We start from the raw sequence: 56652 nt of genomic DNA on the forward strand, positions 1-56652 counted from the left end.
TGTCGTCGGCGCGCGCGGCGAGCATCGTCCGCTTGCTGGCCATGAATGGCGTCAATCCGGCGCGCATGGCTTCGGTGGGCTATGGCGAATACCAGCCGGTGGCGAGCAACGACACGGCCGAAGGGCGTGCACGCAACCGCCGCGTGGTCCTGGTGATTTCCCGTAACCTCGAGGTGCGTCGCAGCCTGACCGGCTCCGGCAGCGCCAATGCCACGCCAGATGCGGCCTTGCGCCGTGCTGGCACACAAAGTGCACCGGCAACGCCTGCAGCGGTGGCAGGGCCATAACTCGTCAATTCTCTGGCACCGTATACCCTGTGGGAGCCGGCTTCCACAAGGTTCAGCATCATTAACGAGTCATGAGTCGTCTTATGAGAGTCTGGGCAGTAGCCAATCAAAAAGGTGGAGTCGGCAAGACCACCACTACCATCGCCTTGGCCGGTTTGCTGGCCGAGGCGGGCAAGCGCGTGGTCGTGGTCGACCTCGACCCCCATGGCTCGATGACCAGCTATTTTGGGCATAACCCCGATGCCCTGGAACACAGCTGCTACGACCTGTTCCTGCACAAGGGCTCAGTGCCCGAGGGGCTGCCCGGGCAACTGCTGCTGCCGACCAGCGACGAGCGTATCTCGTTGCTGCCTTCGAGCACCGCATTGGCGGTGCTCGAGCGCCAGTCGCCGGGACAGAGTGGCCTGGGCCTGGTCATCGCCAAGAGTCTGGCGCAGCTGTGGCAGGACTTCGACTTCGCCCTGATCGACAGCCCGCCGTTGCTCGGGGTGCTGATGGTCAATGCCCTGGCGGCCAGCCAGCAGTTGGTGATCCCGGTGCAGACCGAGTTTCTTGCGGTCAAGGGGCTCGAGCGCATGGTCGGTACCCTGGCCATGGTCAACCGTTCACGGCGCCAGGCCTTGCCCTACCAGATCGTGCCGACCCTGTTCGACCGGCGTACCCAAGCCTCCCTGGGCACCCTCAAGGTGCTGCGCGATAACTATGGCGAACAGGTCTGGCCGGGCTACATCCCGGTCGATACGCGCCTGCGCGATGCCAGCCGGGCGGGTGTCACGCCCTCGCAGTTCGACGGCAAGAGCCGTGGTTTGATCGCCTACCGGGCGCTGCTCAAGCACCTGTTGACCCAACAATCGGCACTGCAGGTGGCCTGATGAATTCCGCACGACAGACCACCACCAAGCCGCAACTGGCCCTGCAGTCCTACCTCGACGGGTTGCTTCAGGAAGCCACGCAGGAACTCGACCCGCCCGCTGTGCCGGCCGAAGCGGCGCCCAGCGATGAATTTGCCGAGGCCGTTCGCCAGGAGCAAGCGCAGGATGCTCAGCGCGAACCTCTGGCTACGATGCGGCCGTTCGCTGAGCCTGAGGCCAAGGTGTTGCCCACTGTGCTGACGGCTGTCGACGTTGCGCCCAAGGCCGAAGTCGTAGGCGAGGCACAAAAACAGGCCGAGCTGATCACGCCTGTGGCCCCCCTGGTCGATGTGCATTTGCCATCGGCCGGCGCGGTGCTGCCGCCCAAGACCGTCGACGGCCGTCCGGCCTGGGCGGCGGAGCCGTTCGAATGCCTGCTGTTCGATGTCGCCGGCCTGACCCTGGCCGTGCCGCTGGTCTGCCTTGGCTCGATCTACAGCCTGGCTGGCCAGGAACTGACACCGTTGTTTGGTCAGCCAGACTGGTTCCTCGGCATCCTCACCTGCCAGGCGGGCAACCTCAAGGTCCTGGACACCGCGCGCTGGGTCATGCCCGACCGCTACCGCGAGGACTTCCGCCAGGGCCTGCAATATGTGATTTCCGTCCAGGGTTACGAATGGGGGCTGGCCGTGCACCAGGTCAGCCGTTCCCTGCGCCTGGACCCGGCCGAGATCAAGTGGCGCAGCCAGCGTGGGCAGCGACCTTGGCTGGCCGGCACGGTGATCGAACACATGTGTGCCTTGCTCGATGTTGCCGAACTGGCCGAGTTGATCGCCAGCGGCGCCGTCAAGCAGATGCACGCCAAACACCAATGACCGAACACACCGCCAAGCGCGGATTTCAAGGGGTAGGGGAATGAAAAAGTCGTCTGCACAAGGTTCCGAAGATCCGATCCTGCAGTGGGTAACGTTCCGTCTGGACAACGAGTCCTACGGCATCAACGTCATGCAGGTGCAGGAAGTCCTGCGCTACACCGAGATCGCGCCGGTACCGGGTGCGCCGAGCTATGTGCTGGGCATCATCAACCTGCGCGGCAATGTGGTCACGGTGATCGACACCCGCCAGCGTTTTGGCCTGATGCCCACCGAAGTCACCGATAACACCCGCATCGTCATCATCGAGGCGGACAAGCAGGTGGTCGGTATCCTGGTCGACAGCGTGGCCGAGGTGGTCTACCTGCGCCAATCGGAAATCGAAACCGCGCCGAATGTCGGTAACGAGGAGTCGGCCAAGTTCATCCAGGGCGTGTGCAACAAGAATGGCGAACTGCTGATCCTGGTCGAGTTGGACAAAATGATGACCGAGGAAGAGTGGTCCGAGCTGGAGAATATCTGAGTTGATCTTCGAGGCTGCTGTCCTTTTCCTGGCATTGCTCTGGGCGCTGAGCCTGTGGTTGTTCCTCAACTACAGCAAGCGCCAACGCGAACTGGCCGCCCAGCAGGCCCAGGGCGATGCGCTGCGTGACCAGCGCATCAAGGACCTGGCCAAGCGCCTGGACGACTACCAGAACGGTACCGTGCGCATGGGCGAGGCGATCCACGAGCTGCGCGCCGTGGTCGCGCCGTTGCCCGACAAGCTCCAGCAACTGGAGCAGCGCGACCCCAACAGCGTGACCTTCACCCAGGCGGCCAAGCTGGTGGGCATGGGCGCCAGCGTCGAGGAATTGACCCGCACCTGCGGCCTGACCCAGGCCGAGGCGGAGCTGATGAGCAAGCTGCATCGCGTCGAGTGAAGCGATCCATCGAGCAACGCATAACTATTTGATTTTGCGGGCTTTGTGGGAGCGGGCTTGTCCCGCGATTGGGCCGGGCCGGATATCACCGTCGCCTGGCAAGGGCTTCGCCCTTGATCGCGGGACAAGTCGGACCGCCGCACCGCCGCTCCCACAGGGGGCGGCGCTAGCCGCTTGTTCTCTGCGCGACAGCGCAGCCCGAAGGGCTGGGTAATCTCCTACAGGTTTCTGTCAGATCAATGAGTTTCGCGCTATGAGGGCAGGCGCAGCTGCGTGGGCGTGATGTCGCGCTCGGGAGCCAGCTCGTCATCGAAGCCCGCAGGCACCTTGCCGCGTAATTGCCAGGCAAAGGCGATGATCTCGGCAATGGTCAGGTACAGCGCCTCGGGAATCTGCTCCCCGAGCTCCAGGCGCGCCAGCAGCCGTACCAGCTCGGCGTTCTCGTAGATCGGCACCTCGTGTTCGCGGGCGATGGCGAGGATGGCCTCGGCCAGTTCGTCGTCGCCCTTGGCGCTGAGCGTCGGTGCCTGCTGGCCGTCATAGCTCAGGGCGATGGCCTGGCGCGGTTGCTTGCTACTCATGCGTTTTCATCCACCCAACGTTGTTCCAGGCGTGTGCGTGCCCCTTGCGGCGGCGTGCCGGGGTGGCACTGCAGGTCGCCGACGTTCAGGCCGCGGGCCACCAACCGTTCGCGTAGCTCACCCAACTGACGCTCGATCAATTGTGCGGTCTGGGGCAGTTGCGCCCATAGCTGGCCCGACAGCTGGCCTTGGTTCAGCTGCGCCTGGACCTGCAAGGGGCCGAGCGGTGGCAGGTCGAATGCCAGTTCGATCCGCCACAACGACGCCAGCGGGTCGCGTTGTTCGCGTTGTGGGTCGGCCTGTTGTTCCGGCGTTTCTTCGCGTTGCAGCTTGACCTGCAAGGGCACGAACTCCTGGCCATGGCGGATCGGTATCTCGGTCTGCCAGGTGGTCTGCAGGTTGCCGTTCTCGTTCATGCCGGTTTGCTGCAGGCTGGACAGTTGATGGCTCTGCAGACGCGCGATGGCGGCGGCAGCCAGGCGCAGCAACTGCTGCAGGTCGCCTTCTTCCTCCAGGCTCTTCACCAGCCGCGAGGGCAGGGGGAAGGCGCCGGGCTGAGGCTTGGGCGTGTTGCGTTCGAGCATGCCCAGGGCGCCTCGCGCCATGCCTGGAAACGCCTGCGCCAGGGCGCTGGCCGTGGCGGGGTTGAAGGGTATGCCGGTAGGGAGGGAAGGCGTGGCTTGGGCCACTAGCCGGATCAACTGCGCCTTCAGGTCCGTTGCCACGCCCCCTGTCAGCCCTCCCAGCAGCTTGGCCTCCAGGAAAGCGCCGCTGCTGTGCAGCGCTTGGGCCACAGCCTTGGCATCGCCCAGTTGCCGCGCCTGCGGCAGGCTGGCCAGCAGGCGTTCGGCGCTGGTGCGCAGCTCGCCGTTGCCACTCGGGTCGCGGGCGACCTGCTGCAAGGCATCGAGCAGCCCCGTCAGCGACGCCTGGCGGCTCTGTTGCGCGCCGAGCAATTGGCTGACGGCCAGCTGCTCCTGGCGGCCGCCCAGGGGCACGAAGCGCAGCGACTGGTCACCTTGTACCAGGGCGCTGAGCAGGCTGCCGACTGCCAATGGCCTTGGGCTGTCGACGGTCAGGGTGGCGCCGGCCTGGGGGCTGTTGAGCAGGCTGACCAGCGAGCGGAAGCTGGTCGCGTCACCGGGGTTCGTCGGCAGGGCCTGGCTGGTCAGCACCTTGCCTTGCAGCAGGGTGCCCACTGGCACCTTGGCCGTATCGAGGCGGGTGAGGGCTGCGATATTGCTGGCATTGGCCTGTTGCACGAGGATCGCCAGGCGGTTGCCTTCGGTCTGGGTGACGGTGACCTGGCTCCCCTGGGGCAAGGGCTGGCTGGCGCTGGCCTGCAGTTGGGTCTGGTTGCCGTTGGCCAGCGTCAGGCGCAGCAACAGCTGGAAATCCTGGCCGACCTGGCGCAACGACAGCACATCGGCCCGGGCGGTCTCGCCGGGTGCCATCAAGCCTGGCTGGGGTTGTAGCAGACGCAGCAGTTCGCCGGTCATCGCAGCCTTGCCGGCCTGCAGGCCCAGCACGGTTTGTGCGCCGAGACTATTGATTTCAGTCATGATTGTATACAACCTGTCGGACCAGCCCTCTTGGCAGCGGGACGTTGCATGTAATAATGCCCGCCCGTCCGCCATTGCCACTATAACGGCAGTGAATGGGGCGACTTGAGACACAGGGTCCAGGTTCGCTAGCGCCTTTGGCAAGTAGCGAACCTGGGCCCAACCTGTATAAGGCGAAACCGTGACCCTTCACCTACAAGCCACAGGCCTGGCCTGCGAGCGCGACTGGCGATTGCTCTTCGAGCACCTGGAGTTCCAGTTGCGGCCCGGTGACATGCTGCAGATCAGCGGCCCCAACGGTAGCGGCAAGACCAGCCTGCTGCGCCTGTTGGCCGGCCTGATGCAGCCGACGGCCGGGCAAATCCTGCTGGGGGGCCAGCCGCTGGCCGAGCAGCGCCATGCCCTGGCCAGTATCCTGCTGTGGATCGGCCACGCCGCCGGAATCAAGGACCTGCTCACGGCCGAGGAAAACCTTGCCTGGCTATGCGCCCTGCACCAGCCGGCCAGCGCCGAGGCGATCTGGCAGGCGCTGGCGGCGGTAGGATTGCGTGGTTTCGAAGACGTGCCGTGCCATACCTTGTCGGCCGGCCAGCAGCGCCGCGTGGCCTTGGCCCGGTTGTACCTGGAAAGCCCACCGCTGTGGATCCTCGACGAACCCTTCACGGCCCTCGACAAGCAGGGCGTGGCTCAACTCGAGGCACACCTGGCGGCCCACTGCGAGCAAGGCGGCACGGTGGTGTTGACCACCCACCATACCCTCGAGCGCAAGCCGTCCGGCTACCGTGAACTTAACCTGGGGCAATGGGCGGCATGAGCGTATTCATCCTGTTGCTGCGCCGCGAGGCGCGCCTGTTGTGCCGCCGTCCGGCGGAACTGGCCAACCCGCTGGTGTTCTTTGCGATCGTCGTCGCCTTGTTTCCACTGGCGGTCGGCCCTGAGACACAATTGTTGCAAACCTTGTCGCCAGGCTTGGTCTGGGTGGCAGCGTTGTTGGCCGTGCTGTTGTCGCTGGACGGCCTGTTTCGCAGCGACTTCGAGGACGGCTCGCTGGAGCAGTGGGTGCTGTCACCGCACCCGTTGGCACTGCTGGTGCTGGCCAAGGTGCTGGCGCATTGGATCTTTTCCGGGCTGGCGCTGGTATTGTTGGCACCGCTGCTGGCGCTGATGCTGGGCCTGCCCGGCAATTGCCTGCCTGTGCTGTTGGGCTCGCTGCTGCTGGGTACGCCGGTGCTGAGCCTGCTGGGCGCGGTGGGCGCGGCGCTGACCGTCGGCCTCAAGCGCGGCGGCCTGTTGCTGGCGTTGCTGATACTGCCGCTGTATATCCCGGTATTGATCCTGGGCAGTGGCGCCTTGCAAGCGGCATTGCAGAATATGCCCGCCACCGGCCATCTGCTGTGGCTGGCCAGCCTGACGGCCTTGGCGGTGACCCTGGCACCTTTTGCGATCGCGGCCGGCCTGAAGATCAGCGTCGGCGAATAACGAGTCCCGGGCTTCCAAGCCCGGCAGATACCCTGGATGTACCCTGATGAAAATGAGCTGGACGTGGTTCCACAAGCTGGGCTCCCCCAAATGGTTCTATGCGATCAGCGGCCGCATGCTGCCGTGGCTGACCGTTTCCGCCACCCTCCTGCTGCTGGTCGGCATCACCTGGGGGCTGGCCTTCGCGCCCCAGGACTATCAGCAGGGCAACAGCTTCCGGATCATCTACATCCATGTGCCGGCCGCCATGCTGGCGCAGTCGTGCTATGTGCTGCTGGCGGTGGCCGGGGTAGTGGGGCTGGTGTGGAAGATGAAACTGGCCGACGTCGCCCTGCAATGCGCCGCCCCCATCGGTGCCTGGATGACCGCGGTGGCCTTGGTGACCGGGGCGATCTGGGGCAAGCCGACCTGGGGTAGCTGGTGGGTCTGGGATGCACGCCTTACGTCCATGCTCATCCTGCTGTTCCTGTACTTCGGCATCATCGCCCTGGGCCAGGCGATCAGCAACCGCGACAGCGCGGCCAAGGCCTGCGCGGTATTGGCCATCGTCGGCGTGGTGAACATCCCGATCATCAAGTATTCGGTGGAGTGGTGGAACACCCTGCACCAAGGCGCCACCTTTACCCTGACCGAAAAACCGGCGATGCCGGCCGAGATGTGGTTGCCATTGCTGTTGACGGCGCTCGGTTTCTACTGCTTCTTCGGCGCGGTGCTGTTGGTGCGCATGCGTCTCGAGGTGCTCAAGCGCGAAGCCCGCGCCAGCTGGGTCCGGGAGGAAGTATTGAACAGCCTGGGTCGGAGGGCCGCCAGATGAGTTTCGCATCCTTCGGTGATTTCCTTGCCATGGGGCATCATGGCCTGTACGTCTGGTCGGCCTATGGCATCTGCCTGGCGGTGCTGGCGCTCAATGTCGCAGCGCCTTTGCTGGCCCGCCGCCGCTACCTGCAAGAAGAGGCGCGCCGTCTGCGCCGGGAGAACAACCAGTGAATCCGCAGCGCAAGAAACGCCTGTTCCTCATCCTCGGCCTGCTGGTCGGCGTGGCCATCGCCGTCGGCTTCGCCCTGAGCGCCCTGCAGCAGAACATCAACCTGTTCTATACCCCGACCCAGATCGCCAATGGCGAGGCGCCGCTCGATACCCGCATTCGCGCAGGCGGCATGGTCGAGAAGGGGTCGGTGCAGCGCTCGTCCGACTCGCTGGACGTGCGCTTCGTGGTCACCGACTTCAACAAGTCGGTGCCGATCACCTACCGCGGCATTCTTCCTGACCTGTTCCGCGAAGGGCAGGGTATCGTGGCCCTGGGCAAGCTCAATGCCGACGGCGTGGTGGTGGCCGACGAGGTGCTGGCCAAGCACGACGAGAAGTACATGCCGCCTGAGGTCACCAAAGCCTTGAAGGAAAGCGGCCAGGCGGCCACCGGCGCGGAGCCCAAGCCATGAACGCGGCCCTGGTGATCCCCGAGCTCGGGCAATTGTCGATGATCCTGGCGATCTGTTTCGCCGTGGTGCAGGCCAGCGTGCCTTTGCTTGGCGCCTGGCGCGGCGACAGCCTGTGGATGAGCCTGGCACGGCCGGCGGCCTGGGGGCAGTTCGCCTTCCTGGCATTCGCCTTCGCCTGCCTCACCCATGCCTTCATGACCGACAACTTCTCGGTGGCCTATGTGGCCAGCAACTCCAACAGCGCCTTGCCCTGGTACTACAAGTTCAGTGCGGTGTGGGGCGCGCACGAGGGTTCGCTGCTGCTCTGGGCGTTGATCCTGGGGGGCTGGACCTTCGCCGTGTCGGTGTTCTCGCGTCAGCTGCCGCAGGTGATGCTGGCCCGGGTTCTGGCGGTGATGGGCATGATCAGCGTCGGTTTCCTGTCGTTCCTGATCATCACCTCCAACCCGTTCGAACGCCTGTTGCCCCAAGTGCCGACCGACGGGCGCGACCTGAACCCGCTGCTGCAGGACTTCGGCCTGATCGTCCACCCGCCGATGCTGTACATGGGCTACGTCGGCTTCTCGGTGGCCTTCGCCTTCGCCATCGCCGCGCTGCTGGGCGGGCGTCTGGACGCGGCCTGGGCGCGCTGGTCGCGGCCTTGGACCATCGTCGCCTGGGCCTTCCTCGGTGTCGGCATCACCCTGGGGTCCTGGTGGGCCTACTACGAGCTGGGCTGGGGCGGCTGGTGGTTCTGGGACCCGGTGGAAAACGCTTCCTTCATGCCGTGGCTGGTGGGCACGGCGCTGATCCACTCGCTGGCGGTCACCGAGAAGCGTGGGGTGTTCAAGAGCTGGACGGTGCTGCTGGCCATCGCCGCCTTCTCCCTGAGCCTGCTGGGTACCTTCCTGGTCCGTTCCGGGGTGTTGACCTCGGTGCATGCCTTCGCGTCCGATCCGTCCCGTGGCGTATTCATCCTGATCTTCCTACTGTTCGTGGTCGGCGGTTCGCTGACCTTGTTCGCCCTGCGCGCACCGGTGGTCAAGAGCCAGGTCGGCTTTGCCCTGTGGTCGCGCGAGACATTGCTGCTGGCCAACAACCTGGTGCTGGTGGTGGCGGCGTCGATGATCCTGCTCGGTACCCTCTACCCGCTGGTACTCGATGCCCTGACCGGGGCCAAGCTGTCGGTCGGCCCGCCTTACTTCGATGCGCTGTTCCTGCCGTTGATGGCGCTGCTGATGGTGGTACTGGGGGTCGGTGTGGTGGTGCGCTGGAAGGACACCCCGGGCAAATGGCTGTTGGGCATGCTGACTCCGGTGCTGGTGGGCAGCGCGGTCCTGGCGCCGGTCGCGGGCCTGCTGGTCGACGACTTCGACTGGCCGGCCCTGAGCGCGTTCGCCCTGGCCGCCTGGGTGGTGCTGGCAGGCGTGCGCGACATCTTCGACAAGACCCGTCACAAGGGCCTGACCAAGGGCCTGCGTGGCTTGTCGCGCAGCTACTGGGGGATGCACCTGGCGCACCTGGGCCTGGCGGTGTGCGCCCTGGGCGTGGTGCTGTCGAGCAATAACAGCGCCGAGCGTGACCTGCGCATGGCACCGGGTGAAACCGTGGAACTGGCGGGGTATCACTTCCTGTTCGAGGGCGCCCAGCACTTCGAGGGGCCGAACTTCATCTCCGACAAGGGCACCGTGCGCATCAGCCGCGACGGTCGCGAAGTGACCGTGTTGCACCCTGAGAAGCGCCTGTATACGGTGCAGCAGGCGATGATGACCGAGGCCGGTATCGACGCCGGCTTCACCCGCGATCTGTATGTCGCCCTCGGCGAGCCTTTGGACAACGGTGCCTGGGCGGTACGGGTGCATATCAAACCTTATGTCCGCTGGATCTGGCTGGGCGGTCTGCTGACCGCGTTGGGCGGGTTCCTGGCGGCGTTCGACCGACGCTACCGCGTCAAGGTCAAGGCCCGGGTGCGTGATGTCCTGGGCATGTCTGGAGCAACTGCATGAAGCGTTGGATCATGGTGTTGCCATTGGCGGTGTTCCTGCTGATGGCGGTCTTCCTCTACAAAGGCCTGTTCCTCAAGCCCGACGAACTGCCCTCGGCGATGATCGGCAAGCCGTTCCCGGCCTTCTCGCTGGCCTCGGTCCAGGGCGATCGTACGCTTACCCCCGCCGACCTGCAGGGGCGCCCGGCACTGGTCAATGTCTGGGCCACCTGGTGCCCTTCGTGCAAGGTCGAACACCCTTACCTCAACCAGCTCGCCGAGCAGGGCGTGGTCATTCATGGGGTCAACTACAAGGACGACAACGCCGCGGCGTTGAAATGGCTGGCCGACTTCCACAACCCGTACCAGCTGAACATTCGTGACGAGCAGGGCAGCCTGGGGCTGGACTTGGGCGTGTACGGGGCGCCGGAAACCTTCCTGGTCGATGCCAAAGGCATCATCCGCTACAAACATGTGGGTGTGGTCGATGCCACGGTGTGGCGCGAGCAACTGGCGCCGCTGTATCAGAGCCTGGTCGAGGAGGCCAAGCCATGAGGCGTTGGCTGGCGGCGGCGATGCTGATCCTGGGCGTGGCCGGTGCGGCCCGGGCCGCCATCGATACCTACCAGTTCCGCGATGATGCCGAGCGCGAGCGTTATCAGCAACTGACCAAGGAGCTGCGCTGCCCCAAGTGCCAGAACCAGGACATCGCCGACTCCAATGCACCCATTGCAGCTGACTTGCGGCGGGAGATCTTCCGCATGCTCGGCGAAGGCAAGAGCAACGAGCAGATCGTCGATTTCATGGTCGATCGCTATGGCGACTTCGTGCGCTACAAGCCGGCGCTCACCGGGCGCACCTGGCTGCTCTGGTTCGGCCCAGGCATCCTCCTGGCCTCCGGCTTCGTGGTGCTGGCGGTGATCGTGCGCCGTCGCCGCGGGCCGGTGGCGGCCACCCCGGAGCAATTGTCGCCTGAAGAACGCGAGCGTCTCGCCAAACTGCTGGATAAAGAACAGACCCATGACTGAATTCTGGCTTAGCGCGGGCCTGCTGTTGCTCGCCGCCCTGGCTTTCCTGCTGATCCCTATCCTGCGCGGCCGCCGCCGCCAGCAACAGGAAGAAGACCGTACTGCCCTCAATGTCGCCTTGTATCAGGAGCGGGTCGCCGAACTGGCAACCCAGCAGGAAGCCGGTGTGCTCGATGCCGAGCAACTGGCCAAGGGCCGCGACGAGGCCGCCCGTGAATTGCTGGCCGATACCGAGGGCGCCGAGGCGCCGCGCCAGGGCCATCTGGGCAAGGCGCTGCCGCTGCTGGCTGCGGTCTTGGTGCCGGCGCTGGGCCTTGGGCTGTACCTGCATTTCGGCGCTGCCGACAAGGTCGAGCTGACCCGCGAGTTCGCCCAGGCGCCGCAGTCGATGGAAGAAATGACCACGCGCCTGGAGCGTGCCGTGCAGGCCCAGCCCGACTCGGCAGAGGGCCTGTATTTCCTTGGCCGCGCCTATATGGCCGAGCAACGCCCAGCCGACGCGGCCCGCACCTTCGAGCGCGCCGTCGCCTTGGCCGGACGCCAGCCCGAGCTGCTTGGCCAATGGGCCCAGGCCTTGTATTTCGCAGCGAACAAGCAGTTCAGCGAGCAGGTACAGGCGTTGACCGACGAAGCGCTCAAGGCTGACCCCAAGGAGGTCACCAGCCTGGGCCTGCGCGGCATCGCCGCGTTCGAGGGCGAGCGCTACCAGGAGGCGATCGACTACTGGCAACGCCTGCTGGCGCAATTGCCCGAAGGTGACGCTTCGCGCGCCGCCCTGCAGGGCGGTATCGACCGTGCCGCAGAACGGTTGCAGGCGGCGGGCGGCAAACCTGCGGCAGTGCCCGAGGCTGCTCGTCTGAAAGTGCGGGTGACACTGGCCGACAAGCTCAAGGACAAGGTCAAGCCCGGTGACACGGTGTTCATCTTCGCCCGTGCCAGCAATGGCCCGCCCATGCCTGTTGCGGCCAAGCGCGTGACGGTGGCCCAGTTGCCGCTGGAAGTGGAGCTTTCCGACGCCGATGCGATGATGCCGCAGATGAAACTGTCGGACTTCAGTGAGGTCCAATTGGTTGCCCGTGTGTCCCGTGCCGGCCAGCCGACCCGGGGCGAATGGATCGGCCAGAGCGCGCCGCTGTCCACCCATACCGAGGCAGCCCAGCACCTGACCATCGACAGCCCAGATCAATAAGAGAGTATTTGCATGAACAGCGCCGTCCGTCTGACCCTGATCACCCTGGCACTGGGTCTTTCCGCCTGTACGGTGCAGCAACCAGGCGATGAGCCGTGGCCGCCGGTCGAAACCGTGCCGCCGCGCCAGGGGCCGGTGATCAAGCCGGCGCCGAGCGGGCAGCCGAGCACCCGGCCGAGCAAACCGGCCAGCGCGCCCAAGGCCATGCCGCGCACCTCCGCCAGCTTCGCCCCGCCACCGGGCGGTGCCAGCCACTGGGACCCGCGCATGGGCGTCTATGTGCTGGAAAACAAGCCCAACACCTTCTATCGCCAGCGCACCTACTACCGCTGGAACAACGGCTGGAGCTGGTCGCTGAGCCCCGAGGGCCCTTGGCAGGAAACCGACAGCAGCGGCGTTCCGGGCGGCCTGGGTCGGGCGTTCGCTCAGTAAGCATCACTCACCGGTACAGTACAGTTACGGGCTGATATTTCCATTGACTGTATGGGCTAGTCACCACGCATAATCCCTTCTCGCAGACGAGCCGGAGGGCGCATGAGCAAGACCGTTCTGGTGCTGGTGGAAACCGTCGATGACTACTTGCCGCTGCTCGAGCAGGCCGGTTTTCAGCTGATCCGCGCACCGTCGCCGCACTTGCGCGCCGAGGCCATCGCGCACTTCGGCGCCCAGGTCGATGCGGTACTGACCCGCGGCCCGTTGGGCCTGACGGCCGCCGAGATCGAAGCCTTGCCAGCGCTCAAGATCATCTGCGTGATCGGCGCCGGCTATGAACAGGTCGACCTGGCTGCCGCCTCGGCCCGCGGCATTACCGTGACCAATGGTGCCGGCGCCAACGCCGCAGCGGTCGCCGACCATGCCCTGGCGCTTCTCCTGGCGTTGCTGCGCGATGTGCCACGGGCCGATGCCAGCACACGCCGAGGGGAATGGAATCGGGTCATCAGCCCTTCGGTGAGCGGCAAGCGCCTGGGGATCCTTGGCCTAGGGGCGGTCGGTCGGGCGATCGCCAAGCGGGCAAGTCTGGGCTTCGACATGAGCATCAGCTACCACAGCCGCACGCCGCGCCACGATGTGCCCTACACCTGGCACGACAGCGTGCCGCGCCTGGCCGAGGCCGTGGACATCCTGGTGGTGGCGACCCCCGGCGGCCATGCCACCCGTCATCTGGTCGATGCCCAGGTACTCCAGGCCCTGGGGCCGGACGGTTACCTGGTCAACATCGCCCGGGCCAGCGTGGTCGATACTCAGGCGCTGGTCGATGCACTGAGCCGAGGCGCGATCGCAGGCGCTGCGCTGGATGTCTTCGATGACGAGCCTGCTGTGCCCGATGCGCTCAAGGTCCTTGGCAATACCGTGCTCACGCCCCACGTGGCCGGCCAATCACCGGAGGCGGCACGGGATACGGTGAACCTGGTGCTGCTTAACCTGCAGGCATTCTTTGCCGGTGAGCCGGTGCTGACGCCTGTCCGCTGCTGACCCCTTCCCCTGAACCTGCCTGGCATGATGCCGGGCCTAGGAGCCTTTGCATGCAATTTGAGATCTTCCAGGTCGATGCGTTTTCCGCCACGCCGTTCGGCGGCAACCCGGCGGCAGTGGTGCCATTGGAGCAATGGCTGCCGGATGAAACGCTGCAGCGTGTCGCCGAGGAGAACAATCTGTCCGAAACGGCGTATTTCGTCCGCAACGGCGAGGCGTTCGACCTGCGCTGGTTCACGCCGAGCGTGGAGGTGGATTTGTGCGGGCATGCGACATTGGCGGCGGCCTGGGTGTTGTTCGAGCAGTTGGGTGAGCAGGCCGAGGTGCTGCGGTTCAATACGCGCAGCGGGGAGTTGCGGGTCAGCCGTGGCGATGATGGGTTGTTGGCGATGGACTTCCCGGCCAAGCAGCCGGTGGCAGTCGATGTGCCCGCGGGGTTGCTCGAGGCGCTGGGACTGGGCAGTGCCCGGGCGGTTTATCGTACCGATGATTACGTGGTGGTGATCGACGATGCGGCCTTGCTGGAGCCGTTGGCGCCTGACTTCGTGGCATTGGGGGCGTTCGAGGTGCGTGGCATCGCGGTGACGGCGCCTGGGCGAGGGTTCGATTTCGTGACGCGGTGGTTTGGACCGCGGGTAGGGGTCAACGAAGATCCTGTGACGGGATCGGCGCATACGTCGCTGGCGCCATACTGGGCTGAGCGGTTGGGCAAGCAGAGCCTGGTGTGCGAGCAGGGTGGGCGGCGCAAGGGGCAGTTGAGGTGCGAGGTGCCTGGGAATGGGCGGGTGATCATCAGTGGGCGAGGGGCGTTGTACCTGCGTGGAGTGATTTCTATCTGATCGGTGGGGCGGTCAAGCTACAAGTGGTGCCTCGGCTGGCGTTGTTTGTTCGTGGGATAGGTGGTGAGCTTTCGTCCCAATCGCGGGACAAGTCGGACCGCCGCACCGCCGCACACAGCGGGGGCGCAAGCTCAACAATCGCGCGATCTCCCGGCTTGCCCCGCGATCAGGCCAGAACAGCTAACCAATCCATATGATTGTTCGCCACCGCCACCGCCACCGCCACTTTCGCTTTTGCCTTTGCTTTTCCTACGCAACAGCCCAGGCGCCGCCAATCGCGACGTCAGGAGGCCGAGCGTAGGCATTGCGCAGGTGGGTGCCAGGCATGGATGCCTGGCAAGCGGCGCAGGGCCATGGATGGCCCTTCGCCGCGCCCCGCCGGGAGCAATGCCGGAGCGAGGGAACCCCGGCGCGCAGCGCCGGGGCCGGATGCAGGAGCCAGCGGTTTTTGCCTACTTTTGCCCAAGAGCAAAAGTAGGTCGCCGTAAAGGCGAAAAGCGCCAGTGGCGCCACCGCCAAAAACGAATACCCACACGATCTAAAAGCCCAAGCCCAACAGGAAATCCCCAACCTATACTTCCAAACCCAACTCCCAAGGAGCTCCCCTCATGCCCCTGGAAAAACAAGGCACCTGCCTCTGCGGCCAAACCCACCTGAAAGTCACCGTCGACAACACCCACATCAGCGCCTGCCACTGCAGCATGTGCCGCAAATGGACCGGCGGCCCCCTCCTGGTCGTCCACTGCAGCCAACCCCCCCAGATCGAAGGCACGCCCCCTACCGTATATGACTCCTCCGATTGGGCCCAACGCGGCTTCTGCGGCCAGTGCGGCACGCACCTGTACTACCGCCTCAAGGCCAACGACTTCTATGCCATCCCGGTGGGCCTGCTGGACGGCGACGAAACCTGGGATTTCGACCTGCAGATCTTCGTCGAACAGAAACCCGCCTGGTACTGCTTCGCCAATCAGACCAAGGAACTGACCGGCCAGGAGGCCTTCGAGCAACTTGGCTAGGTGCACGCATGAACTCCGACACCAGCCCGATCAGCCCGGCCATCCAGGCAGTTTGTGATCGATGGAATGCTCTGGTCGATGCTCCAGCATGAGGCACCTGGCCACCTTGCCAAAGCGGTTCATTCCTGAGAAAACGGCGGGCACGAAATCCGTTTCAGGAACAACAGGCATGAGCAGCGAACTGCAAATCATCGATCTCGAGGAAGGCGACGGCAAGGCCGTGGTCAAAGGCGCCCTGATCACCACCCAATACACCGGCTGGCTGGCCGACGGCCGCGAGTTCGACTCGTCTTGGTCGCGGGGCAAGCCGTTCCAGTGCGTGATCGGCACCGGTCGCGTGATCAAGGGGTGGGACCAAGGCCTCATGGGAATGCGCGTCGGCGGCAAGCGCAAGCTGCTGGTGCCGGCGCACTTGGGCTATGGCGAGCGCAGCGTCGGTTCGATCCCGCCCCATTCGGACCTGACATTCGAGATCGAGCTGCTGGAGGTGCTTACGCGGGATGATTGAGTCGTTCATATCCTGCGATTGCTTCGGAAAGGGACCTTTAAGCTTTCAGACCAGGGCCGGTTGAGCCGAGGGACGTCTCGGCTTTGCCATGACCTCCCGGGGAACCGGGACATCATTCAGCAACATGCAGCCTTTAACGTGGCCCTTGTCGATGGAACGACACATGCACGCATGGAGGAACCAAACGGGTTGAGGGGGCTCTGACCCTCACACGTGGCCACGGATGGCATTCACTACAAGGACTTCCTGTCGTCATTGCGCGGGGCTATGTGGCGGTCAACCCGAATTTATTTGCCACAAGAGTCTGCTTTGATGAAGTTGCCAGCTTTTCTCCGACGCCACCGCCACCTGTTGCTGAGCCTGGCACTTGCCGGCACAGCTTTGCCACTGGTACTGGATGCCGTAGAAACACGTGCGCAACCGGTCGATGGCACCCAGACCTTGGTATTCCTGCGTCACGCCGAAAAGCCGGGCGAAGGGCTCGGGCAACTGAACTGCCAAGGCCTGAACCGGGCCCTGGACTTGGCCACCTTGCTGCCGGAGCGTTTCGGCAAAGCCGACTACGTGTTCGCCGCCAACCCGTCTCGACAGGTCGAGGAGGGCAGCGGCGACCAGCGCTACAGCTATATCCGGCCCTTGATGACGATTACCCCGAGCGCCATTCGCCTGGGGTTGCCGGTGAACATCGATTACGCCGCCAATGACACCGACGACCTCGCTGACGAACTGCTGCAAGACAAGTACCGCAATGCAACCGTCTATACCGCCTGGTCCCACGGTTATCTTCCAGATCTGATAAACGCTGTCGCCGGCAAGGCCCTGGGCGAGGAGCGCGTTATCACCGAGGACTGGAGTGGCGACGACTTCGACACCCTCTACGTGCTGACGCTGACCTGGCGCGATGGCAAGGCTCATCTGCTCAGCCGCAATGTGCGGCAGGGGCTCGACCATGGGGCGCATAGCTGCCCGACCTGAGCCAGTTGGCCGGGCAGCGCGAGGGTCACCGTCCGAACATCATCGGCCAGCCCACCACTTTCTTCGCCCGAGGCGTAGCGTAGGTCCGCACCTTGGAGGTACTCAGGCCCATGCGCACCAGCGATTCGGCGATGGTCACCGCCGCACTGACGCCATCGACCACCGGCACGCCGGTGCGCTGACGGATCTGCTCGTCGAGCCCGGCCATGCCGCCACACCCGAGGCAGATCACTTCGGCCTTGTCCTCCCGCACGGCCCGTTCGGCCTGCTCGACGATCGCTTCCACCGCGCGCCGCGGGTCGGCTTCGAGATCGAGCACGGCCAGGCCGCTGGCGCGCACCGAGGCGCAGCGATCGAACAGGCCCGAAAGCTTCAGGCGGTCTTCGATCAGCGGCACGGTGCGGTCCAGGGTAGTCACCACCGAGTAGGCGTGCCCCAGGTACATGGCAGTGCTGGCGGCGGCATCGGTGATATCCACCACCGGTACATCCAGCAACTCCTGCAAGCCCTCGCGGCCATGCTCGCCGTAGCCGGCCTGGATCACGGCATCGAATGGTTCGTCATAGGCCAGCACGCGGTCCATCACGGCGATGGCGGCCAGGTAGCTCTCGAAGTTGCCTTCCACCGACTCGGCGCCGAACCAAGGGGTCAGGCCGACGATCTCGGTACCCGGCGAGGCGACGCTGCGAGCCTGTTCGGCGATGGCGTCGGTGATGGCGCTGGTAGTGTTGACGTTGGCGATCAGGATGCGCATGGAAGATCTCCCTATCAATGGCTGCTATGGTCGACGGCGATGGCTTCGCCGCTGACGTCGAGGTATTGGCGATTGCGCGGTGCGAGCAGCAGGTACAAGGCTGCGGCGGTGCCGGCGCCGATCAGCCAGGAGAAGGGTGCGACGCTGTGGAAGTTGGGCACCAAGGCCAGGACGATGGCCAGCAGTGCAGTGGGCAGGAAGGCGGCGACCGCGCGCAGATTGATGCCTCGGGTGTAGAAGTAGGCGCCGGCCGGGTTCTCGCTGTACAACTGCGGTACATTGACCTGGCCTTTGCGCAGCAGCCAGTAGTCGGCCATGATCACGCCGTACAGCGGGCCAAGCAGGGCCCCCAGGCCGGACAGGAAGTACACGATCACCAGCGGGCTGTTGTACAGGTTCCACGGCAGGATCAGCACCGCCAGGGTAGCGCTGATCAGCCCCGCGCGGCGGAAGTTCAGGTGGCGTGGCGCCAGGTTGCTCAGCACGAAGGCCGGGGCGACGAAGTTGGCCATGATGTTCACCGCCACCGTGACGATCAGGAAGGCCAGGCAGCCCAGGACCAGGAACGGTGTGCTGGGGATGTTGGCGACGATCTGGGTCGGGCTGTCGATCACCTGGCCGTTGATCTGGAACTGCGCACCGGACAGCACGGCGGTAATGGTGGCGAACACCAGGATGTTCACCGGCAGGCCCCAGAAGTTGCCCACGCGGATGGTCTTGCGGCAAGGTGAGGAGCGGGCGAAGTCACAGAAGTTCAGCACCAGGGTGCCGTAGATCGCCAGCCACAGGGCGCCGCCGGCGAAAATGTTGCGCCACATCTCATAGCCGGTCAGCGGCTCGGCTACCGACCAGGCGATGCGTGCATCGGCCTGGAAGTACATCCAGCCCGCCAGGCTTGCCACCGTCAGCAGGATCACCGGGCCGGCGAAGGCTTCGTAGCGGCGCACCATCTCCATGCCGTAAGCCAGGATCACCAACTGCACCAGCCAGATCGCCACGAAGCACACCCAGCCCAGGCTCGACAGGCCGAGGATGCTGTCATGGTCATAGGCGGCCAGCTGCGGCCAGATGGCCGTCAGCAATACCCGCAGTACCACCGAGGCCAGGTAGGTCTGGATGCCGAACCAGGCGATGGCGATGACCGCGCGGATCAGGGCGGGAATCTGTGCGCCATGGATGCCGAACGCGATGCGACTGATCACTGGGAAGGGTACGCCGGTCTTCTGCCCCATGTAGCCGGACAGGTTCATGAAGAAGTACACCAGTGCGGCGCCGATGGCCAACGATAGCAGGATCTGCCAGCCACCCAGGCCGAGCGCGAACAGCCCCATGGCGAATGAATAGTTGGCGATGTTGTGCACGTCGTTGGTCCACAGCGCGAAGATGCTGTAGCGCCCCCAGCGCCGGCCTTCGATGCGGGTCGGGGCCAGGTCGCGGTTGTGCAGGCGTGGGCTGAGTTCGAGGTCCGGTAGATCACCGCTGAGCGGAGTGGAAGTGGGGTTGGTGCTGGCAACGGATAGTTCAGGGGCAAGGTTGAGGCTGGTACTCATTCCGGCAGGCTCCTGATGCGTATGGACTGCGATGATCGGGCATGCGCACGGGCTCGCCATCTCGTCGGTGCAGCGTTGGCATCACTGGGTTCTGGGCGCAACGGCCTGCAGGGCAGGCGCTACGGGTTCTTGTGTATTTATGTTTTGCTCAACTTGTATACAAAACACGAAGACACAAAAGCGAGTTTCATGCCAGGCAAAAAGCAACTTTCAGAGTGACGCTTTTTCGAATCTATCTCGTTGAAAGATAAGTGAATGAAATTGAGGAATTATAAGTTGACCAAATGAACAGTTTTTATTTTTGAAGTGGTCTGTTAGTTGATCGATTGGTCAGTTTTCAGATAAGAATGGGTGTAACGTGTTGGGGCGTTACCGGACAAAAGTGCACACAAAAATGGCACTTAAGGTGACATTCGTGTGTACAAAAATTGATCGTTAAGTATCCGAACTTTTATTCCATAGGCGGCAGCCGGCGTTTGACCGGTGTCTTCTTGATGATCGCCGTATTGGTTTCGGCCAGCACGTTGATGCGGTCGAGCAGTGTGTCCAGTTGTTCCATGGAGCGCACGTGCAGACGTGCGATGAAGCAGTCCTCGCCGGTGACCTTGTCGCATTCGGTGAATTCGGGAATGGCGATGATCTGCCGTTCGACTTCCTGCAACTGTCCTGGCAACGGTCGGATACGCACGATGGCCTGGAGTTGGTAACCGAAGCTACGAGGGTCGACATCCACCGTGTAGCCGCGCAGCACGCCACGTTCTTCCAGGCGACGCAGGCGCTCGCTGACACTGGGCGCTGACAGGCCGCTGACCTGGGCCAGTGCCTTGAGCGAACGGCGCGAGTCTTCCATCAAGGCGTTGATCAGTAGTTGGTCTATCGCGTCTGTCATATTGTTCTCGTTAGGTAATTCTTTAGGATTGCCTTGATAGTAAAGGTGATAATGCGCGTTCGCCTTGTTTTTCCGCTGGATGGTCGACCCTTGCCCCGCACATACTGTTGCCCTGTTCGACAGGAGGTGTGAGATGGACAATTCGTTGCGTCGCGGCTCGCTGGAGATGACGGCCGCCATGCTGATCTCCGGCACCATCGGCTGGTTCGTGCTGGTGTCCGGGCAGCCGGTACTGCAGGTGGTGTTCTGGCGTTGTGTGTTCGGTGCCGGCACCTTGCTGTTGATCTGCGCAGCCATGGGGTTGCTCAAGCCCGGTGTACTGACCCGTACGACCTTCCTGTTGGCGGTGGCCAGCGGGGTGGCCATCGTCGGTAACTGGGTGTTGCTGTTCGCCTCCTATGCCAAGGCCTCGATCGCGATCGGCACGGCGGTGTACAACGTTCAGCCGTTCATGCTGGTGGGACTGGCGGCGTTGTTCCTGGGCGAGAAGGTCACGCTGGCGAAGATGACCTGGCTGAGCCTGGCGTTCCTCGGCATGCTGGCCATCGTCAGCGCCCATGGCAACGGCCAGGGAGGGGCGGGTGATTATCTGCAAGGCATCGGTCTGGCGTTGGGCGCAGCGTTCCTCTACGCGGTGGCGGCGTTGATCATCAAGCGCCTGAGCGGTACGCCACCGCACCTGATCGCCTTGGTCCAGGTGATTACCGGTGTTTTGCTGCTGGCGCCTTGGGTCGGGGTACGCGGGCTACCTGCAGAGGCGCCGGCACTGGCTAGCCTGGTGACCTTGGGTATCGTCCATACCGGGCTGATGTACGTGCTGCTGTACAGCGCCATCCAGCGTCTACCCACGGCGTTGACCGGTGCGCTGTCGTTCATCTACCCGATCGCGGCGATCCTGGTCGATTGGGTGGCGTTCGACCACCGCTTGGCACCGTTGCAGTGGCTGGGGGGGGCGGCGATCCTGCTGGCGGCGGCAGGCATGCAGCAGGGGTGGTGGTTCCGTTCGGGTAGGGGGGCGGTGAAGGGGTATTGAGCGAGGTTTGCCTGGCGGGCCCTATCGCGGGACAAGCCCGCTCCCACAGGGGGGGCGGCGCTAGCCGCTTGTTCTTTGCGCGACAGCGCAGCCCGAAGGGCTGGGTAATCTCCCACAGGGATGCGTCGCTCTTGCGGGCAGCGGTGAACCTGTGGGAGCGGGCTTGTCCCGCGATGGGGTACGTAGCAGCCTCTGACAGTGCTTATAGGCTGGCATTAGGTAGAATGCGTTCTTTTTTGCTTGCGACCCCACCATGACCTCGCCGATCCACACCCTCGAGCAACACCTGCTCGCCGCCCTTGACCCCGCCCCGCAGGAAACCCGCCGCCTGTTCCACGGCCGCGGCCGCTGCTGGCCGGGCCTGGAGCAGATCACGGTCGACTGGCTGCAAGGCGTGCTGCTGGTAGCGCTGTTCCGCGAGCCGCCCGAAGGCCAGCTGGCCGAGCTGGAAGCCATGTTGCGCCGTCTCGCCGAACGTCCGCAGTGGGCCGGGCAAGCCATCCTTATCCAGCACCGTTACCTGCCGGACAGCCCCGGCCAGTGGTTGCTGGGCGAGCCGTGCCGGCAACGCGAAGTGATCGAAGATGGCCTGACCTACCTGCTGGACCTGGGCGTGCGGCAGAACAGCGGGCTGTTCCTCGACATGCGCTACGGCCGCCGTTGGGTGCGCGAGCAGGCTGCGGGCAAGCGGGTGCTCAACCTGTTCGCCTATACCTGTGGTTTCTCGGTGGCGGCCATTGCCGGCGGGGCGCAGCAAGTGGTCAACCTGGACATGGCCAAGGCGGCATTGTCCCGTGGGCGCGACAATCATAGGCTCAATGGCCACGATGCCTCCCGGGTCGCCTACCTGGGGCATGAGCTGTTCAAGTCCTGGGGCAAGGTGCGCAAGTACGGGCCTTATGACTTGATCATCATCGACCCGCCGACCTTCCAGAAGGGCAGCTTCGTGCTGACCCAGGACTACGCGAAGATCCTGCGACGCTTGCCGGAACTGTTGACGGGGCAGGGGACGGTGCTGGCGTGTGTCAATGACCCAGGTATCGGGCCGGACTTCCTGATCGAGGGCATGGCCGAACATGCACCGGGGCTGGCATTCGTCGAGCGGTTGGAGAATCCGCCGGAATTTCCGGATGCGGATCCGGCTGGGGGCTTGAAGGCGTTGGTGTTTCGTCAGCGAGCCTGAGTAAGCGTCAATCGCGGGACAAGCCCGCTCCCACAGCGATCGTATCCAGCCTGGCCAGTGGGAGCGGGCTTGTGTCGCGAAGGGTTACTGGTTGGTATAGATCTGGTCGAACACGCCACCGTCGTTGAAGTGGGTCTTCTGCACGGTACGCCAGTCACCGAAGGTCTTCTCCACCGACAGGAAATCCACCTTCGGGAAGCGGTCGGTGTACTTGGCCAATACGGTCGCATCACGCGGGCGCAGGTAGTTCTGCGCGGCCAGTTCCTGGGCCGCCGGCGACCACAGGTACTTGAGGTATTCCTCGGCCACGGCGCGGGATTTCTTGCGCTCGACCACCTTGTCGACCACGGTCACCGGTGGCTCGGCCTCGGCCGACACGCTCGGGTAGACCACTTCGAACTGGTCGCGACCGAATTCGCGGGCGATCATTTCCGCCTCGTTCTCGAACGTCACCAGCACATCGCCGATCTGGTTGGTCATGAAGGTCGTGGTCGCGGCGCGGCCGCCGGTGTCCAGCACCGGTGCCTGCTTGAACAGCTTGCCGACGAAATCGCGTGCCTTGGCTTCGTCGCCGCCTTGCTTGAGCACATAGCCCCAGGCCGAGAGGTAGGTGTAGCGGCCGTTACCCGAAGTCTTGGGGTTGGGTACGATCACCTGCACGCCGTCCTTGAGCAGGTCGGGCCAGTCTTTCAGGGCCTTGGGGTTGCCCTTGCGCACGATGAACACAGTGGCGGAGGTGAACGGTGCGCTGTTGTTCGGCAGGCGCGAAACCCAGTTGTCCGGCACCAGCTTGCCGTTATCGGCCAAGGCGTTGATGTCGGTGGCCATGTTCATGGTGATGACGTCCGCCGGCAGGCCGTCGATCACCGCACGTGCCTGTTTGCTCGAACCGCCGAAGGACATCTGCACGTTGACCTTCTCGTTGTGCTCGGCTTCCCAGTGCTTCTGGAATGCCGGGTTGTAGTCCTTGTAGAAGTCGCGCATTACGTCGTAGGAAACGTTGAGCAGGGTCGGTGCAGCCTGGGCCAAATTGCCCAAGGCCATGCCTGCGACGAGCAGCGAGGCGGTGAAGAGCTTTTTCACGTTGCTTCCTTGTTCTTGAGAGGTTGTAGGCAGTTTGCCAGCGACTATAGCGGGTGGCCTGGCAGCGGTTAAAGAACAAAAAACACTTTGGTTATGCCATTGCAACTGCTCAGGCGACGATGTCAGTTCCAGCCGACGCAATCACGGGTTAGCCCGTTTCTATAACTTTGGAAACAACGCATTGCCGCAACGCGAGCAGAACGCCGCACCATGTTCATGGGTGTTCTTGCGGCATGTCGGGCAGTCATGCTGCAGCTGTTCGCCGCGCAGGGCGTTGGCCAGCTCCGCGGTGAAGATGCCCGTGGGCACGGCGATGATCGAATAACCGGTGATCATCACCAGTGACGACAGCACCTGGCCCAGCGGTGTCTTCGGCACGATATCGCCGAAGCCGACGGTGGTCAGGGTGACGATTGCCCAGTAGATACCCTTGGGGATGCTGGTGAAGCCATGCTCGGGGCCCTCGACCACGTACATCAGGGTGCCGAACACGGTGACCAGGGTCGATACGCTGACCAGGAACACGATGATCTTCTGTCGGCTGCCCTGTAGCGCCGCGAGCAGGTAATGGGCCTGTTTGAGGTAGGGGCTTAACTTGAGCACGCGGAAGATCCGCAGCATGCGGATGACCCGCACGATCAGCAGGTACTGGGCGTCGCTGTAGTACAGGGCGAGGATACCCGGGACGACCGCCAGCAGGTCCACCAGCCCATAGAAGCTGAAGGCGTAGCGCAGCGGCTTGGGCGAGCAGTACAGCCGCACCAGGTACTCCACCAGGAATATCGTGGTGAAGCCCCATTCGATCGCCGCCAGCAGGCCGGCGTATTGCTGGTGCGCGTCATCGATGCTGTCGAGCACGACCGTGACCAGGCTGGCGAGGATGATCAGCAGGAGGATCTTGTCGAAGCGCCTGCCGGCGACGGTGTCGGTCTGGAAGACGACGACGTACAGCCGCTCGCGCAGGCTAGCAGGGTTATCCATGGGCGCATTCCATTGTTCGATGGACTGAGCCTAGGGGCTGGGTTTTAGCTGTGCAAGCGGCCTGCGTTGCGGCGTTGAAATGATTGCGCCAGATGGCCGCCCAGGTGCATCAGCCAACAGGCGACGACAAAGGGCGCTGTCAGGCCGGCGATGGGCATCAGGTTGAACAGCGGTTGCAACAGCAGGGCCGCAGTGATGGCCAGCAGGGTTATCCAGGGACGTTCACCCTGGCGGCTGAAGGCCAGCGCGGCGAGCGCTGCGTTGAAACCGAACAGCCCCATCCAGGCGGCCTGGGCCTCGCCCGCCAACAGAGCCACGGCGCCGCCGATGGCCGAGCCGATCAGTGCCCAGAGTGCGGCATAGGGGTTGGCGACGAACATGCCGATGACGATCAGCAGGCCGGCCAGCGGGTTGTCCAGCAAAAAGATCTGGCCCACACCGCGCAGCAAGGCATAGAGCGGATTGGCCTCGGTGTAGAGCGCCGGCATGGGCTCTGCCATCAGCAGGGTACCCCAACCCAGTAGCACGAAAGGCGCGGTATAGGCGATCAGCAGCTTGCCGCCGCGTTTGCGCCACTGGTGCGTGAGGATGCTGGATAGGCCGCCGGCGGCGATGATCAACGGTGGCATGATGGCCGACCATGGCAGCAAGGCCGCGATCAGCAGGCCGATCAATACGCCGTTGTAGCAGTACAGGCCGGCCTGGCGGTCGGCGCGTTCGTAACCGCGGCGTTGGGCGGTCAGTAGGCCGGCCAGGGCACCGAGCAGGGCGCCGCCGACCAGGTTCGGGGCGGTCACCAGGATGGCCAGCAGGCAGCACAGGCCGCACAAGGGGTTGCGCAGCAGCAGTACCTGGCTGAAGCCGTTGAGCAAAGCCGTGGCCCAGTCGGGGCATGGGTTGACGAAATTCTTGGTGTACATGGGGCAGTCGGGAAGGTTGTTGGGAAAGCGGTGGGCCTCTTTGGGCCTCGGGTTGTCCGCCGTTATCGTGTCCAGGGAGGGCGCTGCACGCCCATCGCCGGCAAGCCGGCTCCCACAAGTAACGCGTCAGCCTTGAGGGCAGCACTGTCCCTGTGGGAGCCGGCTTGCCGGCGATGGGCTGCGTAGCAGCCCTGGTATTGCCCTCTTTTTTCGCGGCACAAGGCCGCTCCTACAGGGTATTGCCTATTCTTTGCAGGAGCGCCCTTTGGGTCAGATCAAGGTCTCGATCCGCAGTGTATTGGTCGTCCCCGGCTTGCCGAAAGGCACACCGGCGGTGATCAGCAGCGTGTCGCCACGGCTGGCCATGCCTTGCGCCTGGGCTATTTCCAGGGCAGTGGAAACAACCTCATCGACTTGGCGCAGGCGATCGTTGACCACCGAGTGCACGCCCCAGGTCACGCTCAGGCGGCGAGCGGTGGTGAGGTTCGGCGTCAGGTTGAGGATCGGTGCACGCGGGCGCTCGCGAGCCGCGCGCAGGGTCGAGGAACCCGACTCGCTGTAGTTGACCAGCACGGCCACTGGCAGGATGCCGCTGATGCGACGAATCGCGCAACTGATGGCGTCCGACACCGTGGCTTCGGCCTTGGGCCGGCCGACGTCGAGCTGGGCCTGGTAGTCCGGGCCGTTCTCCACCTGGCGGATGATCTTGCTCATCATCTGCACGGCTTCGAGCGGGTAGTCGCCCGAGGCGGTCTCGGCCGACAGCATGACGGCGTCGGTCCCCTCGGCCACGGCATTGGCCACATCGGTGACCTCGGCGCGGGTCGGAGCAGGGGAGAAGCGCATCGACTCGAGCATCTGGGTCGCCACCACTACTGGCTTACCCAACTGGCGGCAGGTGCCGATGATGCGTTTCTGGATCTGCGGCACGCTTTCGGCCGGCACTTCCACACCCAGGTCGCCGCGCGCGACCATGATCGCGTCGGACAGCTCCGCGATCGCCTGCAGCTGCTCGACCGCCGAGGGCTTCTCGATCTTGGCCATCAGGTAGGCGCGCTCGCCGATCAGCTGGCGGGCTTCGACGATGTCTTCAGGGCGCTGGACGAACGACAGGGCCACCCAGTCCACGCCCAGGTCCAGGCCGAAGGCCAGGTCGCGGCGATCTTTCTCGGTCAGTGGGCTGAGGTCGAGCACGGCCTGGGGCACATTGACGCCCTTGCGGTCGGACAGCTCGCCGCCGGCGACCACTTCGGTGTCGATGGCGTCGCTGTGCTTGGCGGTTACCCGCAGGCGCAGCTTGCCGTCATCGAGCAGCAGGTCCATGCCAGGCTCCAGCGCAGCGATGATCTCGGGGTGGGGCAGGTTGACCCGGCGGCTGTCGCCTGGGGTGCTGTCCAGGTCCAGGCGCAGGGCCTGGCCGCGTTGCAGTTGCACCTTGCCTTCGGCGAATCGGCCGACACGCAGCTTGGGCCCCTGCAGGTCCATGAGGATACCCAGTGGGTAGTTCAGCTGTTGCTCCACTTCGCGGATCCACTGGTAGCGCAGGGCGTGGTCGGCGTGTTCGCCATGGCTGAAGTTCAGGCGGAAGATGTTCACGCCGGCTTCGACCAGTTGGCGGATATCGTCGACGCCTTTGATCGCAGGGCCCAGGGTAGCGAGGATTTTGACTTTCTTGTCTGGCGTCATGATGGCTGAGTCTCGAGGATCAGGATGGCACGGAAGTCGTTGACGTTGGTGCGGGTCGGCTCGGTGACGATCAGCGCATCCAGTGCGGCGAAGTAGCCATAGCCGTTGTTGTTGTCCAGCTCGTCGGACGCTGACAGGCCCAGGGCCTCGGCGTTGGCGTAGCTTTGCGGAGTCATGATGGCGCCGGCGTTTTCCTCGGAGCCGTCGATGCCGTCGGTGTCCCCGGCCAGGGCGTAGACGCCCGGCAGGCCCTTGAGGTTTTCGGTCAGGCTGAGCAGGAACTCGGCGTTGCGCCCGCCACGGCCGTTGCCGCGCACGGTGACCGTGGTCTCGCCGCCGGACAGGATGATGCAAGGCGCCTTCAGCGGCTGGCCATGCAGCACGATCTGCCGGGCGATACCTGCATGCACCTTGGCCACTTCGCGCGACTCACCTTCCAGGTCGCCCAGGATCAGTGGGCTGAAGCCTGCCTGGCGGGCCTTGACGGCCGCGGCCTCGAGCGACTGCTGGGGCTTGGCGATCAGCTTGAAGTGGCTGCGGGCCAGGGCCGGGTCGTCGGCCTTGACGGTTTCCGAGGCCGGGTTGTTCAGCCAATCGACAACGGCTTTGGGCGCTTCGATGTTGTAGCGCTTGAGAATGGCCAGGGCATCGGCCGAGGTGCTCGGGTCGGCCACGGTGGGGCCGGAGGCGATGACGGTGGCCAGGTCCCCAGGAACGTCGGAGATGGCATAGGTGTAGACCGTCGCCGGCCAACAGGCTTTGGCCAGGCGGCCGCCCTTGATCGCCGAGAGGTGCTTGCGCACGCAGTTCATCTCGCCGATGGTGGCGCCGGACTTGAGCAGGGCCTTGTTGATCTGTTGCTTGTCGGCCAGGGTCAGGCCGTCGGCAGGCAGGGCCAGCAAGGCCGAGCCGCCACCGGAGAGCAGGAAGATCACCCGGTCGTCTTCATTGAGGTTGCTGACCAGTTCCAGCACGCGCTTGGCCACGGCCAGGCCGGCGGCATCGGGGACCGGGTGGGCGGCTTCGACCACCTCGATCTTCTGGCAGTTGGCGCCATGGCCGTAGCGGGTCACGACCAGGCCGGACACTTCGCCCTGCCAGCTCTTCTCGACCACCTCGGCCATGGCCGCGGCCGCCTTGCCGGCGCCGATGACGATGACGCGACCGGTGCGGTCGGCAGGCAGGTGAGGTTCCAGGACCTGGCGTGGGTGAGCGGCGGCGATGGCTGTGTCGAACAGCTCGCGGAGAATTTTTTGTGGATCGACCGACATGGCAGGCTCCCAAAATCTTATTGTTCTGCAGAATCGAAAACGCCCCTGGAACTGCCTCCGTGCAGGCCGAACCAGGGGCGGGTGTTGCTCGGTGTCACCGTTGGGCCTGTGGTCGCAGGTTCAACAGTGTGGATCTCATCGCCGGCAAGCCGGCTCCCACAGGTACAACAGAAGACTTCAGAATGGTGGGAGCCGGCTTGCCGGCGATTGGGCTGCAAGGCAGCCCGTGATCACTTGTCGTCGCGGATCGAGAAGTTGGCCATGTGCTCCAGGCCTTTGATCAGCGCCGAGTGGTCCCAGTTGCCGCCGCCCAGGGCGACGCAGGTGCTGAACACTTGCTGGGCGTTGGAGGTGTTGGGCAGGTTGATACCCAACTCCTTGGCGCCTTGCAGGGCCAGGTTCAGGTCCTTCTGGTGCAGGTTGATGCGGAAGCCTGGGTCGAAGGTGCCCTTGATCATGCGCTCGGCGTGCACTTCGAGGATCTTCGAGGAGGCGAAGCCGCCCATCAGCGCTTCACGTACCTTGGCTGGGTCCGCGCCGTTCTTGGCAGCGAACAGCAGGGCTTCGCCGACGGCCTGGATGTTCAGGGCGACGATGATCTGGTTGGCGACCTTGGCGGTCTGGCCGTCACCGTTGCCACCGACGCGGGTGATGTTCTTGCCCATGGCTTCGAACAGCGGCAGGGCGCGCTCGAAGGCTTTCGGGCAACCACCGACCATGATGCTCAGGGTGCCGGCCTTGGCGCCGACTTCACCACCGGAAACCGGGGCGTCCAGGTAGGCAGCGCCGGTGGCCTTGATCTTCTCGGCGAAGGCTTTGGTGGCGGTAGGGGAGATCGAGCTCATGTCGATCACCACCTTGTTCGGGCCAACGCCTTCGGCTACGCCGTTCTCACCGAACAGGACCGCTTCTACCTGCGGGGTGTCCGGGACCATGACGATGATGAACTCGGCTTCCTGGGCCACTTCCTTCGGGTTGGCCAGGGCGACGGCGCCAGCGGCGACCAGATCGGCCGGGGCGGCGTCGTGGTGGGTGGAAACGAACAGGCTGTGACCTGCCTTTTGCAGGTTCTGGGCCATTGGTTTGCCCATGATGCCGGTGCCGATGAAACCGATTTTAGCCATGACAATGTGCCTCTTTGTATTTGTTCGCGGATCCTGTAGAAGCGGGTTTGTCCCGCGATGGCGGCGCTGAAGTCGCCATCGCAATCGCGGGACAAGCCCGCTCCTACAGGTCGGTGTCCGATCGTTAGATTGCGTTGTGGGTCTTCAGCCAGCCCAGGCCTGCTTCGGTGGTGGTCAGCGGCTTGTATTCCGCGCCCACCCAGCCCTGGTAGCCGATGCGGTCCAGGTGCTCGAACAGGAAGCGATAGTTGATCTCGCCGGTGCCTGGTTCGTTGCGGCCGGGGTTGTCGGCCAGCTGGATGTGGTTGATCAGTTTCAGGTTGGCTTCCATGGTGCGAGCCAGGTCACCTTCCATGATCTGCATGTGGTAGATGTCGTATTGCAGGAACAGGTTGTCGCTGCCGACTTCGGCCTGGATTTCCAGGGCCTGCTTGGTGGTGTTCAGGTAGAAGCCTGGGATATCGCGGGTGTTGATCATTTCCATGACCAGGCGGATACCCGCGGCCTTGAGCTTGTCGGCGGCGTACTTGAGGTTGTCGACGAAGGTCTTGCGCACGGTGGCGCAGTCCGGGCCTTGCGGGCGGATACCGGCCAGGCAGTTGACCTGGGTGTTGCCCAGGACCTTGGCGTATTCGATGGCCTTGTCGACACCTGCGCGGAATTCCTCTACGCGCTCAGGGTTGCAGGCGATGCCGCGCTCGCCCTTGCCCCAATCACCGGCCGGCAGGTTGAACAGCACCTGGGTCAGGCCGTGGGCATCGAGCTGTTGCTTGATCTCGGCGGCGCTGAAATCGTACGGGAAGAGGTATTCGACACCGCTGAAACCAGCGTCGGCGGCGGCCTTGAAGCGGGCCAGGAAGTCCTGCTCGGTGAACAGCATGGACAGGTTGGCAGCGAAGCGAGGCATGGTTGTCTCCTTGCAGATGAAGGCCCCCGGCACAGCCGGCGCGGGGGCGTCAGGCGGTCAGTCCAGCATCGAGATCGCGGTAGGCGCGTCGTTGCCGACCAGGGCGAGGTCTTCGAACTCGTTAACCGCGTTGATCTCGGTACCCATGGAAATGTTGGTCACGCGCTCGAGGATCACCTCGACCACCACCGGTACGCGGAACTCTTCGGCCATCTTCTGCGCCTTGAGCAGGGCAGGGGCGATTTCAGCCGGTTCGAACACACGCAGAGCCTTGCAGCCCAGGCCCTCGACCACGGCCACGTGATCGACGCCGTAGTTGTTGGCTTCGGTGGCGTTGATGTTCTCGAAGGCCAGTTGTACACAGTAATCCATGTCGAAGCCACGCTGGGCCTGGCGGATCAGGCCGAGGTAGGCGTTGTTCACCAGCACGTGGACGTACGGCAGGTTGAACTGCGCACCCACGGCCAGCTCTTCGATCATGAACTGGAAGTCGTAGTCACCGGACAGCGCGACGACCTTGCGCTTGGGGTCGGCCTTGACCACGCCCAGGGCAGCCGGAATGGTCCAGCCCAGCGGGCCGGCCTGGCCGCAGTTGATCCAGTGGCGTGGCTTGTACACATGCAGGAACTGGGCGCCGGCGATCTGCGACAGACCGATGGTGCTGACGTAGCAGGTGTCCTTGCCGAAGACCTGGTTCATTTCTTCATACACGCGCTGCGGCTTGACCGGCACGTTGTCGAAGTGGGTCTTGCGCTGCAGGCTCGACTTGCGCTGCTGGCAGTCTTCCAGCCACTCGCGGCGGCACTTGAGCTTGCCGGCGGCTTTCCACTCACGGGCCACTTCCAGGAACGCATCCAGTGCGGCGCCTGCGTCGGAAACGATACCCAGGTCCGGGGTGAACACACGGCCGATCTGGGTGGGTTCGATATCCACGTGAACGAACTTGCGGCCTTCGGTGTAGACGTCGACGGAGCCGGTGTGGCGGTTGGCCCAACGGTTACCGATACCGAATACCAAGTCGGACTTGAGCAGGGTGGCGTTGCCGTAGCGGTGCGAAGTCTGCAGACCGACCATACCGACCATCTGCGGGTGATCGTCCGGGATGGTGCCCCAGCCCATCAGGGTCGGGATGACCGGTACGCCGGTCAGTTCGGCGAACTCGACCAATTTCTCACTGGCATCGGCGTTGATCACGCCGCCGCCGGAAACGATCAGCGGACGCTCGGCGTCGTTGAGCATGGCCAGGGCCTTTTCAGCCTGGACACGGTTGGCGGCTGGCTTGTGCACCGGCAGCGGCTCGTAGGCATCGATGTCGAATTCGATTTCGGCCATCTGCACGTCGAACGGCAGGTCGATCAGCACAGGGCCTGGGCGGCCGGTGCGCATTTCGTAGAAGGCCTTCTGGAACGCGTAGGGCACCTGGCCCGGTTCCAGAACGGTGGTGGCCCACTTGGTGACTGGCTTGACGATGTTGGTGATGTCAACGGCCTGGAAGTCTTCCTTGTGCAGGCGAGCACGAGGGGCTTGGCCGGTGATGCAGAGAATTGGGATGGAGTCGGCCGAAGCGCTGTACAGACCGGTGACCATGTCGGTGCCGGCTGGGCCGGAGGTGCCGATGCACACACCGATATTGCCCGGGTTGGCGCGGGTGTAACCCTCGGCCATGTGGGAAGCGCCTTCGACGTGGCGAGCGAGGACGTGATCGATGCCACCGACTTTCTTAAGGGCCGAGTACAGCGGGTTGATGGCAGCCCCCGGGATGCCGAACGCGGTATCTACACCTTCACGGCGCATGACCAGAACGGCTGCATCGATTGCTCTCATTTTGCTCATGGTTTGTGCCTCATCGATTTTGTAATTGTATACAACTTGTTTTGCGACAGAGTGTATTCACGCTCGGCGCCTTAGGTCAATCCATTTTCATCTGTGGAGGTGGCTTTCGTCGGGAAGCCTATGAAAACGGCATTTCGTCTGATCGTGCACGATAGTCTAAAAATATTGTATACAAAAAATCTGGCCGTTGTGTTCTATTGTCGTATCGGTTTTCAACTGCCCTCAGGGCTTCTCACAACAAGAAGAGGACCTTTCCATGAACGCATTGACCCTGAAAGTCGCCGTCAGCCTGGTGAACGCCGCGCTGGACGCCGGCCGCAAGATCAACGCCGCCCCCTTGACGGTGGCGGTACTGGATGCCGGTGGGCACCTGCTCACGCTGCAGCGCGAGGACGGCGCCAGCTTGCTGCGCCCGCAGGTGGCCATGGGCAAGGCTTGGGGGGCTGTCGCCCTGGGCAAGGGTTCGCGCCTGCTGGCGCTGGATTCGCAACAACGGCCGGCGTTCTTCGCGGCGCTCAACGGCCTGGGCGAGCGTCCGGTGGTGCCGGCGCCGGGTGGTGTCCTGATTCGCGATCAGGACGGCAAGGTATTGGGTGCGGTAGGGATCAGCGGCGATACGTCGGATATCGACGAGCAGTGCGCGATCAGTGCGATCGAAGAGGTGGGGCTGACGGCGGATGCTGGGGTCGCCGCCTGATTCTGGATTGACTGTAATGGTTCAATCGCCGGCAAGCCGGCTCCCACAGGTATCGCACTGAATTCACTGTCAGTGGAGTACCTGTGGGAGCCGGCTTGCCGGCGATTAGGGTCTATCAGGCAGCCTCGGGCTCGCAGCCCTTGAGCACCAGGCGGATGATGGTCTCGGCCGCGGCTTCGTAATCGGTGTCGGACAGCTTGGCCTTGCCGGTGATCACCGAGATCTGCCAGTCGAAGTCGGCGTAGGTCTGGGTCGCCGCCCAGATGCTGAACATCAGGTGGTGTGGGTCGACCGGGGCGATCTGCTTGCGCTCGATCCAGCGCTGGATGCACTCGATGTTGTGCCGCGCCTGTTCGTTGAGCTGCTGCACCTGGCTGGGCGACAGGTGCGGGGCGCCGTGCATGATCTCGCTGGCGAACACCTTGGACGCATGGGGCAGGTCACGGGAGATGCGGATCTTCGAGCGGATGTAGCCGCTGAGCACCTCCTTGGGGTCGCCGTCGGCGTTGAATGGCGTGGAGGCCTGCATGATCGGCGCGATGATGCTTTCCAGGACCTCGCGGTAGAGGTTGTCCTTGGATTTGAAGTAGTAGTACACGTTCGGCTTGGGCAGGCCCGCCTTGGCGGCGATGTCGCTGGTCTTGGTGGCGGCGAAGCCCTTGTCGGCGAATTCTTCGCTGGCCGCGCGCAGGATCAGCTCCTTGTTGCGCTCGCGAATGGTGCTCATGTCGGGAATCTTCCTTTGTCTGGCCACCTCTAAAGAGGGTCCGGCATGGTAGCACTCGCCTTGTCGGGCGCTCAAGGCAGCCGCTTTGGGCTAGACTTCGGCCCATTCAACCCATTGGAAACAGGCAAACATGGCAGGAAGCAGTCTACTGGTACTGATCGACGACATCGCCACGGTGCTCGATGATGTCTCGGTGATGACCAAGGTCGCGGCGAAGAAGACCGCAGGCGTGTTGGGCGACGACCTGGCGCTCAACGCCCAGCAGGTGACGGGCGTGCGTGCCGACCGGGAGCTGCCGGTGGTCTGGGCGGTGGCCAAGGGTTCATTCATCAACAAGGCGATCCTGGTACCTGCGGCCTTGCTGATCAGTGCATTCATACCCTGGGCGGTGACGCCGCTGCTGATGCTCGGCGGCGCGTTCCTGTGCTTCGAAGGTTTCGAGAAGCTGGCGCACAAGTTCTTGCACAGCAAGGCCGAGGATGCGACGCAGCATGCGGCGCACAACGAAGCCCTGGCCGACCCGAACATCGACCTGGTGGCCTACGAGAAGGACAAGATCAAAGGCGCGGTGCGCACCGACTTCATCCTGTCGGCGGAGATCATCGCCATCACCCTGGGCATCGTTGCCGATTCGCCGTTGACCCAGCAGATCGTCGTGCTCTCGGGCATCGCCGTGGTGATGACCATCGGGGTGTATGGGCTGGTGGGCGGTATCGTCAAGCTCGACGACCTGGGGCTATGGCTGACCACCAAGGCATCGAACCTGGCCAAAGCGGTGGGCAGCGGCATACTGCGGGCCGCCCCGTACATGATGAAGAGTCTGTCGGTGATCGGCACCGCGGCCATGTTCCTGGTCGGCGGCGGCATCCTGGTGCATGGCATCGAGCCGCTGCATCATGCCATCGAAGCGTTCAGCGAAGGGCGTGGCGGGGCGCTTACCGGCGGTGTGCTCAATGGCCTGGTAGGCATTGTGGCCGGCGCCGTGGTACTGGCGGTGGTGAGTGTGTTGGGCAAGGTGTGGAAGGTGCTGCGCCCGGCCAATTGACTGGGGGATGGCCGGGGCAAGCCCCGGATCGCGGGACAAGCCCGCTCCCACAAATACAGACCACTCCGGCCTGTAGGAGCGGCCTTGCGCCGCGAAAGGGCTGCGCAGCAGCCCCCGTACACCGTCAGAAGTGATACTTGAGCAGGAAGCTCATGGTGTTCTGGTCGGTGGTGAACGCATCGCTGTCCTTGATGCCGTACTTGTTCTTCCAGTAGTCATACTCGATACCCACGTACAACTGCTTCTGGCCAATCTTCAGCGCCTTGCCCAGGTCGTATTTCACCTGTGGATTGAAGTGCAAGTTGGCCTGGTAGGTGCCGCGGCGGTTCTCGTCGTTGTCCACCACCCAATCCATGAAACCGTCGATCAGGATGTCGGACGAGCCCACCGGCAGGGTGTAGGACCACACGGGGGTGATCTGCCAGACGTTATCACCGGGGCGGCTACCGTCAGTGGTGCGCTGGTAGAAGTTCAGCTGGAAGTAGTCGAAGCCTGGGATATCCAGATCGAAACCTGGGCCGATCAGGTAGGCCTCGGTATCGCCTTCGCCGAACTCATAGGTCATGGCCAATAGCACGTCCTTGACCGGGCCGAACGAGAGCTTCTGGTCGAAAATCTTGCCGAACGACAACCGCGGGCTGATTTCGCCGTAGTAGGTGTTCGGGCCGTTGCTGGCGTCTTTCTTGCCTTGGTAGAAGATCTTGTCGAAGAAGATGAAGTTGTCCCCGTACTTCCAGCCATCGGCGTGCTCGAAAGTGAAAGTCTGCTGGGTTTCCGGGTTCACCTTGAAGTTCTTGCCCCACAGGTAGGTGAGGCTGTTGTTCTGCCATTGCAGCAGATCGCCGGCGAACGTGGCTCCGGATGCCAGCAGGCCGCCGGCGAGTATCAGGCTGTTGATGGTACGCATTGCGAAGGTCGCTCCCTTGAGTCAGATCTGTTGTCAGCGCTCTTTGGCGCTATTCTTGTCTTTCGAGTCAGCTTTTTTCGATTGGCCACAGCTGTTTGGCAAGAGCTGCGCCAACTTTCCGGGTTGGTCACAACCATCCTGCTCGACTTCGTTCTGAACGGATGAAAAGGGTATTTCAGGCTGGCAACACGTTGGCCAACCGCCCGAATTCATTGACTGAGCGGTCAGGAAACGCGGGCAGGATCCTTCCTGCCCTGATCGAGGGGGCGCGCAGATTACTCACTTGCGCGCCAGGCCTCAAGTGCTCCGTCCTGGCGCACTATGGCATAAAACTTGATCTTGCAGTCAACTTTTAGAAATGAACTTTCACCAAGGCACTGGTTACGCTCTGGTTGCTGTCGATATTGCCTTGGCTGTCGATGCCGTACTTGTCCTTCCAATAGCTGTATTCGATACCCACATAGAGCTGCTTGGCACCCCAGTTCAGGGCCTTGCCCAGGTCGTACTTGACCTGTGGGTTGAACTGCAGGTTGGAGTGGTAGGTACCGCGGCGGGTCTGGTCGTTGTCCACCACCCAGTCGATGTAGCCATCGATGAGGATGTCGGATTTACCGACAGGAATGGTGTAGGACCAGTTCGGGGTGATCTGCCAGACATCGTCCCCGGGGCGGCTGCCCTCGGTATTGCGCCAGTAGAAGTTCAGGTTGAAATAGTTGAAGCCCGGTACTGCCAGGCTGAAGCCGGGGCCGATCAGGTAGGCCTCGTTGTCGCCTTCGCCGCGCTCGTAGGTCATGGCCAGCAGTACGTCCTTGATCGGGCCGAACTCGAGCTTGCGGTTGAAGATCTTGCCGAACGACAGACGTGGGCTGAACTCACCGTAGTAGGTGGTCGGGCCTTTGGTGGCATCGGCCTGGCCGTTGTAGAAGGTCTTGTCGATGAACAGGAAGGTGTCGCCGTATTTCCACCGGTTGGCGTGTTCGAACGTCACTGTCTGCTGGATGCCTGGGTTTACCTTGAAGTCCTTGCCGTACAGGTACGTCAGGCTTTCGCCGTGCCACTCCAACAAGTCGCCCGCGACGGCGGGGAGGGTGGCCAGCAGGCTGCTGCCCAGCAACAGGGACGAGGTGATGCGCTTCATGTTGTGATTCCCGGTTCTTGTTCTTGTTTGTGGTTTTTTCGGCGCGCAGGCGCCCCGTACGGCCCACGCGCGTGGGCCGACGGTGTTGCGGTTACTGCGGGGAAGAGCCGGGCGGCGATGTTGCCGCCCGACCACTCAGTGCTGATGGGCGGCGTTGTGCACGGCGCGCTCGGCACCGCCAAGGATGTTGAACAACAGGTTCAACACCAGGGCGCTCAGCGTGGCCATGGCGATGCCGCTGTGGGTGATGGGTTCCATCCACTGGGGCATCTGGGCGAAGAACTCCGGACGGACCACAGGGATCAGGCCGAAGCCGACGCTGACCGCGACCAGCAGCTGGTTGCGACGGTCGGAGATGTCCGCTTCCTGGAGGATCTTGATACCCGTGGCGGTGACCATGCCGAACATGGCGATGGACGCGCCGCCCAGTACCGCAGGCGGGATCGAGGCGATCAGGAAGGCCGCCTTGGGCAGCAGGCTGAGCAGGATCAGCAAGGCGCCGGCCACGATGGTGACATAGCGGCAACGCACCCCGGTCATCTGTACCAGGCCGATGTTCTGGGCGAAGGAGGAGTGGGTGAAGGTATTGAAGAAGCCGGCGACGAACGACGCCCCCGCATCGCACATCAGGCCGCGACGCAGCATGCCCGGGGTGACTTCGCGGTCGGTGACCTTGCCCAGGGCGAGGAACATGCCGGTGGATTCCACGAAGATGATCACCACCACCAGGCACATGGACAGGATCGGTGCCAGGCTGAAAGTCGGCATGCCGAAGTGCAGCGGCGTGACCACCTGCACCCATGGCGCCTCGGACAGGCCGGACAGGTCGACCATGCCGATGGAACCGGCCAGGATGTAGCCCAGGCCCATGCCTACCAGTACCGAGACATTGACCCAGAAACCACGCATGAAACGGTTGATCAGCAGGATCACCGCCAGTACCAGGCCGGCAACCAGCAGGTAGATGGGCGAGCCGAAGGTATCGGCCTCATGGCCACCACCGGCCCAGTTGACCGCGACCGGGAACAGCGACAGGCCGATCGAGGTGATCACGGTACCGGTGACCAGGGGTGGGAAGAACCGCACCACCTTGGACATGAACGGCGCGATCAACATGCCGAAGAAACCGGCCGCGATGGTCGCGCCGAAAATCCCCTGCAGGCCGACGCCCGGCATGCCGGCCATGGCGACCATGCTACCGACGGCAGCGAAGCTGGCCCCCATCATCACTGGCATGCGAATGCCGACGGGGCCGATACCGAACGATTGAACCATGGTGGCAACGCCTGCGACCAGCAGGTCGGCGTTGATCAGGAAGGCAACTTCTTCACGAGACAGTCCGGCGGCCTGGCCGATGATCAAAGGCACGGCGATCGCGCCTCCGTACATCAGCAATACATGTTGCAGGCCCACCAGGATCAGTTGGAACAGGGGCAGAGGCTGTCGTGGGGGCGCAACGGGGATGTACGCCTTGCGGGACTCGGACATGCAGCACCTCGAGTTTTGTTTTTATTCTCGGATCCAAGCGTCGGGCTCCGGAGGGGCAGGCTCGAAAGCCCGGGGTTTCCCCTCTGGAGTCCTAGCTCGATGCTAGCTACGTACTACTTACAGCTTGACGTGTGTTACAGCGCGCGACTCAGTTGACCGGAGCGCCCTTGGCGATCCAGGCACCGACCAGGTTGCGTTCTTCCTGGGTCATCTGGGTGATGTTGCCCAGCGGCATGATCTGGCTGGCGACGGCCTGCGCCTGGATACGCGCGGCCTGAGCCTGGATCTGCTGCGGGGTGTCGAACATCACGCCACCTGGTGCAGCGCTGAACAGCGGGCTGGTCGGCTTGGCCGAGTGGCACACAGTGCAGCGTTCCTGGATGACGGTGTGGATTTTCTCGAAACCACCGGGAGCGGCCTGGGCGGTAGCCTGGGCAGGTGCTTCGGCCGGTGCGGCAGGCGCTTCGGCGGCCTTGGCGGCTTCTTCGGCGCGCTGTTCGGCAGCGGTCTTGCCACCGATGGCGGTCGCCGGCAGCGGCTGGTACTCGATCTTCGCCGCGGCTTGCTCAGGTGCGGTCGGCATCGGCTTCGGGCCGGTCACGTAGGCCAGGCAAATCATCGCCAGGGCGCCGACAGGCAGGGTCCAGGCGTATTTGTTGCTGTCGTGACGGGTGTTGAAGTAGTGACGGATCAGTACCGCGGCCACTGCGATCCCGGCCAGGATCAGCCAGTTGTACTGGCTGCCGTAGGTGCTCGGGAAGTGGTTGCTGATCATGATGAACAGCACCGGCAGGGTGAAGTAGTTGTTGTGGCGCGAACGCAGCAGGCCCTTGGCCGGCAGGACCGGGTCTGGGGTTTCGTTCTTCTCGATGGCCGCTACCAGCTGGCGCTGGGCCGGCATGATGATGCGGAACACGTTACCGACCATGATGGTGCCGATGATCGCGCCGGTGTGCAGGTACGCACCACGGCCGCTGAATACCAGGCTGAAGCCGAAGCACGCAGCGATGATCAGGACGAACAGCACGGCGCCAAGCAGGGCCGGGCGCTTGCCCAGGGGCGAGTCGCAGAGGAAGTCGTAGATGAACCAGCCTGCTACCAGCGAGCCGATACCGATGGCTACGCCCTCGGCACCGCTCAGGGTGCTGCCAGGTGCCAGCAGATACAGGGTCGGGTTCCAGTAGAACACCACGCAGAGCAGGGCGATACCGGACATCCAGGTGAAGTAGGCTTCCCATTTGAACCAGTGCAGGTTCTCGGGCATCTTCGGCGGGGCCAGCTTGTACTTCTCCAGGTGGTAGATACCACCGCCGTGGATGGCCCAAAGGTCACCCGACAGCCCGTCACGCGGATTGCTCCGGTTCAGGTTGTTTTCCAGCCAGACGAAGTAGAACGAGGCACCGATCCAGGCGACGCCGGTGATCATGTGAACCCAGCGAATGCTCAGGTTCAGCCATTCGTGAAGGTGTGCTTCCACAGTATTTACCTCTTGCCGGTCACGGCCTGGGCGAACCCTGGATGACCGACCTTTTCTTATTGGTGGGGATTGAGGACCAGCATCTGTTCCTCGGTGAAGTAATGCTCGTCGCAGTTGTTGCCGGAACCACTGCGATCAACCACCAGGAAGTCATCCCGCTTTTCGATCGTCAGCACCGGGTGGTGCCAGACGCCGCGATGGTAATTAACGCCCTGCCTGCCGTTACTGCGGAAGGCTCGGACCAAGCCTGATACAGGTGCATCGCCAACTGGCGCGACCACGATCAGAAAGGGGTTGCCGAGCAGCGGAATGAAAGCCTGGCTGCCCAGCGGATGGCGTTCCAGCATGCGTACGGTCAATGGCATCTCCAGGGCATCGGCGCGGAAGATGCTGATGATCGCTTTGTCCTCGGGCTCGGCGGTCTCGACCGTGGCGAGCTTGTGGAAGCGCATGGTCGACCCGTTGTTGATCATGAAGTGGTCGCTGCCATCGGTTTCGATCACGTCACCGAACGGGGCGAAGGCTTCTTTGGTCAAGGGCTCGATCACTAAAGTGCGCATGCGGTTATCTCTTTGTTCTATGTTCTGTTTAGGGTGTGGGCCTGCCCTGGCGCGAACGTATCGCTCACTCGGGGCGGGCCATCGCACCGTCTTTTAAAGTTGCAGCAGGCGGAACAGGGCGATCAGGTTGATCTGCGCCAGGGCTTCCTTGAATTCGGCATCGGCGTCGTTGTGGATGCGTTTTTCGAAGGAGGCGAGGATCTGGTGCCGGTTGCTGCCCTTGACCGCCATGATGAATGGGAACTGGAACTTGGCCTTGTAGGCGTCGTTGAGCTCGGTGAAGCGTGCGAACTCTTCGGCGGTGCACTGGTGGATACCGGCGCCGGCCTGTTCGTTGGTGCTCGACTCGGTCAGCTCACCCTGGATGGCGGCCTTGCCTGCCAGGTCCGGGTGAGCATTGATCAGGGCCAGCTGGTCTTCATGGCTGGCACTGAGCAGGATGTCGCTCATGCGCTGGTGCAGCGCCTCGATCTCGTCCAGCTCGGCCAGCTGACCCAGGTCATAGGCTTTCTCGGCAACCCACGGCGAGTGCTCGTAGATGTCGGCGAAGGCTTCGACGAAGGCGTCGCGGGCCAGGGTCGATGGCTTGAGGGTCTTGAAAGCGGTCATCAGGCGTTCTCGTTCTTGTACGGGTGGGTGGCGTGCCAGTGGCGGGCGATGTCGACGCGACGGGCGAACCAGACCTGGTCGTGGCTCTTGGCGTATTCGACGAAGCGTTTCAGCGCGGCTAGGCGGGCCGGGCGACCGACCAGGCGGCAGTGCAGGCCGATAGACAGCATCTTCGGTGCTTCGGCGCCTTCTGCGTAGAGTACGTCGAAGGCGTCCTTGAGGTACTGGAAGAACTGCTCGCCGCAGTTGAAGCCCTGGACCTGGGTGAAGCGCATGTCGTTGGTGTCCAGGGTGTACGGGATCACCAAGTGCGGTTTACCGGTCGGGTTGTTCGGCTCCCAGTAGGGCAGGTCGTCGTCGTAGGTGTCGCTGTCATAGAGGAAGCCACCTTCCTCCATCACCAGGCGGCGGGTGTTCGGGCCGGTGCGGCCGGTGTACCAGCCCAGCGGGCGTTCGCCGGTGAGTTCGGTGAGGATGCGGATGGCCTCGAGCATGTGCTCGCGTTCCTGCGCCTCGTCCATGTACTGGTAGTCGATCCAGCGGTAGCCGTGGCTGCAGATTTCATGGCCGGCTTCGACCATGGCACGGATCACGTCGGGGTGGCGTTGGGCGGCCATGGCGACGGCGAAGATGGTCAGTGGCACGCCAGTGTCCTTGAACAGCTTGAGCAGGCGCCATACGCCGGCGCGGCTGCCGTACTCGTAGAGCGACTCCATGCTCATGTTGCGCACGCCTTGCAGCGGCTGGGCGGCGACCATCTCGGACAGGAAGGCTTCGGACTCCTTGTCACCATGCAGGATGTTGCGTTCGCCGCCTTCTTCGTAGTTGAGCACGAAGGACAGAGCGATGCGTGCATTCCCCGGCCATTGCGGGTGAGGTGGGTTGTTGCCGTAACCGATCAGGTCGCGAGGGTAGTCAGCGCTCACTGCAGTCTTCCTTCTTGTTCGTCGATGCGTGGGGTGGGCGGCCCGCGTCGGGTTGTCGCACCACCGGATGGAGTGATTGTATACAACTTCTGAAATCTTTTGTAAGCCTGTTTTTCCGCATTTCTTCCCATCTGTCGGTTGAGAATGTATTGCAAGAAACCTGCCTGGTCGGTCAGCTAATGACGACGCCGTCGGCATGGGGCCTGTCTTTGCGGGCATTAGTGTATTTACAAGCAGGGAAGGGTGGCTGTGCAAGAGGTGCTCAAAAAATTGTGTACAATTTCTTGAGAAAATGTCTTAATGGCTCCATTCCCGCACACCGCAGGCCCCTGGCGCGGTGATTGCCGTGTATTTTTTGCCCACGCATACGACAAGAGGCGACAAGCAAATGGGACGTTTGACCACACACGTACTGGATGCCGCTCATGGCTGCCCGGGCAGCTCGATCAAGGTCGAGTTGTACCGTGTCGAAGGCCAGCAGCTGGAGCTGGTGAACACTGCCCTGACCAACAGCGACGGCCGCGTCGACGCGCCACTGCTGCAGGGTGAAGATTATCGCGCTGGGGTGTACCAGCTGCAGTTCAGCGCTGGCGACTACTACCGTGCTCGCGGTGTGAAACTGCCTGAAACCGCGTTTCTGGATGTTGTCGTGCTGCGCTTTGGTATCGATCAGAACCAGGAGCACTACCATGTGCCGCTGCTGATCTCGCCGTACAGTTACTCGACCTATCGTGGAAGCTAGTTGGTCGCTAGAAGAATCTTCGTAGGTCCTTGGCCCGCTCTCACACTGGCGGGCTTTTTTTTGTCTTGAATATTCAGTGGAGTGGCGGTGAGCTTTCGGGCCCATCGCGGGACAAGCCCGCTCCTACAGGAAGAAGCGGCGCACGCTCGAGCGTTGTGCGGTCTCTGTGGGAGCGGGCTTGCCCCGCGATTGGGCAAGAACAGCCCACCAATCAATATGATTTTTCACCGCCACCCCCGCCGCTTTCGCTCTTGCTCTTGCTTTTCCTACGCAACAGCCCAGGCGCCGCCAATTGCGACGTCAGGAGGCCGAGCGTAGGCATTGCGCAGGTGGGTGCCAGGCATGGATGCCTGGCAAGCGGCGCAGGGCCATGGATGGCCCTTCGCCGCGCCCCGCCGGGAGCAATGCCGGAGCGAGGGAACCCCGGCGCGCAGCGCCGGGGCCGGATGCAGGAGCCAGCGGTTTTTGCCTACTTTTGCCCAAGAGCAAAAGTAGGTCGCCGTAAAGGCGAAAAGCGCCAGTGGCGCCACCGCCGCAAATGAATATTTACACTTTCTATAAGCCCAAGCCCAAGCCCAAGCCCAAGCCCAAGCCCAAGCCCAAGCCCAAGCCCAAGCCCAAGCCCAAGCCTCAAAGAAACACAAACTTGGCAATAAAGATCACACACAGCACCCACAAACTCGCGGAAATCTCCTTGAACTTCCCAGTCCCCGCCTTGAGCGCCACATAGCTGATAAAGCCCAGGGCAATCCCATCCGCCACCGAGAACGTCAACGGCATCATGATCACGGTCACGATCGCCGGAATCGCATCGGTCGCCTCGTCCCAATGAATATGCGCCATGCTGCCCATCATCAGCATCGCCACATAGATCAGCGCCCCCGCCGTGGCATACGCCGGGATCATCCCCGCCAGCGGTGCAAAGAACATCGCCGCGACAAACAGCAGGCCAACCACGACGGCGGTCAGGCCCGTGCGGCCACCGGCGGCAACCCCCGCGGCACTCTCCACGTAGCTGGTCACCGGCGGAACCCCCACCGCAGCACCGAATACACTCGATGCACTGTCAGCCTTCAACGCTCGCGACAGGTTCTCGATGCGCCCGTCGGCATCCACCAGGCCAGCCCGCTGGGCTACGCCCATCAAGGTCCCTGCCGTGTCGAACATGTGCACGAAGAGGAATGCCAGTACCACGCTGATCATGCTGACGTTGAACACCCCGGCAACATCCATGGCCATCCAAGTCGGCGCCAGGCTGGGCGGCAGCGAGAAAACACCACCGTACTGCACCAGCCCCAGGCCCCAACCCGCCAAGGTCACGGCGATGATGCTGATGAGGATTGCACCGAATACCCGGTGGTAACTGAGCACGGCGATCATCAGGAAGCACACCGCCGCCAGCAGTGGGCCAGGCTCATGCAGCGAACCGAGCTTGATCAGCGTGGCCGGGCTGTCGACGACGATACCCGCGGTCTTGAGGCCGATCAGGCCGAGGAACAGACCGACGCCGGCCCCCATGGCATGGCGCAAGCTCACGGGGATGCTGTTGAGCAGCCATTCACGCACCCGCGAAAGCGTCAGCAACATGAACAGCACGCCGGAGACGAATACCGCGCCCAGCGCCGCTTCCCAGGTGTAGCCCATGGTGCCGACCACGGTATAGGTGAAGAACGCATTGAGCCCCATGCCCGGGGCCAGGCCGACCGGCCAGTTGGCGTACAGCCCCATCAACAGGCAGCCAAGCGCCGCGGCGATGCAGGTGGCGACGAACGCTGCGCCATGGTCGATACCGGCATCGGCCATGATGTTGGGGTTGACGAAGATGATGTAGGCCATGGTGATGAAGGTGGTCACCCCGGCGATCAGCTCGGTCCTGACGGTGCTGCCATGTCGCTTGAGTTTGAAAATCCGTTCCAGCCAGCTCGTTTCGAGCGGTGGAGCGAGATCCAGCGTAGGGGCTTCGGATTTGCGGCTTTCCACAGCGAGTACTCCTCAAGTCTTTCTTGTTGTTTCGGAGCCTGGTCCTGCGCCATGCACTTGGGCGGCTCCGCGAGGGGATGGCAGACGTCTGACCGTTTGTTGACTTTCGGGTCAAGAAGTTGCTCGCAGGATTATGCGTTTGTGTACAAATAATGCAAATAATGTTTTATCTTTTGTGAGCGAAATACGACGCATAGTAGCTATATGGCGAAGGCTACCTGCAGAAATCGGTATGCCTGTGTACAATAGGCCGATACCTTGGTCCCTTTTTTCTTTCCAGGACTTGCCAGCCACCCTCTGACGGGTATTACAGTCAAGGTCCCGACTGGCGGATCCTCGTGCTCGAGAACCCATGAACGAACAGCTGCAACCTCTGAAAAAACCTGCGCGCAACGGCAAGGCCGGCCGCAGCGGTACCCAGGACGATATCGTCTACGCGCACATTTTCGAGGCGATCCTCGAGCAGCGACTGGCACCGGGCACCAAGTTGAGCGAGGAAGCGCTGGGCGAGATCTTCGGCGTCAGCCGCACCATCATCCGCCGTGCCCTGTCGCGTCTGGCCCATGAAAGCGTGGTGCTGCTGCGGCCAAATCGGGGAGCGGTAGTGGCCAGCCCGACGGTTGAAGAGGCGCGCCAGGTGTTTTTCTCTCGCCGCATGGTCGAGCGCGCCATCACCGAGTTGGCGGTGCAGCACGCCACGGTCGAGCAACTCAACGAGTTGCGCCAAATGGTCCGCGAAGAGCGCGACAGCTTTTCCCGTGGTGATCGCGGTGCCGGCATCCGGCTTTCAGGCGAGTTCCACCTCAAGCTGGCAGAGGCCGCCGGCAATGCACCCCTGATCAGCTTCCAGCGCAGCCTGGTATCCCAGACTTCGCTGATCATTGCGCAGTATGAAAGCGGCAACCGCTCGCATTGCTCGTATGACGAGCACATGCAACTGATCGATGCCATCGAGGCCCGCGATGGTGATCTGGCGGTCAGCCTGATGATGCACCACATGGATCATATCGACACCAAGCTCAACCTGGACGAGGAAAGCGCCTCGGACGACCTGCATGCGGTGTTCTCGCACTTGCTGAAGAAACCCAAGGCCTCGGCCAAGGGTTGAACGTTTGCCTATCCCTTCTTCGATCGGTCTCCCACACTAGATACCCAGCCAGCCAATGGCTGGCTGGGCCGCGCTGGGACTTGCCGGTACCCCGCAGAGGTGTTTTCGAGCGACGCCCCGCCTGATCCAGAAGGGCGTGGTATGCCTTCGATGCGTTGAGCGGTGCCAAAGATCTACCGCAGTTTCCAGGTCGCTCCAAGCAACGATCAGTGGTTCTAAACCAGGAGCCACCACATGAGATCGTTCGACGAACTGCTTGATGCGCTACCAATCGCTCACGCGCAAACACCCCACGATGAAGCATCCGCCTATGCCCGATCCTGCGTGAATGCAGGGCTTGTGACTGCCGAGGCGCCTATCGTCTGGCTCAACCAGCTGGACGAAGCGTTGCGCGCCCAAGCGGCCAACGACAAGGATTGGGTGCACATCCTTCCCGAGGGTTTCGCCGACTACACCACGCTGATCGCGAACCGGCCGGCGACTTGGCGCACGGTCGTTGATCAGGCGATGAAACAGCAGGCTCGCGACCATGTCGATCTGCTGGCATTGGGCAGCTTGCCTGCGACTTATCCAAGGCAGTTACGTAAGGAGCATCGTCTAGGTTATCTGTGTGACCTGCTCGAACGCTTTGGGGAAACGCCGCCTGCAAAAAGCGCGTTGGCCGGCTGGAATGCGGCATTGCTGCAGCGACAGGACGCCTGGCGGCAGTTGCAGGACGGCCTGAAGGAAGACCCGGAAAACTGGACGCGCCGCATCGAGACGTTTTCCGATCACATTCAACAGGCCATGAGAAGCGAGGCGAACCTGCTGGCCGAAGAGCGGCGCTTGCCTGCCCAGGTCCATGCCTGGTCTTTTCTACAGACTCAAGAGAAGACGGTGCAGTGGTTGTCCGTGTACGCCGATGGGCAGGTGTTGCCCGGCATCTGGATCATGGCCCGGGCCGTTGACCGTCTGGCTGGCTTGCATGACGCGCCGATCGTGTTGTGGGTGCATGGCGAAAGCGGTGGAATGACGTATCTGGAAAGTTTTGACGCGCTGCGTGAACGGCTCGGCGCCACGCTGGTCGTGGGTGGCTTCGCCGTTTCCACGCTCATACCGCGTACAAACGCCCAACTGACGTTAGTGCCCAACAGCGAAGGTTTGCCTGGTTTGGTACGTGAGCTGTTCACATTTTGGATGGCGAGGCTGGATCCGGAACCGGACGAGCTGGTTCAGGGAGAACGGCTTTCCCGGGAGCAAAGCGCTGAATATCGGTTGGACCTGGCCCGGGCGGCCTTGGCCATTCCTGTGAACAGCTGCCGCCAGGCGGCCATGGCAGCGGCCGAGCGCCAATGGCAAGGGATAGCCATGATGGAGGTGCTGCCCAAATGGATGTTGGTGCGTAGTGATGCCGAGCGCCGGGCCTATGCCGAACACTTGGTGAACTATCACGTGCAGTCGGATCGCCTGGAGCGATGGTTGAAAGCGCAGCTTCCGCCATTTCCCACGTTTGCTGCGGACCTTTTGATCGCAAGGTTGAAGATCGACAAGGGCATCACCTTGGCTGCCGACACCGTGTTGCTGGAAAGGCCTGTCAGCGTTACCTATCAGTGGTTCGGCCAGGGCACAGTCCTGGAACCTGCGCCAGGGTATGGCGCCGCAGGACACCGGCCAGGGGAGGCGATGCAATGGGTGCCGAGCGAGGCGCGGGAGTCGGTCACCCTCGAAAAGCTGGCAAGCGAAGGGTTCGACGCCAGCGAGCCTTCGGAAGTAGAGCGGATGGCTATGGCCAACCTGCAGGTCGATGGGATTACCTCTGGCTACTTGTCGGACGTACTGGTTGAGCTCGATCCACTCCAGCAATACGAAGCGAAGGTCCGGGCGACATTGGACCTGGCCAATGAGCAGCATGCCCAGTTGCTGGTCGAACCCTATAGCCAAGAGTTGAAATTGCTGGCCCAGGCATGGCGATGGTGCGGCAAGCTGTCCGAAAAAGGGGCGGCGATGCTGGATGTCGCAGCCCAGTCATCTAGCGCAGAGGCCTTGGCCGAGGCCGGGCTGCGGGTGCATTGGCTGGCCATTACCAGTACCGAGGAACTCGGACGTAACATCGAGGGTGCAGGCGCGCTGGTCGATACGGCAGAAGGGCGTACCCTCTTGTACCTGCCTGGCGCCCCTCACGCCCATCGACTGATTGAGCGCGAGCGGCTGGAAGACGCACTCGAGCATCTGCGTTGGTTGATCGAAGTGGAGCCTGATATGGCGAGGTACGTGGCGGACCGCTCCAGCGACGAACCTGAAAAACTGCTCAGCTATTTTAGCCAGGCGGCCTTTCGTCGTTATGGAGGCTACTTGAGTGCGCCTCCCTCGCTGGCCCAGACGCTGATCCACCTGCAAGTGACCGAGCGCAGTAATCGTCTGGTCAATCAGGCAAGGCGCCAGGGGCGCAGCCAGTACGGCATCCGGCGGAAAAACGATCTCGAAGCGCATCACCGCCATTTGGGCTACCTGCGCGCGGCGTTAGCTATCGTACCCGGTGTAAACCTGCCTATTGCGCTGCAGGACATTCACTACGGCGCCCTGGCCATCGGTGACGGCTGGCGTTCGAGAAATGTCGATACCCTCGGCATGGGCATTCTCAGCGTGGTCGGCGGAGTGCTCGATGCGATGCTGACCGTCGTCCCGGCCGGTTCTAGCGTGGCGAGCCTGCGCAGGGCGACACGTCTGCAGACTCGGAGACGCATTGCCATAGGTCCTTTCAAAGGGTACGAGGCGCAAGTCAAGTTCGACCGTCCGATGCCCTTGACTGGTCGTGATAGTGGGACTTGGCTCCTCGATGGTGAGCAGTACATCTGGCAGGATGGCTATGCCTACGCAGTGTATCGACGCAAGGGCGAACACACGCTGCGCCTGAAAACCACCGCCACGCGCCACTACGATGCGCCGGTGAGGATCGACGGCGAGCGCTGGGTCGTGCATGCGCAGGTCGGACTGCGAGGCGGAGGCGGCCAGATCACCGATGCCGAGCAGGTCTTCGCCAGTTGGGGCCCGGTGAGCCAGCATCCACGCTTCGCCGGCACGACCCGAACCCAGGCTATCCGGCGAGGTCGACTCGTCCTGCAGGAATATGAGTTCCCGACGGATGCGCGTGCGGTTGAATTCGCCTATGCCTACCTGCAAGACGCAACCGCGCCCGCCTGGGCTCGTGCCTACCGGCGTGGCCAGGGTACCTCGGGAGCACAGGCCCCGCTCACGCAACGTTGGCAGTCCGTGCGCTGGCAGGTCGGGGATGGCGACACCGTGGTGGTCCAGGCATACGGCGGGGAAGTCTCGGTGACATTCGCGGCAGAGTCGGTCCAGCGCCCCGGTGTGCGGATCGCAGGCGAGTATTACCCGCTCTTGCCTGGCGCGGTCGAGGGGCGAGGTCGATACGTGCTCCCCGTGGGCCGAATGCCGACCCGGCTGAGTGAGCTGGATGAGCTTATCGAGCAAGGCGTGGGGCCTGTTCGCGTCACCCTTGGCAACACTGCAATCGAGCCGGCGCAGGTGGTAGGTGGGTATGCCGAGACGTTTCGCAGTCGCCTGCAAAGACGGTTTCCCAGTATGGCTGAAGAAAGCCTCTGGTCACTGGGCGAGGCGATCTATCGTAGTGCCGATACTGCCCCGGGCCTGACACAGGTGCGGCTGCGTATGCTTGAGCGATGGCTCGACACAGCGACCTCCGACCCGCTGCTTCATCTGGTCGTGCAGGAGGTGACCACGCCGCGCCCGGTGTTGGCGCTCCGGGACGCTCGTGCGTCCTTCGTGCAGTTGCGCTGGACACTGAGCAGCACCGAACAGTCCGCCGTACGCGCTGTAGTTGACGGCGCCATCAGCCATTCGTTGGCCGGGGTACTGACCAATGTCATTACCGATCGCGGTTACCAGGTGCTGTTCCGTCACGGCAATCACCGCCGCTGCGTGGTGATATTCGTCAAGCCTGGGCGACGTGAAACCTATGTACTGGTCCAGCATGAAGTGATGGGGGCGGTTTCGGTTCAGGGCATGAACAACGTGGTGCTGTTGGGCGATGGATGGCTCGACATGTTGCTCTCGCGGCTGGTCGATCCCGCCTTGGCAACAGCCCTGCGCTCGGCGCGCCGACAAGGGTTGCTGCGCCCATTGCTCGGCGGCCTGTATATCGAGGGGCAGCAACGTGCCGAGTTGGTCTGGCAATCCGTCAGGATATCGCCGGGCGCTGTAGCCCAACCATTGCAGGTTCGTACGTGGCGGGATGTGGTTCGTCCTTTGCAAGGTTCTGATCGAGAGCTGCTTCCCGGTTCCGGGTTATATGGGATGGGGAATGACGGGCTGGTTCATGGGGTGGGTATCCAGGGTGGTTGGTTGCCGGTGTATCCGGTGCAGACCTCTAGCCGGATACTGCTCTCGCGTTCGCAGGCGTTGCCGTCGCCATTGACCTTCGATGATTTGGAGCGCTGTGTGCGTGAGCGCTTCGGTGAGCAGACTTGGCTATTGGTCCGAGGCCCGGAAGGTTGGTCCGTAAGGCGTACCTTGTTTTCCATGCAGCTTGACAGCCTGGTCATCAGAGCGCGACCCGGGCTGACCCGACAAAGCGCGCAAAATGCGGCTAGAGCGGTGCTGGACGGAGCACAGGGCAGCGAGTATGCAAGGTTGCTGCATCTGGAGCATGTGCTGGCGCTGTGGTTGCGCGATAGTCGAAGCCTGGGCGAGTTGGCCGACCCTTTTCTGTTGCTTGCCCGGCAACAACCGGTTGGCCTGGACAGCGCCATGTCCTGGCGCCTGGCATTGCCGGTCGAACCGATAGGTAGCAGCCCGACGGTCTATTACCTGCGAGCGATGGACGACTACACTGCCAACCTGTTGGCCGCTGTCAGCGGTACGCGCCTGCGTTCCCATGCCGTCAATGCGATCGACGACTTGTTGGGGCGTTATGGGTTGGTGCAACAACATCGGGTAGGAGGCATCATCCAATACCATCAGCCGTCGACGGGAAGGGTCTACCTGATCGCATTGCAGGTCAGCGACCAGGCCTGGATCGATATGGCTTTCGAGCAGGGGCGGGCTGTGTTGTCCAGCAACTGGATCGAATTCTGGCTTGCCAATTTGCCCGAAAGCTCGGCGCAGTCCCTGCGCCAGGCATTGGCAGACGGGCAATTGGTAAGGCTTACCGCGACCCTGCGTCTGGAGGCCGGCCCCCATGTCGGCCAGGTCGCTGTGCAGCGGCTGGCCGACTTCTGAGCCTCAGCGCTGGTGCACCGAACGCCCGGCCGCGTACGTTTCACGCACGGTGCGGTCGTCGCCCAGGGTGGTGAGCACGAACAAGGTCTCCTCGATGCTGTTGGACTGCTGGATGCGGTAGTCCAGCAGCGGGGTGGCCTTGTAGTCCAGTACCACGAAGTCGGCATCGTTGCCCGGGCGCAGGCTACCGATACGGTCGTCCAGGCGCAGCGCGCGGGCGCCGCCCAGGGTGGCCAGGTACAGCGACTTGTACGGGTGCAGGCGTGCGCCTTGCAGTTGCATGACCTTGTAGGCTTCGTTCAGGGTATTGAGCAGCGAGAAGCTGGTGCCGGCGCCCACGTCGGTCCCAAGCCCGACGTTGACCTTGAACCGCTCCGCCTGGGGCAGGTTGAACAGGCCGCTGCCCAGGAACAGGTTGGAGGTCGGGCAGAAGGCGACCGCCGAACCGGTGTCGGCCAGACGCTGGCATTCTTCATCGCACAGGTGCACGCCGTGGGCGAACACCGAGCGCTCACCCAGTAGTTCGTAGTGATCGTAGACGTCCAGGTAACCGCTGCGTTCCGGGAACAGCGCCTTGACCCACTCGATTTCCTTGACGTTCTCCGACAGGTGGGTATGCATATACAGCCCCGGATACTCCTTGAGCAACTGGCCGGCGAGGGTCAGCTGTTCTGGCGTGCTGGTCGGGGCGAAGCGTGGCGTCACTGCATAGTGCAGGCGGCCCTTGCCGTGCCAGCGCTCGATCAGCGTCTTGCTTTCGGTGTAGCTGGACTCGGCCGTGTCGGTCAGGTAATCAGGAGCGTTGCGGTCCATCATCACCTTGCCGGCAATCAGGCGCAGGTCCAGGCGCTGGGCCTCCTCGAACAGGGCATCGACCGACTCGGGGTGGACGCTGCCGAACACCAGTGCCGTGGTGGTACCGTTGCGCAGCAGCTCCTTGAGGAAGATGTGCGCCACCTTGTCGGCGTGGGCCTTGTCGGCGAACTGCTTTTCGCACGGGAAGGTATAGGTGTTCAGCCAGTCCAGCAGTTGTTCGCCATAGGAGCCGATCATGCCGGTCTGCGGAAAATGGATATGGGTGTCGATGAAGCCTGGGGTGATCAGGGCGTCCCGCTGGTGCACCACCTCGACCTCGGCGCCCAGAGTGGGCAGCAGCTCGCTGGCATGGCCCAGGGCACTGATGCGCCCGTCTTCGACCACCAGCAGGCCGTCTTCGTAATATTCGTGGGAAGCGTCGAGGCCCACCTCGGCCGGGTCGGCGATGCTGTGCAGAATGGCGGCTCGGTAGGCTTTGCGGGTTGCGCTCATAACGGTCTCGTCAATTGGCTTGGCTGCGCCGGGAGGGCGGCAGCAATTGGGCGATCGGGCCTGAATTGGCGGCAGCGTCGTGCTGGCCGAAGCAGGCGTTGTAGGTGGCGATGATTTCACCGGCGATGGACACTGCGATCTCGATCGGCAGCTTGCCCTTGACCTCGGCCAGGCCCATCGGGCAGCGCATCCGTGCCACGACGGCATCGTCGTAGCCGCGCTCGCGCAGGCGGTGTTCGAACTTGACCCGCTTGGTCTTCGATCCGATCAGGCCGAACCAGGTGAAATCATTGCGTTTGAGGATGGCTGCGGTCAGCTCCAGGTCCAGCTGATGGTTATGGGTCATGACGATGCAGTAGCTGCCCGCCGGCAGCTCGGCCACTTCGTCGACCGGCTCTTCGCTGACGACCTTGGTCACGCCGTTGGGGATGGCCTCGGGGAACTCTTGTTCACGCGAGTCGATCCAGCGTACCCGGCAGGGCAGCGCGGCGAGCAAGGGTACCAGAGCACGTCCGACATGGCCCGCGCCGAACACGGCAATCTGCGCCTGCACTGCGGCCATCGGCTCGAACAGCAGCACGGTGACGCCGCCGCAGCACTGGCCCAGGCTCGCGCCGAGGCTGAAGCGCTCCAGATGCGGGGTGGTGCGTTGCTCCTGGAGCATTTGCCGGGCGATATGCAGGGCTTTGTACTCCAGGTGGCCGCCGCCGATGGTATCGAACAGGCCAGTGGCGCTGACGACCATCTTGGAACCTGCGTTGCGTGGCGTCGAGCCACGCTCCTCGATGATGGTCACCAAGACACAGGCTTCGCCGCGGGCCTGGTGGTCGGCGAGGGCGTTGATCCATTGGTGCATAGACAGATCCTCATCTCTGGTGGTCTGTTCGGGCCCTATCGCCGGCAAGCCGGCTCCCACACAGGACAGCAGCATTGCGCAGTACCAGTGGGAGCCGGCTTGCCGGCGATAGGGCCCGAACAGGCGCCCACCCGACCTCAGTGATTCACGGTTTCCAGTTCTTGTTCGGCTGGCTGCTGCGCAGCCACCGCCTTGCGCATCTGCTCGCAACCCCAGAGCACCCGCTCCGGCGTCGCAGGTGCATCGACCTGCGGCTGCACGCGGTAGTCGGCGATGCTTGCCACGGCGTCCTTGATCGCGCACCAGGCGGCGATGCCGAGCATGAACGGCGGCTCGCCCACGGCTTTGGAGTGGAACACGGTGTCTTCCGGGTTCTTGCGGTTTTCCACCAGCTTCACCCGCAGGTCCAGCGGCATGTCCGCCACGGCCGGGATCTTGTAGCTGGCCGGGCCATTGGTCATCAGCTTGCCCTTGGCGTTCCACACCAGTTCCTCGGTAGTCAGCCAGCCCATGCCCTGGATGAAGCCGCCTTCGACCTGACCGATGTCGATGGCCGGGTTCAGCGAGGCCCCTACGTCGTGGAGGATGTCGGCGCGCAGCATCTTGTATTCGCCGGTCAGGGTATCGACGATCACCTCGACGCACGCCGCGCCGAAGGCGAAGTAGTAGAACGGCCGGCCACGGGCCTGGTCGCGGTCGTAGTAGATCTTCGGCGTGCGGTAGAAGCCGGTGCTGGACAACGATACCTGGGCGAAATAGGCCTGTTGCACCAACTGTTCGAAGCTGACGATCTGATCACGCACACGCACATGGCCGTTGCGGAACTCCACGTCTTCCTCGGTGACCTTGTAATGGCGTGCAGCGAACTCGGTCAGGCGCTTCTTGAGGATTTCGGCGGCGTTCTGGGCAGCCTTGCCGTTCAGGTCGGCGCCGCTGGAGGCCGCGGTCGGCGAGGTGTTGGGGACCTTGTCGGTGTTGGTGGCGGTGATCTGGATGCGCTCGAAATCGACCTGGAACACCTGCGCCACCACCTGGGCGACCTTGGTGTTCAGGCCCTGGCCCATCTCGGTGCCGCCGTGGTTCAGGTGGATGCTGCCGTCGGTATAGATGTGGATCAGCGCACCGGCCTGGTTGAGGAAGGTGGCGGTGAACGAGATGCCGAACTTCACCGGCGTCAGCGCCAGGCCTTTCTTGAGCACCGGGCTGTGCTCGTTGAAGCGGCGGATCGACTCGCGGCGCTCGGCGTAGTCGGCGCTGGCCTCGAGCTCGGCGGTCATTTCCTCGAGCATGTTGTGCTCGACGGTCTGGTAGTAGTGGGTGACGTTGCGTTCGGTCTTGCCGTAGTAGTTGGCCTTGCGCACCGCCAGCGGGTCGAGCGCCAGGTGGCGAGCGATGTGGTCCATCACCTGCTCGATGGCGACCATCCCTTGTGGGCCGCCGAACCCGCGGTAGGCGGTGTTGGAGGCAGTGTTGGTCTTGCAGCGGTGGCCATGCACCGTCGCGTCGCCCAGGTAGTAGGCATTGTCGGAGTGGAACATGGCGCGGTCGACGATCGAACCGGAGAGATCCGGCGAGTATCCGCAGTTGCCGGCCAGGTCCAGGTTGATGCCCTGCAGGCGGCCGGTGTCGTCGAAGCCGACGTCGTATTCGACGTAGAACGGGTGGCGTTTGCCGGTCATCATCATGTCTTCGACGCGCGGCAGGCGCATTTTGGTCGGCTGGCCGGTCAGGCGCGCGATCACCGCGCACAGGCAGGCCGGGCTGGCCGCCTGGGTCTCCTTGCCGCCGAAGCCACCGCCCATGCGGCGCATGTCCACGACGATCTTGTTCATGGGCACGTCCAGCACCTCGGCCACCAGTTTCTGTACCTCGGTGGGGTTCTGGGTCGAGCAGAAAACGATCATGCCACCATCTTCGGTAGGCATCACCGACGAGATCTGGGTTTCCAGGTAGAAGTGTTCCTGGCCACCGATGTGCAGGGTGCCTTGCAGGCGGTGCGGGGCACTGGCCAGGGCCGCGTTGGAATCGCCGCGCTGGTGGGTGTGGCTGTCGAGCACGAAGTGCTTCTTGCGCAGGGCTTCGACCACATCCAGTACCGGCTCCAGGTCCTCGTACTCGATGATCGCCGCCATCGCCGCGCGGCGAGCGGTGTCCAGGTCGCGCGCGGCCACGGCGACCACCGGCTGGCCGAAGTACTCGACCTTGTCGATGGCCAACAGCGGGTCACCGGCGACCACCGGGCCGATGTCCTTGAGCCCGGGGATGTCTTCGTGGGTGATGGCGATGCGCACGCCCTCGAAGGCGTAGCACGGGCTGGTGTCGATGCGCAGGATGCGCGCATGGGCGCGATCGGCGGTGCGCGCATAGACGTGCAGCTGGTTGGGGAATTCCAGGCGGTCGTCGATGTACACCGCTTCGCCGGACACATGCTTGTCCGCGCTGTCGTGCTTGATGCTGCGGCCGACCCCGGTGGTCAGGTCCTGGCTGAACAGTTCGGCCATCTCGGCCTGGCTCTTGGCTGCGTGATGGTTAGACATAAGCGGTCACCCGGGTTTCGATGTACGGCGATTGCAGTTCGATGAAGTACTTGCGCAGCAGGTTCTGCGCCGTCAGCAGGCGGTACTCGCGGCTGGCGCGGAAATCGCTGAGCGGGGTGAAGTCCTCGCCCAGGGCCTGGCAGGCCCGTTCGATGCTGGCCTGGGTCCACGTTTTGCCCACCAGGGCAGCCTCGCAGGCACGGGCGCGCTTGGGAATCGCGGCCATGCCGCCGAAGGCGATGCGTGCGTCGCTGACCACGCCGTCCTCGATGCGCAGGTTGAACGCGGCGCATACCGCCGAGATATCGTCGTCCAGGCGTTTGGACACCTTGTAGGCGCGGAATGTCCAGGCATCGCTGGCACGCGGCACGATGATCTTCTCGATGAACTCACTGTCCTGGCGCGCAGTGATGCGGTAATCGATGAAGTAGTCCTCCAGCGCCAGGGTGCGCTGGTGTTCGCCCTGGCGCAGCACCACCTGGGCGTCGAGGGCGATCAGCAAGGGTGGCGAGTCGCCGATCGGCGAGGCGTTGCCGATGTTGCCGCCCAGGGTGCCCTGGTTGCGGATCTGCAGCGAGGCGAAGCGGTGCAGCAAGGCGCCGAAGTCCGGGTATTCCTCGTTGAGCGCGGTGTAGCAGTCGGTCAGCGGCGTGGCGGCACCGATCTCCAGGTGGGTGGCGGTCTTCTCGATGCGCTTGAGCTCGGCCACGTGGCCGACATAGATCATCACCGGCAGGGCTTTGTGGAACTGGGTGACTTCCAGGGCCAGGTCGGTACCGCCAGCCAGCAGACGCGCCTCGGGGTGCGAGCTGTACAGGTCGGCGAGGTCGGCCACGGTCAGCGGGACCAGGCAGCGTTTGTCGCCGCTGTTGAGCTCGCCGGTTTCGGTCGGGGTGATCGCCTTCAGGCGAGCGATGGTCTGGGCCTGCTGTTCGTCGAACTGGTCGCGGCAGGGGCGGGCGCAGCTCTGCTCGGCGGCGGCGAGGATCGGGCGGTAGCCGGTGCAGCGGCACAGGTTGCCGGCAAGGGCTTCCTGGGCCTGGTGCAGGTCGTGGCCGTCGCTGTTCTTCTGCAGAGCGAACAAGGACATGACGAAACCTGGGGTGCAGAAGC

Annotated in this window: 53 protein-coding genes (2 of these 53 only partly in view); 27 read left to right on the forward strand and 26 right to left on the reverse strand. The window is 63.3% G+C overall.

Going from position 1 to position 56652, the window contains the following annotated elements; all coding sequences use genetic code 11:
• The 5 genes from motD to ACNFG0_RS06900 form a co-directional block, all read left to right on the forward strand.
• On the forward strand, positions 1 to 287 hold the end of the coding sequence (gene motD / locus ACNFG0_RS06880) for a flagellar motor protein MotD (protein WP_196144812.1). It extends 571 nt beyond the left edge of the window; 287 of the gene's 858 nt are visible here — the last part of the coding sequence; its start codon lies beyond the left edge, outside the window; its stop codon occupies positions 285 to 287.
• Between the two features lie 83 nt (positions 288 to 370).
• Positions 371 to 1159, forward strand: a complete 789-nt coding sequence (locus ACNFG0_RS06885; RefSeq protein WP_084858211.1) for a ParA family protein — start codon at positions 371 to 373, stop codon at positions 1157 to 1159.
• Entirely contained in the window at positions 1159 to 2013 is an 855-nt protein-coding gene (locus tag ACNFG0_RS06890; protein WP_196144811.1) for a CheW domain-containing protein, read from the forward strand. The genes ACNFG0_RS06885 and ACNFG0_RS06890 overlap by 1 nt, the downstream gene beginning before the upstream one ends.
• A 40-nt stretch (positions 2014 to 2053) precedes the next feature.
• The gene (locus tag ACNFG0_RS06895) at positions 2054 to 2533 is read left to right on the forward strand and encodes a chemotaxis protein CheW (RefSeq protein ID WP_003254393.1); all 480 of its coding nucleotides are present in this window, start codon (positions 2054 to 2056) and stop codon (positions 2531 to 2533) included.
• Between the two features lies 1 nt (position 2534).
• A complete protein-coding gene (locus ACNFG0_RS06900; RefSeq protein WP_416764345.1) occupies positions 2535 to 2930 on the forward strand; it encodes a DUF2802 domain-containing protein in 396 nt (131 codons plus the stop codon).
• Positions 2931 to 3181: 251 nt separating this feature from the next.
• On the opposite strand, the gene ACNFG0_RS06905 is transcribed toward ACNFG0_RS06900, so the two are convergent.
• Complete coding sequence (locus ACNFG0_RS06905; RefSeq protein WP_196144809.1) at positions 3182 to 3511, reverse strand: EscU/YscU/HrcU family type III secretion system export apparatus switch protein; 330 nt, start codon at positions 3509 to 3511, stop codon at positions 3182 to 3184.
• Positions 3508 to 5073 (reverse strand): flagellar hook-length control protein FliK, encoded by a 1566-nt coding sequence (locus ACNFG0_RS06910; RefSeq protein WP_416764346.1) that lies wholly within the window; start codon positions 5071 to 5073, stop codon positions 3508 to 3510. Before ACNFG0_RS06910 ends, ACNFG0_RS06905 begins: the two co-directional genes overlap by 4 nt.
• A 181-nt stretch (positions 5074 to 5254) precedes the next feature.
• On the opposite strand from ACNFG0_RS06910, the gene ccmA reads away from it, so the two are divergent.
• From ccmA to ACNFG0_RS06985, 15 genes are all read left to right on the forward strand, one after another.
• Entirely contained in the window at positions 5255 to 5887 is a 633-nt protein-coding gene (ccmA, locus tag ACNFG0_RS06915; RefSeq protein WP_196144807.1) for a cytochrome c biogenesis heme-transporting ATPase CcmA, read from the forward strand.
• Positions 5875 to 6552: a heme exporter protein CcmB gene (ccmB, locus tag ACNFG0_RS06920; RefSeq protein ID WP_416764347.1), complete on the forward strand. Its 678-nt coding sequence runs from the start codon at positions 5875 to 5877 to the stop codon at positions 6550 to 6552. The genes ccmA and ccmB overlap by 13 nt, the downstream gene beginning before the upstream one ends.
• A 46-nt stretch (positions 6553 to 6598) precedes the next feature.
• Positions 6599 to 7366: a heme ABC transporter permease gene (locus tag ACNFG0_RS06925; protein WP_196156167.1), complete on the forward strand. Its 768-nt coding sequence runs from the start codon at positions 6599 to 6601 to the stop codon at positions 7364 to 7366.
• The gene (gene ccmD / locus ACNFG0_RS06930; RefSeq protein ID WP_084858204.1) at positions 7363 to 7539 is read left to right on the forward strand and encodes a heme exporter protein CcmD; all 177 of its coding nucleotides are present in this window, start codon (positions 7363 to 7365) and stop codon (positions 7537 to 7539) included. Before ACNFG0_RS06925 ends, ccmD begins: the two co-directional genes overlap by 4 nt.
• On the forward strand, positions 7536 to 7991 hold the full coding sequence (gene ccmE / locus ACNFG0_RS06935; RefSeq protein WP_070577143.1) for a cytochrome c maturation protein CcmE: 456 nt from the start codon (positions 7536 to 7538) through the stop codon (positions 7989 to 7991). Before ccmD ends, ccmE begins: the two co-directional genes overlap by 4 nt.
• 11 nt (positions 7992 to 8002) lie before the next feature.
• Complete coding sequence (locus ACNFG0_RS06940) at positions 8003 to 9976, forward strand: heme lyase CcmF/NrfE family subunit (RefSeq protein ID WP_196144828.1); 1974 nt, start codon at positions 8003 to 8005, stop codon at positions 9974 to 9976.
• Positions 9973 to 10509, forward strand: coding sequence for a DsbE family thiol:disulfide interchange protein (locus tag ACNFG0_RS06945; RefSeq protein ID WP_196144804.1), 537 nt, complete (start codon positions 9973 to 9975; stop codon positions 10507 to 10509). The genes ACNFG0_RS06940 and ACNFG0_RS06945 overlap by 4 nt, the downstream gene beginning before the upstream one ends.
• Positions 10506 to 10982 carry a cytochrome c-type biogenesis protein gene (locus ACNFG0_RS06950; protein ID WP_196144803.1) on the forward strand — a complete coding sequence of 159 codons (477 nt, stop codon included), beginning with the start codon at positions 10506 to 10508 and terminating at the stop codon, positions 10980 to 10982. The genes ACNFG0_RS06945 and ACNFG0_RS06950 overlap by 4 nt, the downstream gene beginning before the upstream one ends.
• Positions 10975 to 12171, forward strand: coding sequence for a c-type cytochrome biogenesis protein CcmI (gene ccmI / locus ACNFG0_RS06955; RefSeq protein WP_196156166.1), 1197 nt, complete (start codon positions 10975 to 10977; stop codon positions 12169 to 12171). The genes ACNFG0_RS06950 and ccmI overlap by 8 nt, the downstream gene beginning before the upstream one ends.
• Positions 12172 to 12183: 12 nt before the next feature.
• Complete coding sequence (locus tag ACNFG0_RS06960; protein WP_416764348.1) at positions 12184 to 12603, forward strand: hypothetical protein; 420 nt, start codon at positions 12184 to 12186, stop codon at positions 12601 to 12603.
• Between the two features lie 102 nt (positions 12604 to 12705).
• Positions 12706 to 13644 (forward strand): 2-hydroxyacid dehydrogenase, encoded by a 939-nt coding sequence (locus ACNFG0_RS06965; RefSeq protein WP_196144800.1) that lies wholly within the window; start codon positions 12706 to 12708, stop codon positions 13642 to 13644.
• 50 nt (positions 13645 to 13694) lie between these two features.
• On the forward strand, positions 13695 to 14483 hold the full coding sequence (locus ACNFG0_RS06970) for a PhzF family phenazine biosynthesis protein (protein WP_196166835.1): 789 nt from the start codon (positions 13695 to 13697) through the stop codon (positions 14481 to 14483).
• Positions 14484 to 15091: 608 nt separating this feature from the next.
• Positions 15092 to 15499, forward strand: a complete 408-nt coding sequence (locus ACNFG0_RS06975; protein WP_084854598.1) for a GFA family protein — start codon at positions 15092 to 15094, stop codon at positions 15497 to 15499.
• 169 nt (positions 15500 to 15668) lie between these two features.
• Positions 15669 to 16007, forward strand: coding sequence for an FKBP-type peptidyl-prolyl cis-trans isomerase (locus ACNFG0_RS06980; protein ID WP_196144798.1), 339 nt, complete (start codon positions 15669 to 15671; stop codon positions 16005 to 16007).
• A 312-nt stretch (positions 16008 to 16319) separates the two neighbouring features.
• Positions 16320 to 16982: a histidine phosphatase family protein gene (locus tag ACNFG0_RS06985; protein ID WP_196144797.1), complete on the forward strand. Its 663-nt coding sequence runs from the start codon at positions 16320 to 16322 to the stop codon at positions 16980 to 16982.
• A 25-nt stretch (positions 16983 to 17007) separates the two neighbouring features.
• Here ACNFG0_RS06985 and ACNFG0_RS06990 read toward each other — a convergent pair whose 3' ends face one another.
• The 3 genes from ACNFG0_RS06990 to ACNFG0_RS07000 all read right to left on the reverse strand — a co-directional run bounded on the left by ACNFG0_RS06990 (position 17008) and on the right by ACNFG0_RS07000 (position 20175).
• Positions 17008 to 17736, reverse strand: a complete 729-nt coding sequence (locus tag ACNFG0_RS06990; RefSeq protein WP_416764349.1) for an aspartate/glutamate racemase family protein — start codon at positions 17734 to 17736, stop codon at positions 17008 to 17010.
• 14 nt (positions 17737 to 17750) lie between these two features.
• Complete coding sequence (locus ACNFG0_RS06995) at positions 17751 to 19286, reverse strand: NCS1 family nucleobase:cation symporter-1 (protein WP_416764350.1); 1536 nt, start codon at positions 19284 to 19286, stop codon at positions 17751 to 17753.
• A gap of 451 nt (positions 19287 to 19737) precedes the next feature.
• Positions 19738 to 20175 (reverse strand): Lrp/AsnC family transcriptional regulator, encoded by a 438-nt coding sequence (locus tag ACNFG0_RS07000; protein WP_084854606.1) that lies wholly within the window; start codon positions 20173 to 20175, stop codon positions 19738 to 19740.
• Between the two features lie 133 nt (positions 20176 to 20308).
• On the opposite strand from ACNFG0_RS07000, the gene ACNFG0_RS07005 reads away from it, so the two are divergent.
• Together ACNFG0_RS07005 and ACNFG0_RS07010 are read left to right on the forward strand one after the other, a co-directional pair.
• Positions 20309 to 21208, forward strand: coding sequence for a DMT family transporter (locus ACNFG0_RS07005; protein WP_416764351.1), 900 nt, complete (start codon positions 20309 to 20311; stop codon positions 21206 to 21208).
• Between the two features lie 253 nt (positions 21209 to 21461).
• Complete coding sequence (locus ACNFG0_RS07010) at positions 21462 to 22391, forward strand: class I SAM-dependent methyltransferase (protein ID WP_416764352.1); 930 nt, start codon at positions 21462 to 21464, stop codon at positions 22389 to 22391.
• An 84-nt stretch (positions 22392 to 22475) separates the two neighbouring features.
• Here the strand turns inward: ACNFG0_RS07010 and ACNFG0_RS07015 are convergent, their stop codons facing one another.
• The 8 genes from ACNFG0_RS07015 to gcl form a co-directional block, all read right to left on the reverse strand.
• Positions 22476 to 23474 carry a sulfate ABC transporter substrate-binding protein gene (locus tag ACNFG0_RS07015; RefSeq protein ID WP_196156686.1) on the reverse strand — a complete coding sequence of 333 codons (999 nt, stop codon included), beginning with the start codon at positions 23472 to 23474 and terminating at the stop codon, positions 22476 to 22478.
• A 159-nt stretch (positions 23475 to 23633) separates the two neighbouring features.
• The gene (locus ACNFG0_RS07020; RefSeq protein WP_416764353.1) at positions 23634 to 24455 is read right to left on the reverse strand and encodes an ion transporter; all 822 of its coding nucleotides are present in this window, start codon (positions 24453 to 24455) and stop codon (positions 23634 to 23636) included.
• Positions 24456 to 24499: 44 nt separating this feature from the next.
• Complete coding sequence (locus ACNFG0_RS07025; RefSeq protein ID WP_196156684.1) at positions 24500 to 25375, reverse strand: urea transporter; 876 nt, start codon at positions 25373 to 25375, stop codon at positions 24500 to 24502.
• A gap of 270 nt (positions 25376 to 25645) precedes the next feature.
• The gene (gene pyk, locus ACNFG0_RS07030) at positions 25646 to 27061 is read right to left on the reverse strand and encodes a pyruvate kinase (protein ID WP_416764354.1); all 1416 of its coding nucleotides are present in this window, start codon (positions 27059 to 27061) and stop codon (positions 25646 to 25648) included.
• Positions 27058 to 28332, reverse strand: a complete 1275-nt coding sequence (locus ACNFG0_RS07035; RefSeq protein ID WP_196144789.1) for a glycerate kinase type-2 family protein — start codon at positions 28330 to 28332, stop codon at positions 27058 to 27060. The genes pyk and ACNFG0_RS07035 overlap by 4 nt, the downstream gene beginning before the upstream one ends.
• A gap of 230 nt (positions 28333 to 28562) precedes the next feature.
• Positions 28563 to 29540 carry a 2-hydroxy-3-oxopropionate reductase gene (locus ACNFG0_RS07040; protein ID WP_416764355.1) on the reverse strand — a complete coding sequence of 326 codons (978 nt, stop codon included), beginning with the start codon at positions 29538 to 29540 and terminating at the stop codon, positions 28563 to 28565.
• Between the two features lie 40 nt (positions 29541 to 29580).
• A complete protein-coding gene (gene hyi, locus ACNFG0_RS07045) occupies positions 29581 to 30363 on the reverse strand; it encodes a hydroxypyruvate isomerase (protein ID WP_070576732.1) in 783 nt (260 codons plus the stop codon).
• A gap of 57 nt (positions 30364 to 30420) precedes the next feature.
• A complete protein-coding gene (gene gcl, locus ACNFG0_RS07050) occupies positions 30421 to 32196 on the reverse strand; it encodes a glyoxylate carboligase (RefSeq protein ID WP_196156683.1) in 1776 nt (591 codons plus the stop codon).
• Between the two features lie 256 nt (positions 32197 to 32452).
• Between gcl and ACNFG0_RS07055 the strand changes: the two genes are divergently transcribed.
• Complete coding sequence (locus ACNFG0_RS07055) at positions 32453 to 32893, forward strand: GlcG/HbpS family heme-binding protein (protein ID WP_196144788.1); 441 nt, start codon at positions 32453 to 32455, stop codon at positions 32891 to 32893.
• Between the two features lie 115 nt (positions 32894 to 33008).
• Here ACNFG0_RS07055 and ACNFG0_RS07060 read toward each other — a convergent pair whose 3' ends face one another.
• Complete coding sequence (locus ACNFG0_RS07060) at positions 33009 to 33620, reverse strand: TetR/AcrR family transcriptional regulator (RefSeq protein WP_196144787.1); 612 nt, start codon at positions 33618 to 33620, stop codon at positions 33009 to 33011.
• Between the two features lie 130 nt (positions 33621 to 33750).
• Here ACNFG0_RS07060 and ACNFG0_RS07065 point away from each other — a divergent pair, with 130 nt between their 5' ends.
• Positions 33751 to 34665: a DUF808 domain-containing protein gene (locus ACNFG0_RS07065; RefSeq protein ID WP_196144786.1), complete on the forward strand. Its 915-nt coding sequence runs from the start codon at positions 33751 to 33753 to the stop codon at positions 34663 to 34665.
• Between the two features lie 124 nt (positions 34666 to 34789).
• On the opposite strand, the gene ACNFG0_RS07070 is transcribed toward ACNFG0_RS07065, so the two are convergent.
• The 7 genes from ACNFG0_RS07070 to puuE all read right to left on the reverse strand — a co-directional run bounded on the left by ACNFG0_RS07070 (position 34790) and on the right by puuE (position 41770).
• Positions 34790 to 35572, reverse strand: a complete 783-nt coding sequence (locus tag ACNFG0_RS07070; RefSeq protein WP_196144785.1) for an outer membrane protein OmpK — start codon at positions 35570 to 35572, stop codon at positions 34790 to 34792.
• Between the two features lie 352 nt (positions 35573 to 35924).
• Positions 35925 to 36710 carry an outer membrane protein OmpK gene (locus tag ACNFG0_RS07075; RefSeq protein ID WP_196144784.1) on the reverse strand — a complete coding sequence of 262 codons (786 nt, stop codon included), beginning with the start codon at positions 36708 to 36710 and terminating at the stop codon, positions 35925 to 35927.
• Between the two features lie 135 nt (positions 36711 to 36845).
• Positions 36846 to 38198 (reverse strand): nucleobase:cation symporter-2 family protein, encoded by a 1353-nt coding sequence (locus tag ACNFG0_RS07080; RefSeq protein ID WP_196144783.1) that lies wholly within the window; start codon positions 38196 to 38198, stop codon positions 36846 to 36848.
• A 148-nt stretch (positions 38199 to 38346) separates the two neighbouring features.
• Positions 38347 to 39675, reverse strand: coding sequence for a urate hydroxylase PuuD (locus ACNFG0_RS07085; RefSeq protein WP_196144782.1), 1329 nt, complete (start codon positions 39673 to 39675; stop codon positions 38347 to 38349).
• A gap of 56 nt (positions 39676 to 39731) precedes the next feature.
• A complete protein-coding gene (locus ACNFG0_RS07090) occupies positions 39732 to 40235 on the reverse strand; it encodes an ureidoglycolate lyase (protein ID WP_084854623.1) in 504 nt (167 codons plus the stop codon).
• A 93-nt stretch (positions 40236 to 40328) separates the two neighbouring features.
• A complete protein-coding gene (uraD, locus tag ACNFG0_RS07095) occupies positions 40329 to 40844 on the reverse strand; it encodes a 2-oxo-4-hydroxy-4-carboxy-5-ureidoimidazoline decarboxylase (protein ID WP_196144780.1) in 516 nt (171 codons plus the stop codon).
• Complete coding sequence (gene puuE / locus ACNFG0_RS07100; protein WP_196144779.1) at positions 40844 to 41770, reverse strand: allantoinase PuuE; 927 nt, start codon at positions 41768 to 41770, stop codon at positions 40844 to 40846. Before puuE ends, uraD begins: the two co-directional genes overlap by 1 nt.
• Before the next feature lie 388 nt (positions 41771 to 42158).
• On the opposite strand from puuE, the gene uraH reads away from it, so the two are divergent.
• On the forward strand, positions 42159 to 42512 hold the full coding sequence (gene uraH, locus ACNFG0_RS07105; protein WP_416764356.1) for a hydroxyisourate hydrolase: 354 nt from the start codon (positions 42159 to 42161) through the stop codon (positions 42510 to 42512).
• A 630-nt stretch (positions 42513 to 43142) separates the two neighbouring features.
• Here uraH and ACNFG0_RS07110 read toward each other — a convergent pair.
• Positions 43143 to 44492 (reverse strand): NCS2 family permease, encoded by a 1350-nt coding sequence (locus ACNFG0_RS07110; RefSeq protein WP_196144777.1) that lies wholly within the window; start codon positions 44490 to 44492, stop codon positions 43143 to 43145.
• 352 nt (positions 44493 to 44844) lie between these two features.
• Here ACNFG0_RS07110 and ACNFG0_RS07115 point away from each other — a divergent pair, with 352 nt between their 5' ends.
• The gene (locus ACNFG0_RS07115; protein WP_196144776.1) at positions 44845 to 45600 is read left to right on the forward strand and encodes a GntR family transcriptional regulator; all 756 of its coding nucleotides are present in this window, start codon (positions 44845 to 44847) and stop codon (positions 45598 to 45600) included.
• A 234-nt stretch (positions 45601 to 45834) separates the two neighbouring features.
• On the forward strand, positions 45835 to 50838 hold the full coding sequence (locus tag ACNFG0_RS07120) for a dermonecrotic toxin domain-containing protein (protein ID WP_416764357.1): 5004 nt from the start codon (positions 45835 to 45837) through the stop codon (positions 50836 to 50838).
• Positions 50839 to 50841: 3 nt separating this feature from the next.
• Here the strand turns inward: ACNFG0_RS07120 and guaD are convergent, their stop codons facing one another.
• The 4 genes from guaD to xdhA form a co-directional block, all read right to left on the reverse strand.
• Positions 50842 to 52146, reverse strand: coding sequence for a guanine deaminase (gene guaD, locus ACNFG0_RS07125; RefSeq protein ID WP_416764358.1), 1305 nt, complete (start codon positions 52144 to 52146; stop codon positions 50842 to 50844).
• A gap of 10 nt (positions 52147 to 52156) precedes the next feature.
• A complete protein-coding gene (gene xdhC, locus ACNFG0_RS07130; RefSeq protein ID WP_196144773.1) occupies positions 52157 to 53002 on the reverse strand; it encodes a xanthine dehydrogenase accessory protein XdhC in 846 nt (281 codons plus the stop codon).
• Positions 53003 to 53139: 137 nt separating this feature from the next.
• Positions 53140 to 55539, reverse strand: coding sequence for a xanthine dehydrogenase molybdopterin binding subunit (gene xdhB / locus ACNFG0_RS07135; protein ID WP_196166687.1), 2400 nt, complete (start codon positions 55537 to 55539; stop codon positions 53140 to 53142).
• A protein-coding gene (gene xdhA / locus ACNFG0_RS07140; RefSeq protein WP_196144771.1) for a xanthine dehydrogenase small subunit crosses the window boundary here: on the reverse strand, positions 55532 to 56652 show its 3' portion. Its footprint extends 334 nt past the window's final position; the window shows 1121 of its 1455 coding nt (coding positions 335–1455); its start codon lies off the right edge, out of view; its stop codon occupies positions 55532 to 55534. The genes xdhB and xdhA overlap by 8 nt, the downstream gene beginning before the upstream one ends.

Origin of the sequence: Pseudomonas sp. NY15372 (assembly GCF_048068215.1) — a bacterium.
Classification (GTDB): domain Bacteria; phylum Pseudomonadota; class Gammaproteobacteria; order Pseudomonadales; family Pseudomonadaceae; genus Aquipseudomonas; species Aquipseudomonas guariconensis_A.

Excerpts from the sequence above, each read along its gene's own strand:
- ACNFG0_RS07115 (WP_196144776.1), top strand. The coding sequence starts at position 44,845 with ATGAACGAACAGCTGCAACCTCTGAAAAAACCTGCGCGCAACGGCAAG.
- ACNFG0_RS07120 (WP_416764357.1), top strand. The coding sequence starts at position 45,835 with ATGAGATCGTTCGACGAACTGCTTGATGCGCTACCAATCGCTCACGCG.
- ACNFG0_RS07055 (WP_196144788.1), top strand. The coding sequence starts at position 32,453 with ATGAACGCATTGACCCTGAAAGTCGCCGTCAGCCTGGTGAACGCCGCG.
- hyi (WP_070576732.1), bottom strand. The coding sequence starts at position 30,363 with ATGCCTCGCTTCGCTGCCAACCTGTCCATGCTGTTCACCGAGCAGGAC.
- ACNFG0_RS06975 (WP_084854598.1), top strand. The coding sequence starts at position 15,092 with ATGCCCCTGGAAAAACAAGGCACCTGCCTCTGCGGCCAAACCCACCTG.
- ACNFG0_RS06895 (WP_003254393.1), top strand. The coding sequence starts at position 2,054 with ATGAAAAAGTCGTCTGCACAAGGTTCCGAAGATCCGATCCTGCAGTGG.
- ccmB (WP_416764347.1), top strand. The coding sequence starts at position 5,875 with ATGGGCGGCATGAGCGTATTCATCCTGTTGCTGCGCCGCGAGGCGCGC.
- uraH (WP_416764356.1), top strand. The coding sequence starts at position 42,159 with ATGGGACGTTTGACCACACACGTACTGGATGCCGCTCATGGCTGCCCG.
- gcl (WP_196156683.1), bottom strand. The coding sequence starts at position 32,196 with ATGAGCAAAATGAGAGCAATCGATGCAGCCGTTCTGGTCATGCGCCGT.
- ACNFG0_RS07010 (WP_416764352.1), top strand. The coding sequence starts at position 21,462 with ATGACCTCGCCGATCCACACCCTCGAGCAACACCTGCTCGCCGCCCTT.
- ACNFG0_RS07000 (WP_084854606.1), bottom strand. The coding sequence starts at position 20,175 with ATGACAGACGCGATAGACCAACTACTGATCAACGCCTTGATGGAAGAC.
- ACNFG0_RS06995 (WP_416764350.1), bottom strand. The coding sequence starts at position 19,286 with ATGAGTACCAGCCTCAACCTTGCCCCTGAACTATCCGTTGCCAGCACC.
- pyk (WP_416764354.1), bottom strand. The coding sequence starts at position 27,061 with ATGACGCCAGACAAGAAAGTCAAAATCCTCGCTACCCTGGGCCCTGCG.
- ACNFG0_RS06970 (WP_196166835.1), top strand. The coding sequence starts at position 13,695 with ATGCAATTTGAGATCTTCCAGGTCGATGCGTTTTCCGCCACGCCGTTC.
- ACNFG0_RS06985 (WP_196144797.1), top strand. The coding sequence starts at position 16,320 with ATGAAGTTGCCAGCTTTTCTCCGACGCCACCGCCACCTGTTGCTGAGC.
- ACNFG0_RS07025 (WP_196156684.1), bottom strand. The coding sequence starts at position 25,375 with ATGTACACCAAGAATTTCGTCAACCCATGCCCCGACTGGGCCACGGCT.
- ACNFG0_RS06990 (WP_416764349.1), bottom strand. The coding sequence starts at position 17,736 with ATGCGCATCCTGATCGCCAACGTCAACACTACCAGCGCCATCACCGAC.
- ACNFG0_RS07035 (WP_196144789.1), bottom strand. The coding sequence starts at position 28,332 with ATGTCGGTCGATCCACAAAAAATTCTCCGCGAGCTGTTCGACACAGCC.
- xdhC (WP_196144773.1), bottom strand. The coding sequence starts at position 53,002 with ATGCACCAATGGATCAACGCCCTCGCCGACCACCAGGCCCGCGGCGAA.
- ACNFG0_RS07070 (WP_196144785.1), bottom strand. The coding sequence starts at position 35,572 with ATGCGTACCATCAACAGCCTGATACTCGCCGGCGGCCTGCTGGCATCC.
- ACNFG0_RS06925 (WP_196156167.1), top strand. The coding sequence starts at position 6,599 with ATGAAAATGAGCTGGACGTGGTTCCACAAGCTGGGCTCCCCCAAATGG.
- ccmD (WP_084858204.1), top strand. The coding sequence starts at position 7,363 with ATGAGTTTCGCATCCTTCGGTGATTTCCTTGCCATGGGGCATCATGGC.
- guaD (WP_416764358.1), bottom strand. The coding sequence starts at position 52,146 with ATGAGCGCAACCCGCAAAGCCTACCGAGCCGCCATTCTGCACAGCATC.
- ACNFG0_RS07005 (WP_416764351.1), top strand. The coding sequence starts at position 20,309 with ATGGACAATTCGTTGCGTCGCGGCTCGCTGGAGATGACGGCCGCCATG.
- ACNFG0_RS07065 (WP_196144786.1), top strand. The coding sequence starts at position 33,751 with ATGGCAGGAAGCAGTCTACTGGTACTGATCGACGACATCGCCACGGTG.
- ACNFG0_RS06960 (WP_416764348.1), top strand. The coding sequence starts at position 12,184 with ATGAACAGCGCCGTCCGTCTGACCCTGATCACCCTGGCACTGGGTCTT.
- ACNFG0_RS07075 (WP_196144784.1), bottom strand. The coding sequence starts at position 36,710 with ATGAAGCGCATCACCTCGTCCCTGTTGCTGGGCAGCAGCCTGCTGGCC.
- ACNFG0_RS06890 (WP_196144811.1), top strand. The coding sequence starts at position 1,159 with ATGAATTCCGCACGACAGACCACCACCAAGCCGCAACTGGCCCTGCAG.
- ACNFG0_RS06950 (WP_196144803.1), top strand. The coding sequence starts at position 10,506 with ATGAGGCGTTGGCTGGCGGCGGCGATGCTGATCCTGGGCGTGGCCGGT.
- xdhB (WP_196166687.1), bottom strand. The coding sequence starts at position 55,539 with ATGTCTAACCATCACGCAGCCAAGAGCCAGGCCGAGATGGCCGAACTG.
- ACNFG0_RS07080 (WP_196144783.1), bottom strand. The coding sequence starts at position 38,198 with ATGTCCGAGTCCCGCAAGGCGTACATCCCCGTTGCGCCCCCACGACAG.
- ACNFG0_RS06965 (WP_196144800.1), top strand. The coding sequence starts at position 12,706 with ATGAGCAAGACCGTTCTGGTGCTGGTGGAAACCGTCGATGACTACTTG.
- ACNFG0_RS06980 (WP_196144798.1), top strand. The coding sequence starts at position 15,669 with ATGAGCAGCGAACTGCAAATCATCGATCTCGAGGAAGGCGACGGCAAG.
- ACNFG0_RS06885 (WP_084858211.1), top strand. The coding sequence starts at position 371 with ATGAGAGTCTGGGCAGTAGCCAATCAAAAAGGTGGAGTCGGCAAGACC.
- ACNFG0_RS07090 (WP_084854623.1), bottom strand. The coding sequence starts at position 40,235 with ATGCGCACTTTAGTGATCGAGCCCTTGACCAAAGAAGCCTTCGCCCCG.
- ccmI (WP_196156166.1), top strand. The coding sequence starts at position 10,975 with ATGACTGAATTCTGGCTTAGCGCGGGCCTGCTGTTGCTCGCCGCCCTG.
- uraD (WP_196144780.1), bottom strand. The coding sequence starts at position 40,844 with ATGACCGCTTTCAAGACCCTCAAGCCATCGACCCTGGCCCGCGACGCC.
- ACNFG0_RS06910 (WP_416764346.1), bottom strand. The coding sequence starts at position 5,073 with ATGACTGAAATCAATAGTCTCGGCGCACAAACCGTGCTGGGCCTGCAG.
- ACNFG0_RS06945 (WP_196144804.1), top strand. The coding sequence starts at position 9,973 with ATGAAGCGTTGGATCATGGTGTTGCCATTGGCGGTGTTCCTGCTGATG.
- ACNFG0_RS07060 (WP_196144787.1), bottom strand. The coding sequence starts at position 33,620 with ATGAGCACCATTCGCGAGCGCAACAAGGAGCTGATCCTGCGCGCGGCC.
- ACNFG0_RS06905 (WP_196144809.1), bottom strand. The coding sequence starts at position 3,511 with ATGAGTAGCAAGCAACCGCGCCAGGCCATCGCCCTGAGCTATGACGGC.
- ACNFG0_RS07020 (WP_416764353.1), bottom strand. The coding sequence starts at position 24,455 with ATGGATAACCCTGCTAGCCTGCGCGAGCGGCTGTACGTCGTCGTCTTC.